Source organism: Corynebacterium pacaense, from assembly GCF_900169525.1.
Taxonomy (GTDB): Bacteria; Actinomycetota; Actinomycetes; order Mycobacteriales; family Mycobacteriaceae; genus Corynebacterium; species Corynebacterium pacaense.
Map to the genome: position 1 here is coordinate 595,122 of NZ_LT821239.1, position 56,022 is coordinate 651,143.

A 56,022-nucleotide genomic window follows, 5' to 3' on the forward strand; every position below is an offset into this window, starting at 1 on the left:
CGGGCCAACGAGACCCGCATGTGGTTCGTCACTTGCCAACCGATGATCTCACGGGTGTAGGCGTCCAACACAAACGCCGCATACACCCACCCGGCCCGGGTGGGGATATAGGTGATATCGGCGACCCACAGCATATTCGGCGCGGTCACGGCGAAGTTGCGCTCCACCAGGTCGACAGGACACTCGCCGGCGTCGGCGCTGCGAGTTGACGGTCTTTTCTTCCGCCGCCGGATCCCCTTCAGCCCGTCGGTCGCCATGAGACGCTCGACGGTGCAGCGGGCGACGTGACCGAAGGTGGCCTCGCGGTTGATCTCCGCCCACAGCTTCCGGGCGCCGTAACATGAGTAGTTGTCTTCGAAGATCCGGCGCAGTGCCCGGGTGATCTGCTTGTCCCGGATGGACCGGGCTGATTCAGGCCGTGATTTGTGGGCGTAATACGTGCTCAGGGCTATCTTCGCGCTGGTGGTGGCCAGGACGCGGATGATGGGCTCGACCCCGAACTGAGCACGGTTGTCGTCGATGAAGGTGACGATTACTTGTGTGGGCGGTCGAGCTCCGCCGCGAAAAAAGCCGAGGCTTTCTTGAGGATCTCGTTGGCGCGTTTGGCTTCGGCGAGCTCGGCCCGCAGCCTGCGGTTTTCTGTTTCCAGGTCCATCGATTCGGCCGGTGTGTCGGTTCCGGATTGCTTGTGGGTGCGGACCCAGACGCGCAGGGTTTCCTTGCTCACGCCGAGTTCGTCGGCGATGCGGGTGACCGCGCCCCGGGCGGTGACGGGATCAGCTTGAGCGTGGAGCACGAGTTCTACAGCGCGCTGCTTGAGCTCGACAGTGTATTTGGTGGGCATGTAAGGGTTTCCTTTTCCAATTTCCTACCCTCCATTAAACCCGGGGCGAACCACGTTTATTCCTACCCGGGCAAGCATTACTTCGGATCAATGTGAAACATTGCGGCCCGGACCGGCTCCCTCACTAGTGTGAGCATCGCTGTGAAAGCGATAGCTGATGACCTATTCCCGCACCCGATGAGGTGCTCGAACATCCACACTGGGACCCCGCCTGAATGCGGGGTCGATGCTGAAAGGAAGACCATGTCCCCTGGTTTTAGGAAGCGGTTGATTGGAACAGTGGGCTCACTGCTCGCCGCGGCACTGCTGGTTACCGGCTGTTCCAGCGAAAGCGGTGCGGATGGTCCGGGTGCCTCCGAAGGGGAGATCTCACGCGGCGGTGAGCTGCGGGTGGGTCTCAATGTTGATCCGGGCACGCTCGACCCGGCCCAGACGACCTTCACGGTTACCCGCCAGCTCTATGATTCACTGACCGCGCTCGATCTGGAAACCGGGGAGATCAGGCCGTGGATCGCAGAGAGCTGGGAGGTCAACGGGGATTCGACCGAGTTCACATTCAAGATCAGAGACGATGTGACCTTCAGCAACGGAACAAAGCTCAATGCTGAAACCGTCAAGGTCAACTTCGATGAAATTGTGAGAAACAGCCTCCAATCCTTCTTCCCCGGTTACCTGGAGACCGAGGTCGTTGATGAGTACACCGCGAAGGTGACGTTCTCCAGTCCGAACTCTGGGTTCCTCCAGGCGACCTCGGTGCCGCAACTCGGTCTCCGGGAACCCTCGACCATCGAGGGCAAGACCAAGGAGGAGCGCAGCTCCGCGGACAGCTTCATCGGTTCCGGCCCCTTCGTGCTCGACAGTTATGACAAGGATCAGGAAATCGTGCTGAAGCAGCGCGAGGGCTATACCTGGGGATCACCGACAAGCTCCCATCAGGATGAGGCCTACATTGATTCACTGAAGTTCCTGATCGTCCCGGAAAACGGTGTCCGAACCGGACTTCTCCAGTCGGACCAGCTCGACATCGATGCCTCGGTCAATCCCGCCGATGAATCAACCAACGAGGCCGCCGGTTTCACGGTGCACTCCCGCATTCTCCCGGGCCTTGTGCAGAGTCTCTATCCCCACATCTCCAGCCCCCGCCTCGCGGATGAGAGCGTGCGGCAGGCCCTGCAGATCTCGGTTGATCGCGAGGATATCGTGAACACCCTGCTCACCCCGAACTACCGTGCGGCGACGAATGCCGTTTCCCAGACCACTCCGGGATGGACCGATCTGTCGGAGAAGCTCGAATATGATCCGGAGGAGGCGAAGAGCATCCTCGACGGTGCGGGCTGGAGGGAGGGCCCCGACGGAATCCGGGAGAAGGACGGTGTCAGGCTGAGCTTTGAGGTGCACTATCTTCCCAACACCTCCTACTCCACCGATGTTCTCGAGCTGGTGCAGCAGCAGCTGCGCGAGGTCGGATTCGAGCTGAGCATCAAGCAGAGCGTGACCGCCGATTTCCTCGCGGCCCTGAGGAATCCCGAGGTGGACTTCACCGCGGGAAATCAGACCCGCGCCGATATCGATGTCCTGCGCACCGCGTATTCACCGACGAGTGGAAGCAACTTCGCCTTCCTTGACGCCGGTGACCCGATTGTTGAGCTGATCGAGCAGATCCCCGCGACCTCGGACCCGGAGAAGCGCAACGCGCTGGGTGAGGAGGCCGCCACCGCGCTACTCGACCACGGCATCCAGATACCGCTGTTTGACATCTCTCAGTCCGTGGCCGTTTCCCCGAAGGTCCAGGGGCTGGGATTCGAATCGAGCTCACGCCCGGACTACTACTCCGTCTGGCTGGAGAACTAGGAAACGTGGGATCGACTATCGTGCGTCCGTCCCCTCCGTCGGGACCGCGTCGCCTGCCACTTCCGGGCCGAAGGGGGATGCCGGGGATGAGCAGATACATCATCAACAGGGTTCTGCAGGGTCTCCTTGTCATCTGGGCGGCGTTCACCTTCACCTTCGTGGTGCTGTACCTGCTTCCCAGCGATCCGGTCGCCATTCTCCTCGGTACCGATTCAAACTTCACCGAGGAGGAGTTGAACCGGATGCGGGAAGCCTACGGGCTCAATGATCCCTGGTACATCCAGTATCTGAGCTACCTGGTCAATTTCCTCCGGGGTGATTTCGGCAGTTCCATTCAAACCGGAACCCCGGTGCTCAGCGAAATCCTCGGCGCGCTGCCGAACACGATACTCCTCGCCGTGGCCAGCCTCATGGTTGCGGTGGTCATTGCCGGGGTGGTGGCTGTACTCGCGGTGTTCGTCAGGGTCGGATGGTTGAAGAACATCCTGCTCAGTGCACCGTCCTTCATCTCGGCGATTCCGGGTTTCTGGTTGGCGCTGATGCTCCTCCAGATCTTCTCCTTCCGGTTCCAACTGCTTCCCGGTGTGGGAACGGAGGGGGTGTCCACGTTGATTCTCCCCGCCCTGGCACTGGGCATACCAGTGTCGGCGGAGATAGCGCAGGTCTTCACCCGGAGTCTGCAGAACACGCTGGACAAGCCGTACATCATCACCGCCCGTTCGCGGGGGTGGAGCTACTTCTCCACCATTACCCGGCATGCGCTCCGGAACTCACTGCTTCCGACGTTCACCGTATTCGGGTTGTCGGTGGCCGGGATTCTCAGCGGTGTCGTGGTTATTGAGACCGTGTTCTCCCGGGCCGGCCTGGGCCGGATCGCCCAGGTCGCGACCACGAACCAGGATATTCCCCTGGTCCAGGGTGTGGTGGTCTTCTCGGCGGTCATCTACGTGGTGATCAACCTTGTGATCGACCTGATCTATCCGCTGATAGATCCACGGATACGCCTGCAGGAAGCGAGGACCCCCTGACATGACTCTGCTCAAGAACAGACCCGCGGCGGCCCTGCGGGAAAAGATGGGCGGCACCGGCAGCCGGAGAGCGAGGAAGCCGGTCTGGTTTCAGCTCACTCTGGTGCTCTCCGCGGCATGGATTCTGCTGATTGTCGCATGGCTGGCCTTTCCGGGCTGGTTCGCCTCCGCGGATCCGCTCTTCGGGGACACCTCCCAGAAACTGCTACCACCCTCGGGCGAACACCTCTTCGGCACCGATAAACTCGGCCGGGATCTCTACGCACGGGTTGTGCACGGAACTCGGCTGTCCATCCTCGCCGCCTCAATCGCTGTCGGTGTCGGATTGCTGATCGGGGTGTTTGTCGGGTTGGCGTCCGGATTCTTCGGAGGCCGGGTCGATGATGTGCTAATGCGGCTGATTGACGTCCTCCTGTCTGTGCCCAGCATTCTGCTGGCACTGACTATTGTCGCCGTCCTTGGAAATGGAACGGTCAATGTGGCGATCGCCATCGGTGTCACGTCCACAGCGAGTTTCGCCAGGCTCATCCGTTCGGAGGTTATGAGGATCCGCCATTCCGCGTTCATTGAGGCCGCATATGTATCCGGAACCAGATGGTACGCGGTGGTGCTGCGGCACATTCTTCCCCATGCATGGAGCACCGTGCTCGCGCTTCTGGTCATTGACTTCGGGCGGGCGATCCTGGCCGTTTCCACCCTGAGCTTTCTCGGCTTCGGCGCACAGCCTCCCACCCCGGAGTGGGGTGCGCTGATCTCCGACGGCCGGAATTTCCTCCTGACCGCCTGGTGGCTGACCACCATACCCGGGGTGGTCATCGTCCTGCTGGTTCTTTCCATAAACCGCGTTGCAAACGCAATCAGGAGTGCACGATCATGACTGAACCAACACTGTTGAATGTGAAGAACCTCAGCATTGACTACCTTCTCAAAGGGGAACGAATCCGGGCCGTGGACAAAGTGAGTTTCTCACTGCGGGCCGGCGAGGTGGTCTCCATCGTCGGTGAGTCGGGTTCGGGGAAATCCACGCTCGCCCTCGCCCTGCAGGGCCTGCTGCCGGCCAATGCGGACGTCGTCTCGGGCGAGGTGGTCCTCAACCAGGATCAGCTGCAGACATTCAGCGAATCAGCCTGGAAGACCATCCGCGGTACCCGGATCGCCTACATTCCCCAGGATCCGTCAACATCGCTGAATCCGGTCAGCAGGAACGGCCATCAGGTGGGGGAGGCGCTGGTGGCACACCGGATCGCCACGAGGCACAGCGCCAGAGAGCAGTCGCTGCAGGCGCTCCGGGATGCCGGAGTCACCGACGTGGAACTGCGCTATGAGCAGTATCCCCACCAGCTGTCCGGAGGGCTGAAGCAAAGGGTTCTCATCGCCGGAGCAATCATCGGTTCGCCCACTTTGATCATCGCGGATGAGCCGACCAGCGGACTCGATGTCACTGTGCAGAAACAGATTCTCGATCATATCGGGAGGCTGGTCAAGGAACGGGACTCCTCCATGATCCTGATCACCCATGATCTCGCGGTCGCTCTGGATCGTTCAGATTCGATCATTGTGATGAAACAGGGCGAGATCGTCGAATCCGGGACCACCGCCCAGATCTTCGGCTCACCCCAGCACCCCTACACCAGGAAACTGCTCGGTCACACCAGGGACTTCGGTGACATCCTGACGGCGGACCTCGTCCCGGATCCCGCCCCGGACCCCACCTCGGACCAGCACGGGACCGGCGCGGCCGATGCTCCGATTGTGGAACTCGTCGGATTGCATAAGGAGTTCAGGATTTCGCGCCATCAGAGCTTCACGGCGGTCAGAGATGTCTCCCTGACCATCAACAGAGGGGAGACCCTGGCACTGGTGGGTGAATCCGGCTCCGGTAAGACGACGATCAGTCGCATCATCGCCGGGCTGGAGAAGCCGAGTTCCGGATCGGTGATCGTGGATGGCCGTGACGTCGGGCGTCTCGGACGCGGACAGCATCGGGACCACTGGAGATCCGTTCAGATGGTGTACCAGAATCCCTACGATTCCCTCGATCCCACCTACACCATTCGGCGCATCCTCGAGGAACCACTGAGGTCCTTCGACCTGGCTCCACGGGAACGACGCCGGGCGATCGCACAGGAGGCGCTGGAAAGAGTGGCGTTGCCGAGCGGCTTCCTGGACAGGAAACCTGGGGAACTCTCAGGCGGACAACGCCAGCGCGTGGCCATCGCCCGGGCGCTGATCGTCAATCCCCGGCTCGTTGTTCTCGATGAGCCGGTGTCCGCCCTCGACGCGACGGTTCAGGAACAGGTTCTGGATCTGCTCAAGGAACTGAAGGCCTCTCTCAGCGTCTCCTTCCTGTTCATCACCCACGATCTTTCACTTCTACCCGGCTTCGCGGACAGTATCGTCGTGTTGAAAAACGGTGAGGTCAAGGAACGCGGGCCCGTTGTCGATGTGTACCGATCACCCCGGGACCCTTACACCAGACAACTCATCTCGGCCATTCCCGGCCTGAAAATTACCACCTAGAAACAAAGGAAAACCATGAGCAACCTACCTCTCACCCTTGGCTTTCTCGCCTTCACCTCCTATCATGAGCCCGGTGGCACGGCAAAGCAGTCCCTGGAGGACACCATCAAACTGTTCCAGTTTGCGGAGTCGAGGAACTTCGACGGCGGCTGGCTGCGCGTCCGACACTTCGAGAGGGCGCTGACCGGGGTGTTCCCCTTCCTCGGTGCTCTGGCGCGTGAAACCGACAGCATCCGGATCGGTACCGCCGTCATCCCCATCGCCCATGAGAACCCCGTGCGTCTGGCCGAGGATTCGGCAACTGCCGACATTCTCAGCGATCAGCGACTCGAGATCGGGGTCAGCACGGGAATCGCCTCCGTTGGAGAGGTCTCGGATGTCTTTGCGCGGGCATATGGACACGAAGATGGGCGGAGCGTCGGCGAACGCAGCCAGGCGGTACTGGGTGGGTTCCTGCGCAATATCGCGGGTGAGGAGGTCGCTCCGACCGATCCCGGTTTCAGGCTCCAGTTCACCGACGAGGGTGAGGGAGCCAGGATCTATCCCCACTCCCCGCGTCTGAGCGAGCGGATCTGGTACGGCTCCGGCACCGAGTCCAGCGTGATCAGGGCGGCCCGGCTCGGCCTCAACCTGCAGGTATCAACCATCAACACCGCCGGCACAACCGATCTCACCGTCCCCCAGGAGCAGGCGTTGTTCTTTGACAGGTACAGCGAGAACCTCGACCTGTCCGGAATTGAGAAGACGGTCTCCGATGTTCGTCCGCGGCAGATTTCCATCAGCAGGTACGTGGTGCCCTATTCCACACAGCGTGAGAAGGACCTCTTCCTGGCGGCCAGTGACCGGCACGTACCCAAGTGGCCGACTCTCAACGGACAGGGATGGAATGTGGGAACCGTCGATGAGGTGATCGAGCAGCTGCTCGCCGACGAGGCGATCGCCCGTGCCCGCAGGGAATTCAACACCACCCTGCTGCTGAACCTTCCGTCGACGCTCGGGCTCGAATGGACCAGGCATCTACTGGAGAAGGTCCAGGAGGAGGTGTTCCCGGCGCTGACCGCCTCCTAGCTAGGGCCGCCCGAAATGCTCCTGCCTGCCCATGCGGTGCAGGTGCAGCCACTCTCTGAAACCGCGCACATCGTGGCGCTGAACCAGGAAGAACCAGGCGAAACGGGCGTATTCCTGGGGGAGGAGCCTGCGCATTCCGGGCTGGCTCATCAGGTAGCCACGGTTGCGGTAGGTGAAAAAACGCTTGAAGTCGTTGTCCGGGTACTGCGTGTGCATGCGTCCGCCGAGGATCGGTTTGAATTCATCGGAGCCGTCGGGGTGTAGATACGCGGTGGTCAGGCAGGTGCCGAAGGCGAGGCCGGAGCGCACCAGACGACGGTGGTACTCCACCTCGTCGCCGCGGATGAACAGCCGGTAGTCGGGGACACCGATGCGTTCCATGGCATAGGCGCTGATCAGGGCGCCGTTGAACAGTGAGGCGATGCCGGGGAGAAGATCGTCGCCGGGGTTGTCCGGGTCGATCAGTTCACCGCGGTAGCGGCGCCATTCCAGGCCGCGCCGCAGAGGGAAGGCGAGGCGCTCCGGTTCGGAGGCGTTGCACACCACCGGTGAGACCTCCTCGAGGTTGTGGCGGGCGGCGGCGTCGATAAGCGTGCTCAGGACCTCAACCCCCTCGGGTCGTCCGTCATCGTCGGCGCACCACACCGCCTCCGCACCGAGCGCCAGCGCGGTGAGGAAACCATAGGCGAAGCCGCCCGCACCACCAAGATTGCTTTTCGACGCCCGGTAAACCCCCCGCTCACCGGCCACCTCGGCCACAAGGGCCGCGACCGCGGCGTCGTCGCCGTTGTCCACCACGATGATGTGACTGACCGGGTAGGTCTGCGCGGCCACCACCTCGAGGGAGTGCCGGAGCAGATCGACGCGGTTGTGGGTGACGATGACCGCGGCGACGTCGATGCCGGGATGCAGGTGCGAGGTGTGTGGCATGGTGACCATCTTGCCACGAGGGCAGGGGGCCGCATCCCATTGCCTGAATCGGGGAATGCTCTAGATGTCGCCGATGCCCACGAGCCCCTTCGGGGTGTTCAGGGTCAGCTCGAGGAAGGGATCGCCGTCCGCAAGCTCGATGATCGCGGTGAGATCGTCGGAGAAATCCGCGGACAGCGCCTCAAGTGCCGCGGCACCGCCGTGGATGATCAGCTTCTCGACGGATGCCAGTGGCGTCTCACCACCGGAGGGGTGGGCGGTATTCCCCCAGTCGATGGCGAAGGGTAGGGGTGAGTAGTCCACGCCCGGGGCAGAGCGGATCAGACGCCAGCTCAGCACCGCGCCGTCCGGGGTGTGGCGGTTCATTTCCCCGATCCCGTCGGGCTCAATGCCCAGTTCGCGGTATTGCACCGCCAGCTCATCGAGGGAGTCCGGCCTGATGCACCATGCCGCGACACGCGGTTCGGAGGCGCCGGTGCTCGCCAGGGCGAAGTGGTCCGAGCTGAGCTGTGCGGCCTCCGGATCCGGCGCGATCAACTCGATGTAGGAGCCAGGGGGATCGGCCAGGGGTACCAGGGCGTTGGCCGAACCCGTCTCATGGCGCCCGCCGGGAACTGGGGTGATTCCGGTCAGTTCGCTGAAGCGGGAGACAAGTTCATTCAGATCCGGTCCGGCAATGACGATGTGGTCAAGGTGTGAGCTCATGGCCGCCCATGGTAGCCGGAAGCTAGTTCTCCTCTTCCTGCATGCGCTGCAGAAGTCGGCGGACATGGTCGGCGGCGCCCTTGCCCTCGTAAGCCTCCACCACGTCCGGGATCAGGCCGGCCTCGCGGATCTCACCGTGATCGACCCACAGCGCAGTATCGCAGAGCTGTGCCAGGAAGTCATTGGAGTGGGAGGCGAAGACGAGGATTCCGGAGCGTTCGACCAGGGCGGCGAGTCGGTCACGGGCCTTGGCCATGAAGGCGGCGTCGACGGCGCCGATGCCCTCGTCGAGAAGCAGGATCTCCGGTTCGATGGAGGTGACCACCCCGAGTGCCAGGCGGATGCGCATGCCGGAGGAGTAGGTGCGAAGCGGCATCGAGAGATACTCGCCGAGCTCGGTGAAATCGGCGATCTCCTCCATCTTGGCCTTCATCTGTTTGCGGGTCTGACCGAGGAAGAGTCCGCGGATGATGATGTTCTCATAGCCCGAGATCTCCGGATCCATGCCCACGCCGAGATCAAAGACCGGCGCCACACGCCCGCGGATGTTCGCGGACCCGCGGGTGGGTTCGTAGATGCCGGACAGCAGCCGCAGGAGGGTCGATTTTCCCGCCCCGTTGTGTCCGACGAGGCCGACGCGGTCGCCTTCCCGCAGGTGCAGATTCACGTTGCGCAGTGCCTCGACCACGACGACGTTGTCCTGGTTGCGGCCGATGGCTCCGCCCGCCGCTCCGAGGAAGGCTTTCTTCATGGACCGTGATTTGGCGTCGAAGATGGGGAAGTCGACGCAGGCGTTGTAGGTGTCTATCGATACCATGTCAGATTCTCCCTAAACCCAGTAGCTGACGCGGAAACGCCACTGTTTCATGGCCAGCAGTGCGAGGCCGAGGCCGGCGATGGTGAAACCGATGACGATCCACCAGTGATAGGCGGGCAGCGGGGTGCCGATCATCGGGGCGCGGACAACCTCGAGATAGTGGTAGAGCGGATTCAGCTCCGCCAGCCTGGCACGGCCCCCCATCTCCGCGCTGTGGTTCTGCAGGGTGGAGGTCATCCACACGATGGGGGTGACATAGAACAGCAGCTGGGTTCCCGCTTCGAGCAGCGGGGAGATGTCGCGGTAGCGGGTGGCGATGATCCCGAAGAACATGGCCACCCAGACACCGTTGACCACCAGTAGGAACATGCCGGGAATGATCAGCAGCACATCCCAGCCGAGCGGCCGCGGGAAGATCAGCATGAGGATCACCCAGATGACCAGATTGTGGGCGAGGAACAGGGCCTGTTTCCACACCAGCCGGTAGACGTGGACCGACAGTGCGGAGGGCAGCTGCTTGATCAGCCCCTCGTTGTCGATGAAGATGTCCGCGCCCTCCCTGATGCATCCGGAGATGAAGTTCCACAGGATCAGGCCGACGGTGACGTGGGGGAGGAACTCTGCGAGCGGAATCTTGAACAGGACCGAATAGAGCAGTCCGAGGGCCATCGCCATCACGCCGGTGGCGATGGTGATCCACAGCGGACCGAGGACCGATCGCCGATAGCGTTGCTTGATGTCCTGCCAGCCCAGCTGCAGCCACAGTTCATGCTGGGTGAATCCCCGGACGATGTCGTTCCAGGCGGCGCGGAAGGTGGTCGATTTCGACTCCGGCGCGGACTCCGGGGACACCGCCGTCATTCTGGCGAGGTCGGCTTTGAGGTCTTTCGAGGCTTGTTCCTGCACATTAAACACCCTAGTGCCCCAGACCTCGAGATTGAGTATCGGCACTGGCAGAGTGCACTGGTAATGTGTGTTGCGAGTTAGTATTTCCGGTGGGAAGGAGTGTCATTCGTGGTATTTGACGTGGCCAGGGTCCGGGGGCTGTACACCTCTTTGGGCGATGGTTGGACGTACCTGAATGCGCACCAGATTCCCCAGGTTCCGGAGCGCGTGCTCTCCGGCGTCGCGGCGGCGTTCCGTACACATGCGCAGATGCCCTTCGATGATTACCTGCGTTCTTCCCATTCCTCGGCCTCGCAGCCGAATGCGCTCGCACAGCTGGAGGCCGCCCGGCAGGCGGTGGCGGACCTGACCGCCTCCCCGGCGGAGTGCGTGGTTCTCGGTCCCAACCGGCAGTACCTGACGGCGGTGCTGGCGGAGAAGTTGAGCACATTTGTGCGTCGTAAAGCGGGTGTGGTCCTGTCCCGCAGCGACGCGCAGTGGTTCACCCGACCCTTCACCCGACTTGACGCGACCCTGCGCTGGGCGGAACCCGACCTGGGCACGGGGCTGCTGCCGGGGTGGCAGTTCAACGAGCTTGTCGACGGCTCCACCAGACTCGTGGCACTCAACGCGGCGCACCCGCTGCTGGGCACGGTGGCACCGGTTGCCGACATCGTTGAAACGGTGCGCGCGAAGTCGCGCGCCTGGGTGATCGTCGACGCCTCCACCTACGCCGCCTACCGTCCCCTCGACGTGGAGGAATGGCAGGCCGACATCGTCCTGCTCGACCTGGCGGAGCTCGGTGGCCCGCAGGTTTCGGCGATGGTGTTCCGGGACACCTCCATGTTCCCGCGGCTGTCCGGTGCGATGCCGCTGGAGCTCGGCGTCGAGTCGCTGCCCAACGGGCTGCTCGGTGGTGTGCCAAACCTCATCCACCACATGTCGGTGCTGGATGAGGAGAGCGGGAATATCCACGCCTCGATGGCGGCCCTGGCCGACTACCAGGGGACGGTTACCGAGCATCTGATTGATTCCCTCAAGGGGCTGCCCGCGGTGCACATCATCGGTGTGTCCGGGGATGCCGCGGGGGAGTACGCGGCGGCCCTGGACAGGGTGCCGCGCCTCAGCTTCGCGGTACGCGGTGTGCCCGCGGAGATGGTCCACCGCAGACTCATGGACAACCACCTGGTGACCACGGTCAGCCCTCAGGACCCTCTGCTCAGTGCGATGGGGGCCACGGAGGCCGGTGGCTCCATCACCATCGGTCTCGGCCCCTTCAGCACCACCTATGAGGTGGACCAGCTCACCCGCGTGCTCGCCTCACTCGCCTAGGACCTCGAGCACGATCTTGCCGGTGACCGTGCCCTCCTCGAGGGCCCGAAGCGCACCGCCCGCGTCCCGCAACGGCAGTGTGCGGTCGATCTGTGTCCTGATCTGCGAGTTCTCCAGCAGGGGCCAGATGTTGTCCACGGTGGAGGCCACGATCCGGGCCTTGTCCGCGACATCGCGACCCCGCAGCGCCGTCGCGGAGATGGTGCCGCGCTTGGCCAGCAGCAGGCCGAGGTTGAGCTCGCCCTTCACCCCTCCCTGCAGCCCGATGGTGACCATGTGGCCGTCCGGGGCCAGCGCCTTGACGTTCTGGGGCAGGTACTTCGCGCCGATGATGTCCAGGATCACGTCGGCTCTGTTCCTGAGAACCTCCGCGAAATCCTCCTTCCTGTAGTTGATCAGGATATCCGCGCCGAGCTGCCTGCAGGTCTCCAGCTTCTCCGCCGATCCCGCGGTCACCGCCACCGTCGCGCCGAGGGACTTGCCCATCTGAATGGCGAAGGTACCGATGCCCCCGGCACCACCGTGAACAAGAAAGGTGTCGCCCTTTTCCAGGCCGGCGAGCATCCCGATATTCGACCACACCGTGCACGCGACCTCCACAATGGAGGCCGCCTCGATGAAGGAGAATCCCTCCGGGATGGGGAGGAGCTGGCCCTCGGGAACCGCAACGTACTCAGCGTAGCCGCCGCCGGTGAGCAGACAGGCGACCCTCTCGCCCCTGCTGCGGCCGGTGTCACCCGGATCCTCGATCACTCCGGCGCACTCGAGGCCGAGGATGGGGGATGCACCGGCAGGGACGGGGTAGTGGCCCTTGGACTGGAGGAGATCCGCGCGATTGACACCCGCCGCGTGCACCTTCACCAGCACCTCCCCGGAGGAAATCTCCGGGGCGGCGACTTCTTCGACTACGAGCTTGTCTTCATGCTGAACTATTGCCTTCATGGCTATCAAGGGTAGGCGGGGTTTCCAGGCCCTGTGCAGAAAGCCGCAATGATGAAAGGGGCCGGGGGTGGCGCCGCGGGCACAAGTGGACGCTGGATCGACCCGTGATTCCTCTGGCCAGCGCATCAGTCCCGAAGTTCAACGCGAAACCGGCAATGAAGGCAGGTGCTGCGGCGAAAAGATCGGTCCCGGGACATGTCGATCACATGCGGTCTATGAGCCTCGCTTCAAGGGGTATAGGGCCCCAGCTCAACCGCATCAGCCAGGTGTCGGCGAGCGCCCTTGCGAGGATGGTACGTGGAAGTCCATCCAGCGTGTGGGAGTTCCGCCCTTTATATACCAATAGACAATGAGCATCACAGAGATCACTTTCGTGCTTGGCAGAGCTGGGAGGAATCTCCCTATTCGTTTGTTTCCGTGGCAGAGTGGGCAGCGTGGCGGACAAGCGCAAGAATGGTGGCAACGATCAGTGCCGTTGGTGTGGCGCCGAGAATATATAGGAAAACTCCCAGCCCAGCGAAGTCGTCTGGGTTACCGTGCATTTCCCACGTCCCCGCGACCAAGGCGAACCCGAAAACGAAGCCCAGAGCAGCCACGAAAGGACCAGTGCCCCGCCATTTCGACCAAGATCCCAGCGAGACGGATGCAAGCACAGACATGAGGAGGCATCCGAGAATCTGCAGGGTGTGTATGGAGGTCGGTGCTTCACCAACGAGGTACATCCAACCGAGCCAAATCCCCCACGTTGCGGCACCCGAAAAAATAGCACCCAGGAAGGTGGCGAGCAGCCCAATGCCTCGCGCTGGTGGCTTTTCCGAAGGCGCAAGGTAGTGGACGAACAGGGTGATTAAGAAGGGGACGGCGAGAGCCATGGCACAGAACCGGAGGGTCAAACCGAGTGCCGATCCGAAACTCATGTTGTGTTCCTTCACTTACACCCTGTGGTTTTTGCAGCGTGGCGTGGTCGGGTAAGATGATCGCTTGTCGTTGTTCATTATGCATGGCGGCAGGGAGACGTGACAGAGCGGCCGAATGTACTGGTCTTGAAAACCAGCGATGGGAAACCATCCGAGGGTTCAAATCCCTCCGTCTCCGCCAAACTTTGTATTATCCGGTGTGGCCGTGGGTATCCAGTTTCGGCTCCCGGTGGCCCGGTGTGGGGGGTTAGTTGGTCGGAAACGGCCGGTGTGGCCGTGGGTATCCAGTTTCGGCTCCCGGTGGCCCGGTGTGGGGGGTTAGTTGGTCGGAAACGGCCGGGAACCTCAGTCGGCTCTACGATGTCATACATGACATGGAGAAAACGGTGTGGACCCGCCACGAGCTGCTCGCCGCCGGAAAGTCATCGGCCTCAATCACACGGGCGGTTCGCGCGGAAAAGATCCGCAGGCTGTGCAGAGGCATCTACGCACTCAGGGATCCTGATCCCCTCGAAGTGCTGAAGGCAGTCACCGCAGCCAGACCGGAGGCTGTGGTCGATGGCGCCACCGCGATCGCACTCCACCAGTACACTACCCCGAATTTACCCATCTGCCTGCGGGTTTCCAGTGTGGTACACGGTACCGGCACCCCCGCCATCCTCCACCTCCGCCGCTCCCGGAGGTCGGCGCAGTGTGAAATCGAGGGGTACCGCGTGGTGTTGCTTGCGGATGCAATCGGCACCTGCCTGGAGGAGGGGTCCGTGCCTGAATCGCGGTTGCGCCTGGTCGCCGAGAAGGAGTTCGGCTCCTACCGTGGCAACCTGCGTCTCGACGGTGAGCTCGCCGCGCTGGCCACCTCGTCGAAATCACGGTTGGCGGAATTCCTGCAGAACTGCTCCACCGGTACCGACAGCGCTCTGGAGAGGGCCTTCGTGGACAAGTTGCGTCGGCATGGTTTTGTCACCACCCAGAACTTTAAGGTGGGTGGCTATAAATGGGATGTGTGCCTTCGTGAACTAGGGGTGCTCATTGATGTGGACAGCCGTCGGTTTCACGCCGGCGAGCACAACGCCGCCTTCGTCCTCGACCGCTGGAAAACCAATCATGCGCAGGTGGCGGGGTGGACGGCGCTGCGCGTCTCCGGCGATTGCATCCAATTCCACGCGGTGGAGGTCCTGGGTTTGCTCGAGAAGATCCGAGAGTTCCGCGGGAGAAATCCCACGGCCCGGCTCGCCGGTATCGTGGAGTCGCCCGTGTGGGAATGGCATATGGAGATCAGGCCCCTGTAGCGTCCAGCCATCCCTCGATTCCACCGTCGAGGCTGCTCATGGAGCTGAAACCGGCCGCATGCAGAATCGCCACCGCCTGGGCTGAGCGCACACCGGAGGCGCAGTAGAACACAACCTCCGAGCCTGTCTCCACTTCGGTGGGGATCTCGCCCGCCCGAATGGCGGACAGCGGAACATTCACGGCGCCCGGGATCGAGTAGGCGTTGAACTCGGTTGCCTCGCGGACGTCGATAAGCGCGGTGCCCGGTGGTGGGGAGGGCACGCGGGGGACGTCGAGAAGCTCCGTTGAGGAGCTGGAGGCGCCGACATGCGCCAGGACCCGGGGCACCGTCCGCGGATCGGCGCGCACCGGGATGTACTCCCATGTGCCCTCCAGTGAGCAGTAGTAGCCGAGCGTGCCCAGCAGCGGCGTGCCGATGCCCGTGATCAGCTTCACGGCCTCCACCGCCATGGCCGAGCCCACCACTCCGACGACGGGACCGAGGACACCGGACTGCGAGCAGGAGGGGACCGATCCGGGTGGGGGAGGAGCGGGGAAGAGGTCCTCGTAGATGGGGCCGTGACCGGCCCAGAAGACGCTGAGCTGGGCATCGAAACCAAGGATCGAGGCCCAGATGTGGGGGATGCCCAGGCTGGCTGCGGCCCGGGATGCGATGTGGCGGGTTTCGAAATTGTCGGAGCCGTCCAGGACCATGTCATGGCCCGTGAGCAGTTCCCCGGCATTTTCCCAGCTCAGGCGTTCTCGGACCACCGTCACGCTTATGGAAGGATTCAGCTCCAACATCGCCTCGCGTGCGGAGTCGGTCTTGGGCCGCCCGACGCCCGCGGTGGTGTGGATGATCTGGCGGTGCAGATTGGACAGGTCGACCTCGTCCGCGTCGATGATCAGCACCCGCCCGACTCCGGCACCGGCGAGGTAGAGGAGGGCGGGTGAGCCCAGTCCGCCGGCGCCGATGACGGCGACGCGGGCGTCAAGAAGCTTTTGCTGCCTGTCCTGCCCCAGCAGGGTGACCTGTCTGCGGTAGCGGGCGATCTCGGAGCGCCTCACAGCCCCACCCACTCCGTGGAACCGTCGCTGAGCTGCTGTTCCTTCCAGATCGGGACACCGGCCTTGACTGCGTCGACGAGTGCGGAGCAGGCCGCGAAGGCTTCCCTTCGGTGCGCGGCCGCCGCCACGACAAGGAAGGCGACATCGCCGACGCGCAGGGCTCCGGTGCGGTGCGCCGTCCACAGGCGGACGTGGGGGTGCCCGGCGGCCACCTCCAGTCCGACGTCGATGATCACCTGCTTCGCGGAGGGGTGGGCGGTGTAGGTCAGCAGGGACACGTGGTGTCCGCCGTCGTGGTCGCGCACCACGCCCTCGAAGGTGATCACCGCACCCATCGCGGCGGTGGCGGTGGCGGACCTGGCGTCGGGAAGCAGCTCCTCCAGCGGGCCTTCGCTGATGAGCGCATCGATGAGATGGCCGCCGTGGTTCCCGTCGCGGGCCGGATCAGTGGTCATGATCGCCGCCCAGAATCGCCAGGATGTGATCCAGAAGCGGGTCGAGCACGGCCGTGGCGTCGCGGGCGGCGCCGACTGATCCCGGCACGGCCATGATGAAGGTGGTGCCGATGACGCCGGCGAGGGTGCGGGAGAGCACCGCGGTGGACAGCTGCTGCATCCCGTGGCTCCAGAAGGCGTGGGCGATTCCCGGTATCTCCCTGTCCAGATGGGGTGCGATCACATCGATCGTCCGATCGTCATCGGAGAGCCCGGTGCCGCCCGAGGTCAGGAGCACGCTGGGCAGTCCCGGGCGGTCGCCGAGGATTCCGGACAGGACGTGCGTGAGCTCGGCATCGGAGACCACGGTCGCCTCGGGCACGTCGAAACCACGTGAGCGAAGCCAGGAGACCAGCACCGGACCGGAGCGGTCGGGATAGTCCCCGGCCGCGGCGCGGGTGGAGGAGACCACCACCAGAGCCGTCCTCATGACACGCTCCAATCGCCGGAGGTTCCGCCGGACTTCCCGAGCACGCGGACACCCTCGATCACCGCGAGTTTGTCCACGGCCTTAATCATGTCGATGATGGTCAGGGCGGCGCAGCTGACGGCGGTCAACGCCTCCATCTCCACGCCTGTGGTGCCACGGGTCTTCACTGCGGCCTCGATCCGGATGCCGTCCGCCAGACGCTCGAAGTCCACGGAGATCCCGCCCAGTGGCAGCGGGTGGCACAGCGGAATGATCTCCGGGGTCTTTTTCGCGCCCATGATCCCGGCGATGCGCGCCACCGGCAGCGCGTCACCCTTGGGCAGGTCCGCCTCGAAAATGCGGGCGACCACGTCCGCGCGGGTGCGCACGATGCCCTCCGCAACGGCGGTGCGTGTGCTTTCCGGCTTTTCCGTGACATCCACCATGTGCGCGGAGCCGTCGGCTCTCATATGCGTCAATTCACTCATGAAGCGGGGCCTTTCTATGGAAGCGGGTAGATCCGCACGGCGGAGCCTGCCTCCACCGTAGTGCCGGCGGGCACCCGGATAAGACAGGTCGCGCCCGCGGCGCGGGCGAGCAGATGCGATCCGGTGCCGTCCAGGGGCGTGGCCACCAGTTGCGTATCGACGCCAACGAAGGTGCCCCGCAGGAACTGCTCCCGGCCCCCGGGCAGGCCGGTGACCTCCCGGTCGATCACCGCGTCCACACAGTTCCACGGCCGGTGGCTGAAGCCGGCGGGGAGGAAGAGGACGAAGCTGACCAGCGTGGACACCGGGTTGCCCGGCAGACAGATCACGGGGGTGCCGTGGAGGAGGGCGAGCCCCTGGGGGCCCCCGGGTTGTTGATCCACGTGGCCGAACCAGGCACCCGGGGTTGTCTCCAGAACCTGCCTGACCACCTCGAAGCGTCCCAGGCTGATCCCACCGGAGGTGATGATGGCATCGGGCTGGTGGCGGTTGATGCAGTGCTCCAGGTCCAGTGCCAGCCGGGCGGGGTTGTCATTGGTGCGCAGATGTTCAAGGATCTCCATGCCCGTCCGCGCCGCGAGCCCGCGGAGCAGTGGTCCGTTGGCGTCGGGGATCGTGGCCGCGGATGGTGTGCTGGTGATCTCGGTGCCACCGGTGACGATGACAATTCTCGGCCGCCTGAACACCGTCACCCCTGCGATGCTCTGGCTGGCGAGAAGACCGAGGTGAACGGGGCCGAGCACGGTTCCCGCGGGGATGATCTCGGTGCCGGCTGCGATGTCCGAGCCGCGTGCCCGGAGGAAATCTCCGGCGGTGGCGGGGGGAAGGCCGACGGAGCGGCCCTCCCCGGTGAACACCCCCTCGTCTGTGCGTTCCACCGGCACCACGGCCGCGGTGCCGCGGGGCAGGCGCGCACCGGTCATGATGGGGCAGACCCGCGAACGCAGGCCCAGTGGGTAGAGCTGATCGGGGTCGGTTCCGGCGGCCAGCGTCGGGCCGACGGGGAAGATGCCCCCGCCAAGATGTGCCGGGCCCACCGCGTACCCGTCCATCTGGGAGTTGTCGAAGCGCGGCGAATCCCACCTGGCGGTGACCGCCTCAGCGAGCCGGCGGTCCAGGGCGGCATCGAGGTTGACCCGTTCGGTGCGCGGTCCGGGCAGCAGCGCCCGGACCGCGTCGAGGTGTTCCTCCGGGGACCGTGACATCAGCGGTATCCTCTCTGCCTGGTGATCATGGCGACTACTCCGATCGCGCCTATGATCAGACAATAGATGGCCAGCAGCATGATCACCGCCCCCAGTGCCTGATCCATGTCATTGGAGCTCAGGGCGAGCTCGATGTGCAGGGGGACGGTTCGGGTTGTGCCGGCGATATTACCCGCGAAGGTCAGTGTCGCCCCGTATTCGCCGAGGGCGCGGGCGAACCCCAGGACCATTCCGGTGAGAATGCCCGGCATGCTCAGCGGGATGACCACCCTCCAGAGGACCTGCCACCGGCTGGCACCCTCGGTGGCTGCGATCTCCTCGAAACTCGGGGGAATGCCGCGCAGCGCCGTGGAGACGGTGGATACGAAGAAGGGCAGCGCCACGAAGACCTGCGCCACGATGACGGCGGTGGTGGTGAAGGCGATGTCGAAGCCCAGGTGCGCACCGATCACACCGCGACGCCCCCATAGGAAAATCAGGGCCAGACCCGACACCACGGGGGAGAGCACCAGCGGGGCGTAGACCAGCAGCGACACGGCCGTCGCGGTGCGCGGATACCTGCGCGAGCACAGGTGCAGCGCAAGCGCCAGGGGCAGACCCAACAGGAGGCACAGCACCGTGGCGATACCCGCGGTGCACAGTGACAGCCCCATCGCCTCCAGGGCGGCCGGATCCGACAGCAGCTGCGGGCTCCTGTTCCAGGGGATGCGGAGAACAAGTGAGAGCAGCGGACCGATCAGCACCAGCAGCCCGAGGCCCGCCGGGATGAGCAGCCAGCCGGGCATGATGTAATTGCGCGGTGCCCCTGTTCTGGTCGCAGATCGCGCCTCTTGCCTAGCCACGACCGAATCCGTGGTCGTCGAGGATGTCCCTGGCACGTTCGCTTCCCAGAAAGGCGGTGAATGCCCCGGCCACCTCATTGCTGCGACCGGATGTGGTCAGCGCCAGGGGGTACAGCGTGGGTTCAGCCCCCGGCAGCTCAATGACGGTGATCTCCCCGGAGTCGGACAGCGCCCGCGCATCGGTGGAGTACACGAAGCCGGCGTCCACGGCCCCGGTGGAAATCCGCGTCGCCACATCGGTGACATTGGCCTCCTCCGTGCTCATGCCAGGGGAGACGCCGGAGCGTTCGAGGACCCGGTGGGCCAGCGCGCCGCAGGGCACCTCGGGGGCGCAGATGGCGATGCGGGAGGTGCGCACGTCCGCAAGTGAGGTGATCCCCGCGGGATTTTCGCTGGAGGTAGCCAGGACCAGGGTGTTGCTGGCGATGATGGCGGGGTCGGCATCGACGAACTCGGGTAGCTCACGGGCCCGGTCCATGGTGGGGACATCGGCGGGGATGAAGATGTCGGCCGGCGCGCCCTCACCAATCTGGCGCAGCAGCGCGGAGGAACCCGCGAAGTTGAAGGTGATCCCGGAACCCGGGTGCTCGCTCTCGAACGCCACCGCCAGATCCCCACCGACACTGCCCAGCGAGGCCGCCGCGAAGACGGTCGCGTGGGCGGGGGATTCGGCGGTGCCGCAGCCGGTCACGCTCAGGCAGGTGCTGACGCTGGCGGCAAGGGCCACCAGGTGGAGGAGATCTTGCTTCACGGGAGGGCCTTTCTTATGATTGTGTCAGCTTAGCCCAGGGAGGTGCCATGGAGATCCACTATTTCGCCGCCGCGCGCGCCGCCAGGGGGCGGACGCAGGAGACCCTTCCGGAAACCGGCTCCACCCTCGGGCAGCTGCTCGACCTGCTGGGAGGACTGCACACCGGAACCGCCGCCGGCATGACGCTGGCGGAGGTCTTCACCCGCTGCACCTTTCTCATCGACGGCCGCGCCGCCAGACCCGCCGACTCCCTCAGCGGAGCCACCCGCGTGGACGTGCTCCCTCCCTTCGCCGGAGGCTGACACACCGCCTCCGCTTATCGACGCCAGGGGGCGCCCCCTGCTCACCGTTGCGCCTTCCCCCCGAGCACACCGGTGATCGGCCCCAGGATCCAGCTGACCACGGCCATGATGATGGCTCCGAAAAAGGCGTCGCCGAAGGTGGCGATACTCAGTCCGAGCCCAAGGGCATTCGAGATCCACTCGGCCACGAGGAAAATGAATGCGTTGATCACCAGGGCGAAAAGCCCCAGGGTGAGAATGGTCAGGGGAAGGCCCAGGGCCCGGAGCACCGGCTTGACCGTTGAGTTGAGCAGGACGATGATCGCTGCGACCCCGAGGAACACCAACAGCCGATCGTAGTCACCGGTGCCGACGAGCGGGGTCGAGGGAACCGTGAGCGTGATCCCGCTGAGGAACCTGATGGCCACCCACAGGGCCGCGGCCGTGACGGCTGTGCGCACCAGGAAGTGCCAGAGACTAGACAACATGGATCTCCTCCCACGCCCTCAACAGGGCGTCCGTTTCCGCCGCAGTTGTCACCGTGATACGTGCACCCTCGGGAAAGGCACGGATGACCACGCCCCGGGCCGCCAGCCTCCCGGCCAGTTCCTGCGCGCCGGGGCCGGGCAACCAGACGAAATTGGCCTGGCTCGGATCCGCCCCCAGGGCCACGGCAACCCGATCCCGTTCCGAGATTGTCTCCTCGAGGCGTTCCAGGAGCTGATCGCCGGCATCGAGGGAGGCCAGGGCCCCGGCCTGCGCAACCGAGCTGACGGCGAAGGGAATGGCGACCTTGTTCATCGCCGAGATAATCTCCTCATTGCCGAAGGCGTAACCGACACGGACGCCGGCCAGACCATAGGCTTTGGAGAACGTGCGCAATCCGATGACATTGGGATAGTGGTGCACCTCCTCCGTGGCGAGCGGGGTGTCCCCGGCACGGTTGAACTCGAAGTAGGCCTCATCCAGGGCGACAACGACATCTTCGGGAACCCGTGCCATGAAATCGTGGAACTGTAGCTCCGTGATCGTGGTCCCGGATGGGTTGTTCGGGTTGCAGATGAAGATCAGACGGGTCCTGTCGGTGATGGCGTCGGCCATGGCATCCAGATCGTGGTCCTGGGTGTCGGGGCGCAGGGGAACGGCGACTGCGGTGGCGCCGGCGACCCTGGCGAAGATCGGATAGGCCTCGAAGCTGCGCCAGGCGAAGATGACCTCATCCCCGGCCGCGCAGGTGACCTGGACCAGCTGCTGGCACAGTGCGGAGGAACCACAACCAACAGCAACCTGGTCGACGCCGAGTTCGAGATGCTCCGCCAACACCTCGCGCAGTCTGATCGCACCCATGTCCGGGTAGCGGTTGGCGGTTGCGGCGGCGGCGCCCATGGCCTCAATCGCCGCAGGAAGGGGAGGGAAACTGGCCTCATTGCTGGAAAGCTTGACGGCATTATCAATGCGCTTGCCCGGGATGTAGGTGGGGATATCAGCGAGATCGGCACGAATCATGGTGCCCAGCCTACTAGTGGGGGTGGACACCTCCGTTGGGCACGGCAGGGAACCTACTGTGAGCATGGAGTTTGTCAAATTTCTGATTCTCGCGGTACTGTACAAGTCGGTTGCAATCAGCGAGTCTGATCCAGCCGTGGAGACGTGCCAGAGCGGCCGAATGGGGCTCACTGCTAATGAGTTGTCCACTTAACGGTGGACCGGAGGTTCAAATCCTCTCGTCTCCGCCATGCGCCCGTAGCTCAACGGATAGAGCATCTGACTACGGATCAGAAGGTTGGGGGTTCGAATCCCTCCGGGCGCACCACTAAAGCCCCAGGTAGATCGCGTGATCTACCTGGGGTTGTTTCGTCTCGTGTCGCCGTGGGGGCGGCGTTGGGCTAATGTCACCTCCGCAAGAGGTGGGGGTGGAGCGTCGATAAGCGGAGGTGTCGTTATGGCAATGCTGAAGGCGGAGAATGCTGCTGAACTGGCGCAGCAACTCGAAACCGAACCGATCAGGGACGTCATCGATACCGTCGAGCGCACCAGCGCAGCCAAGGCGGCGGTACTCTTCCGGCTGCTGAGCAAGGAGCGCGCGGCCACGGTGTTTGATGCGCTGGATCCCCGCCACCAGGCGGAACTGATCGGCGCATTCCAGGATTCCGAGGTGTTGGAGTTCTTTGAGGAGCTGGAGCCCGACGACCGTGTCTCGCTCATCGACGAACTCCCCGCGCCCATCGCGGAACGGCTGATGCGCAGCCTCGATGCCGAGGGAAAGCGCGTCACGACGTTGATCCTCGGCTATCCGCGGGGATCCGTCGGGCGGTTGATGTCCCCGAAGACCCTCCTGATCCGGGACACGTTGACCGTCGCGGAGGTCAGTGAGCTCGTCCGGAGCACATCGAAGGATGCGGAGACCATCTATACCCTGCCGATCGTGGACGCTGACCGCAGAGTGGTCGGGGTGGTGTCACTGCGCAAGCTCTTCCTGGCGGATCCGGCGGCGAACATCAGCTCGATCATGAAGAAGCCGGTGATGGCCCACGTCATGGACGACGCTGAGGATACCGCCCGGTGGTTCGTTCAATTGGATCTCGTGGCCATACCGGTGGTGGACGAATCGGACATGCTCGTGGGCATGCTCACCTTTGATGATGCGCATGACATCGTCGCGGAGGCGGAGGCGGAGGACGCGGCGCGCGGCGGTGGTGCGGAACCCCTGCTGCGCCCCTACCTCTCCACGCCCGTGCGCAAGCTCGTCCGCTCACGCATCGTCTGGTTGCTCGTCCTGGCGCTCTCCGCCATCCTCACCGTGCAGGTTCTCGAGGTGTTCGAGGCGACGCTCGAGAAGGCCGTGGTGCTGGCACTGTTCATTCCGCTGCTCACCGGCACCGGCGGCAACACCGGCAATCAGGCGGCGACGACGGTCACCCGTGCACTTGCGTTGGGTGATGTCCGGAAGTCAGATGTCTTCCGCGTACTCGGTAGGGAACTCCGGGTGGGACTGCTGCTCGGAATGTTGCTGGGATCGCTCGGTTTTATCCTGGGCGCCTTCGTGTACGGGTGGAGCGTGGGTGGCGTCATCGGGCTGACTCTCCTGGCGATCTGCACGATGGCTGCGTCGGTGGGTGGCGTCATGCCGATCATCGCGAAGGCCGTGGGAGCCGATCCCGCGGTGTTCTCCAACCCGTTCATCTCCACGTTCTGCGATGCCACCGGCCTCATCATCTACTTCCTCATTGCGAAGGCGATTCTCGGTATCTGATTCCCGGAGGTGTCCGTTGGGGGTACCCGGTGCGGAATCCAACATCGCGGCCCATTCCCTTCTCGTTATGTTCTGCCTGAAATCAAATAGTCAGAGGGAAGCTAATCACCCCGTGGCGAGTGCTCGGCATTGAGCATCGTGGGTGGCGGCAGCTGTTCCAGGCAGACAAAGACACGCAGTTGAGCGCCGAAGAGAACCGAAGTTGAGCACACGCGAGTGAAGTGGCTGCAATGCAGACAACTGAACAATCCGCGCAGGCACCGCTAAAGCTGGGTAACAGGGCTGAAGCCCGAGAGCAGGTCACCGGCCTGACCCTGTTCTGTGGGCCATCTTCCCCGCCGGCACCGCAGAGGCGGTGAATGCGGAATAAAGGGATGCCGAGACCACCTGCACGCACCCCTCCGCGAGGCTCACGGCGGCGGTGACCGCCATGCCGCCGCTGATCATCTTCCCCCTCCTTCAGATCATCCCCTTCGCCGACATTGCCGATCCCTTCGCATCCCCACGATCTTTCTGTTCATGGGAGGTTTCATCCTCACCCTCGGGATTCAGCGGTGGAATCCGCACCGCCGTCTCGCGCTGCATGCCATTCTGCTCGTGGGAACCACACCGGAGCAGCTGATCGGCGGCTTCATGATCGCCACCGCACTCGCGTCAATGTGGGTCTCCACCACCGCGACAGCGGCCACATTCCTGCCGATCATGGGTGGTGTGGCCAGCGGCACCGGACTCGCCGACCATCGCGAACAGAATGTCCTTCTCCCTGTTCTCCCCGTGGACACCCCACCCAACGCGATCGCCTTCGCCCCCGGCTACAGCCGTATCGTCGACATGATCGTGGGGGCTTCTGGCTCAACGTCATCGCGCTTTTACTGGTTACGCTCGCCACCTACTTCGTTGCCGTCCCCGTCTTCAGTCTGGTCCTTCCATAAGCGGACTGTGCACCGGTGGCTGACCTCGGGATTTGTTCGGAAATTGCGGCCGGTGTAGAGTAAATAGACGTTGCATCAAGGCGCACAGCGCATTCATGCAGGTTGCGCCCGTAGCTCAACGGATAGAGCATCTGACTACGGATCAGAAGGTTGGGGGTTCGAATCCCTCCGGGCGCACCACTTAAAGCCCCAGGTAGATCATATGATCTACCTGGGGTTTTCGCGATTTTCGATCCACCTCGCCCAAATGGCGGAGGCCGCATATTCCCCCACGGAGCCGATGTGTGGGGGCGGCGGCGTCGATAGCATCCACTGCATGACGATTGCACTATCGGCACGGGATGTGTCTGTGGCTTATGGAGGAAAACGGGTCCTGCACGGGATGAGTATGAGGGCGGTGACTGGCCGTATCACCGTCCTGCTGGGGCCCAACGGAGCGGGGAAGTCGACGGCACTGCGGGCGATTCTCGGTCTCGTCCCCTCCACGGGAGAGCACAGCATCGGTGTGCCCTGCGGAACATTGCTTGACGACGGCGGCCTCCACCCCGGCCTCACCGCACGTCAGCAGCTGCACGCCGCGGCGTTGGCGGCGGGGCGTGTGGACGAGGAACGGATGGGGGACCTGCTGGACACCGTCGGAATGTCCGCGGAGTCCGATCGCAGGATCGGCGGGTACTCGCTGGGCATGCGCAGACGAGTCGCACTGGCGCTCGCATTGCTCACGGACCCGGGGCTGCTGATCCTTGATGAGCCAGCCAATGGTCTTGATCCGGGGGGAATCCGCTGGCTGGGTAAGTTTCTGCGTCAGTTCGTCGGTGGGGACAGGGCGGTGGTCATCGCCACCCACCATCTTCGGGAGGCGGCGGCCATCGCGGATGATGTGGTGATCATCGATCACGGCAGAACGCTGTTTTCCGGTCCACTCGACGATCTGGCGGGGGATTCCGATCTGGAGACCGCCTACTTCGCGCTCACGGATGGAGCGAAGTCATGAGCGGCACGGGAGCCACGGCCTCGGAGTTGTACACGGCGACCCGGGTGAGGAGTCTGCAGGTGACCATTGCGTTGGTCGTGCTGGCCGCGGTGTTCGGGTCGGCGATGGTGTGGGCCCTCCCCTCGTTGATGACGCAGGTCGGTGCACAGGATGCGGAGGCCGCCGCTGGAATGGGTGTTGATCTGGGTGCCTATTCCCCGGAGAATCCGGGTTTTCAGCTCATGGCTCTGGATGTGAGCGGTTCATTCCAATCGGGAATGCCCATGATCATTCTCGTCGTCATCGCGCTGGCGGTGTTGATCCCGGGGATGTCGTTCCGGTACGGCGCGGTCACCTGGAAGGTGCTGCTGGTCGGTGGCCGACTGAGGTGGGCCGTCGGCACGCTGGGGGCGGTGGCGTGTCTGACCGCGGCGGTGGGAGTTGTGTCCGCGATCGCCGTGGCGGCGGTGGGCTACGGTGCTGCGGCGGTGCAGGGTACCAACATCAGCGTCAGTGTGTGGGAGCTTCTCGGGATGTGGCTCCGGGGGATCGGGACCCTTGTTCTGATCGCCGTCATGTCCTCGGCGGTGGTGATCGCGCTTCGTTCACTGGGGCGGGCTCTGGCGGTGATCGCCGGAGTCGCCGTGCTGGGCATCCTCCTGAATACCGTCGGTACCTTCGCCGGCTGGGAGGGCGGGTACTTCTCGTGGCTGCCGCTGAACGCTGCGGCATCCGCTGTCGGTGTGTCCCCGCAGGCTCCACTTTCGATCGCGGCGGGGTGGGGGGTCCTGACTCTGTGGACGGTGTTGGCCGTCGCATGGGGTCTGATCCGCGTCAGACGATACACTCTGTAGATCATGCGCATGTCTGCCCTGGTGGAAGGACCGTGGTTCGCCTCGTGTGTACTCCTGGTGTTGTGGCTGCTCAGTGTCGGAACCGTGTATTTTTTCGGTGATGGACTCGTTCCCGGCATGGGGATGTGGACACTGGTGGCGGCCACGACCGTCGTGATTATTCACGCCGGGGTGTTCATGTTCCGCGGGTCGTATCCCTACGCCGTGTTCACCGCCGGCGTGGTGGCGGCGGCACTGATGCGGTTACTTCCGCTGATGCAGGAGCCCCAGGCGGAGCCCGTCAACTACGGTGCCATGATCTTTGCGTCATATGCTCTGCTCCGGCACGCGGCGCCGCGTCTATACGCGTGGTCGGTGCTGCTGCTCGGCACTGTGGTGCTGTCGGTCGTCTATGGAGTCGTCGCCGTGTACTCCGGGACAACAATTGTCGGTGGCCTCACCGTGAGCCCTACCCTCCTCATTGTTCTCAGTGTCGTGTCCGCGTGGATGGACCCCCTGGTTGGAGCGCTGATTGCGGTGATTGTGAGTAGCTCGCGCGCATTGACGGCGCAGCACCGCAGAGCGGATGTGGAGGCCGAACGCACGCGAATTGCCAGGGAATTGCACGACACCACCGCACACCACCTCACCGCGATCGCCATTCAGGCGACCGCGGCCCGCGCAGTGTTCGATCGTGATCCTGAGGCGGCCCGCGCCAGCCTGGAGCGGATTTCCACCAGTGCCTCTGAGGCGCTCTCTGAGATTCGTCTCACGCTTGGGCAGTTGCGCGGGGAGGAGCCGGCTCCGATGCGTCCGCAACCACAGCTCGGTGACCTCCCGATCCTCCTTGACCAGTGCCGTGATCTGGGGATGTCCATTTCCGTCAGCGGTGGAGGATTGGATCCGGAACTCACCCGTGCGGAACAGATCTGTGCCCATCAGGTTCTCCGTGAGGCTTTGACCAATGCCCGCAGACACGCCCCCGGCGCGCAAGTGGAGGTGAACCTCCATGCACGTGGCCTTCAGGTGCTCACGATCGGACGCTTTTCACCGGCGGCGGAGGGTAGAGGCACCTTGGGAATGACGGAACGGGCGGAGTCGGTGGGGGCCACGATTGAACAGGGCCCGGTTCCAGGGGGCTGGGTTGTCAGACTGAAGTGGAGGATTCCGTGATCCGGGTCGTGGTCGTCGATGATGAGGCGCTGGTGCGCGTGGGTTTGACGACGATCCTCCAGTCCGTCGATGACATCGAGGTGGTGGGTGAGGCCGCATCGGCGCAGGCCGCGGTCATGCAGGTAAGGTCACTGGAGCCCGATGTCGTGTGCATGGACATCCGCATGCCGGGCGGCAGCGGGCTCGAGGCGACCGCCGCCATCCGCGAACTCAGATCCCGCCCTGAGGTTGTGGTGATCACCACGTTCGATCTGGACGAATACGTCTTCGGCGCCCTGGAGGCGGGCGCCTGCGGAGTGCTGCTCAAGGATTCCCCGGCGGAGGTACTCGTGGAGGGAGTGCGTCGCGCAGCGCGCGGGGAGGGGCTTGTCGACGCCTCCCTCACCCGCCGCGTCATCGCCGAGTTCGCCCGTCGCCGCAGTCCCAACAGACCCGGCCGTATCTCTGCGGCGGCCATCACGCCGAGGGAGTTGGATTGTCTCCGGAAATTGTGTGAGGGCCTGACCAACGTTGAGATCGCCCGGACGCTGTGGCTGGAACCCTCCACGGTGAAGACCCACCTGTCTTCGTTGATGGCGAAGACGGGAACACTCAGCCGTGTGCAGCTGGTGATCTGGGCATTCCGCGCCGGGGTCGTCGCTGTGGAGTGACCATGGGCATAGGGGGAGTCACCGCTCCTCACGGCGCAGGGTTGGCTGCGAATACCCAGGCGTCGGGCGTCGGGTCAGAACACCTCGATGCGGGCGCCGAGGGTCTCCGCGTCCACGAGCTGTTTCTCCCAGTTGGGGGTGCCCGGGTGCAGTCGCAGAACCGGCCGGGAGGAGGTGATGGTCGGACTGACCGATTCCTTGGAGCGGCGCTGGCCGGAGCGGGCCTCGTAGCGCAGGCGGGAACGGTAGCCGTTGTCGGCAAGCTGCTCGATGTTGGGATCCGGTGAATCCAGGTGTGCCCTGGTGTCGTTGAGAATGCTCAGTGCCTCGTCCAGTGCCCCGACAAGAGCTGAGGCGTTGCCCTCGCACATGGCCCTGACCAGGGCGGGATCGGTTCCGGCGACCCTGGTTGCGTCGCGGAAGCTGCCCGCGGCGAGGGAGAGGGTCAGCGCGCCCCCGTGGTCGGCGACAATCGCCAGGGTTTCGGCGAGCACATGGGTCAGGTGTGAGATCCGTGCCGCGGCGGCGTCATGCGGGCCGACGCGTGCCGGCACGACCTCGGCGCCGACCAGGGATCCGATCTGCGTGACATCCTTCCAGATGCCGATCCACCGCGCGGTGACCTTCTCCGCGTCGAAGAGGTGGTCGAAGGTGACCACCCAGACCGCATTCTGGAACAGGCCGGTCTGGGAGGCCTTCCAGCCGGATTCGGCGGTTCCGGCCATCGGGTGGCTTCCCACGTAGCGTTCCTGCATGCCGCGTTCCCTCACGGCGTCGTAGACGGCGGTCTTGACACTGACAACGTCGGTGAAACCGCAGGTCGGTGCGTACTCGTTGATGGCGTCGAGAAGCTCCTTCACGGCGGTCATCGGGACCGCGAGCACTATGAGTGCGTCCTCGGTCTCGGCGCGCTCGAGGGTGGTGATCAGGTCGGGTGAGACGTCGAAGCCCTCCGCGGAGGCTGAGCGGGCTCCGGAGCGTGAACGGTTGTATCCGAAGACGGGGTGGCCGGCGGCGTGGAGATCGCGGAGCAGCGAACCTCCGATCAGTCCGAGGCCGAGGATGCAGACCGGGCGGGAGATGTCTTTGGTAGTCACCTGACAAGTGTTACACATACCTACTACGGTTAGCTCTATGAAGGGCAATGAAACAGCGCAGACCATTAACTCCGAGGACGGTCTGAGCTTTGCGGTCACCGTCACCCGTACGGACAACAGGTGGCTGGTGGCGGAGTTCGATGATGATTTCACCACCCTGGACACCTCGGTGCGGGCCGTGCGCGGACTCCGGAGCGAGGGGCCGGCGTTCGCACTGCTGTGCGTGGAGGATGAGTACTTCGTGATCGTTCGACCCACCCCCGCCAATGTCCATGTCTTCCTCTCCGATGCGACGATGGCCGTCGATGATGATTTCGCGGCGTCGGCCATGGATGAAATGGACGCCGATATCCCCGATCTTGACCCCGAAGAGCTCGATGACGTCGATCCCTGGGCCGAGGGTGACTTTGATCTCCTCGCCGACCTCGGCCTGAGCGGGCAGGTGCTGTCGGTGATCGCCGACGATCAGGAGCTGGCACCGTCCGAGCAGCTGTTGCGTGTCGCCGAGGAACTCGGTTTCGATGAGGAGCTGGCACGCCGCGTCGGACTTGACTGATGGGGGTGCTGCCGATCCCGGCCCGCGAACGGGTCGACCGGGAGCGCATGGAGCACGCCCTGGCGGTGGCCGGGACCACCCCGCTTGTCGACGTCCCGGTAGGAGCCGTCGTGTACTCCCCGCAGGGTCTGGTGCTGGCCACCGCCACCAACCGCCGCGAAAGTGACGGGGATCCGACCGCGCACGCCGAGGTGGTTGCGTTGCGACGCGCCGCCCGCCGCTTCAATGACGGTTGGCGGCTGACCGGTTGCACCGTCGTGGTCACCCTCGAACCCTGCAGCATGTGCGCGGGCGCCCTGGTGGGTGCGCGCGTCGGCCGCCTCGTCTTCGGTGCCTTCGAACCGCGCACCGGGGCGTGCGGTTCCGTCTTCGACGTGGTTCGTGATCCCGGGGTCCTGCACCGCATGGAGGTCAGCGGCGGGGTGCTTGAGCGTGAGTGCGCGGCGCTTATGGAAGATTTCTTCGCCGACCGGAGAGAAGGGTAGCAAATGTACTTCAGATCAATATTCGGCCAAGTTTTTCTTCCCTCTGGGCATCATGTGCAATAAGTGCCTACAGTGGGAACCAACCGACAGTTAAATACTTTAAGGAGTACATATCATGGCAGATTTTTCCGACAAGGTATCCAACAAGGCTGAGGATCTCGGCGGAAAGGCGAAGGAGGGCATCGGCGAGGCCACCGGAAACGACTCGCTTGCCGACGAGGGTCGCGCAGATCAGGTCAAGTCCGAGATCAAGGAAGCCGTCCATGAGGCCGGCGACAAGGTCAAGGAGGTCGCCGACAAGGTGCTCGGCGCCTTCAAGAAGGACGATGACAAGCCGCACACCGGTGATGTCAACTAGATAGCGACAGGCTTGGGCCCCGGCCCCCGGTTCTCCCGGGGCCGGGGCCCGGCTTTATTCCCGGGGGCGGGTGGGGCCGAGAACGAGTGCCACGGGTCCCCTGGCCGTACCGCCACAGGAACTGCCCTGTGCGGTGGCGAAGCCGCAGGAGGAGCATCCTCCCCCGGGGCAGCTGGATCCCAGCTGCTCGCGGTGGAGCTGACCGGCGCGCTCGAGGTGGGTCAGCACTGCGTCGACGGTTTCGCGCTGGAGCCCCGTCCTGGCAGCGATGTCTCCTCTCGAGACCGCCCCGGCCAGTAGTGCCGCCCGGACATCAGCGACAGGTGTCCTCGTGCTGGGGCCGGGCGGGCTGCTGCGGCGCGACTTCACAATTCCGGGCAGGCCGATCATAGGAATGCGCTCACCAGCTGGAAGGTGGACACCGCCAGCAGCCAGGCCGCACCCAGCTGCACCACCAGGCCGAAGAGCATCCACTTCGTTCCGATCTCCCGTTTCTGTGCACCGAGGGTGGCCACGCACGGTGTGTAGGCCAGAAGGAAGATCATGTAGGCCCAGACCGCGGCGAGCGCGTGACCGCCGGAGGTATCGTTGAAGTCCTTCTCAATGGCCGCCGCGAGCGGACTTGCGGCCCGCTCCGGGGCGTCGTCATCGGTGACATCGGCGGCATCATAGGTCTGCGCCCAGGTGGAGATGACCGCCTCCTTGGCCACGAAGCCAGTGATCAGCGGCCCGGTCAGTGACCAGGAACCGAAACCGGCCGGCGTGAACACCGGGGCCACGGCCTCACTGAGTGCTCCATAGGCGGAATCCTGGGTGGGAAGGTCCTCATCGGCGATACCGTAGCCGCCGACCACGGGGATCGACTGCAGCAGCCAGACCACCGTGACGGTGGCGACGATGATGCCACCCGCCGTCTGCAGGAACCCCTTGAGGCGAACCCACGCGACACCGAGAGCTATTCTGGGGACCGGCCACTGGTAGTCTGGGAGATCGATGACCAGGGGTTCCGAGGGCATCGCCCGCCAGAGGGTGTGACGCAGGACGAGTCCGGTGAGCACGATCAGTGCGATGGAGATCAGGTACATGGCGAAGACCACGGTGCCGGCATGGCCGGGGAAGAACACCGCGGCGAGCATGACATAGACAGTCAGACGGGCCGAACATGAGGTGAAGGGGATCAGCAGGGCGGTGAGGATCCGCTGTCGGGGGCTGCCGAGGACCCGCGTCGCCGAGATGGCGGGGACATTGCATCCGAAACCGACCACCAGCGGGATGAACGCCTTTCCGGGCAGCCCGATGGCGCGCATGAGACGGTCCGTGACCACGGCGGCCCGTGCCATGTATCCGGAATCCTCCAGGACGGCCAGACACACGAACATCAGCGCCATCAGTGGGGCGAAGGTCAGGACCATTCCCACGCCACCGATCAGACCGTCCACGATCAGACCCTCGACCAGCGGCCGATCCAGATGGACCAGTGAGAGCAGTGAGCGTGCCCAGTCCGACAGCGGGCCGGTCACCAGGGATTCCAGGCCGTCCTGAAAAGGCGCCGCAACTGTGGTGGTTATCTGGAACACACACCACATGACCGCCAGGAACAGTATCGGGCCGGCGACCGGATTGAGGGCGAGCCTGTCGATCCGCTCGGAGACGGACACCGGGGCGGGCCGGGAGCTTGACGCCAGATCCAGTGCCTGATCAATCGATGCGAAACGCACCTCCGCGAGATCATCGGCGGTGAGGTGCTCAGCGGACACCGGATTGCAGCACGGACAATCCGGATCGGTGGCCTGTCCGGGGAGGCAGATGCAGGTGGTTCCGTGGGCGATACGTCCCGCGGGGCGGGTGATCGCGGGTGCCCTGCCCATAGCTTCCATAACCGCGGTGCCCACGGCCTCGACATTGCGGCGGTGGCGGGGATCGACGGCGACGGTCGGGATGCCGAGCTTTTCTGCGATCCCCTCCGGGTCGATGTCCAGGCCGCGGGAGCGTGCCACATCCATCTTTGTCAGGACGATCAGCAGGCGATAGGGGTATTCGGCGAGCTCGGTGGCGATGTAGAGTCCCCGGGCGGGGGAGCTGGCATCGACAACCACGATCACCAGGTCGGGGCGCTCGGACTCCCCGCGTTCGATGAGCAGCTCCCTGGTGAGTTCCTCATCCGGACTCAGTGGTTCCAGCGAATAGGCGCCGGGGAAGTCTATGACATCGAAAACGGTGCCACCCGCCGTCCATGCGCCACGGCTGGTCTCGACCGTGGTGCCGGGCCAGTTGCCCATTTTCACCCGTGCACCGGTGAGCGCGTTGAACAGCGTCGACTTACCGGAGTTCGGTGCTCCCACGAGCCCGATGATCGGTGAACCCTCCGGCGCCGGCGTGGTGCCCTCCTGGCAGTGGCAACTCACGGCCGCGGACATCGTCTCCGGAGTATTGGTGGTGGTGCTCATCGCCGGACCTCCATCATGCGCAGGGTCTCCCGGTCGATCGCGTACCGGGAAATCCCGGTGTCCACCACCCGGCCTCCTCCGGAGGTGCGCTGGACCACGGTAATCGTGGTGCCCGGCCGCATCCCGAGCTCGGCTAGCCTGGACCGCAGCGCCGGCTCCGTGTGTGATCTGACCAGCGTCGCCTCCGCACCCCTGGGCACGTCGGCCAGGCTCGGCCATGAGCTCTTCCCACGGTTCCTCGAAGGAATCAGCATCGGGAGCCTTCCTTTCTCTGGTGGCCACCTTCTTCTGGGCCGGAGCGTTCGAATTGTTCCGCTCCAAAGGTTTGCCTAAGGCTTTAATGGTTACCCTACGCTCGATGAATACAGTTGCTACTTTGGTTAGGCATGACTCTAATCACGGGGTGGCGGGTGGACTTCCCGCGATTCCGGGGAGTAGGGGCCGGACCCGCGCAGGTGCCTCGTCGAGGGTGATTTGTTTGCCCGTACCCGTCTCCGTTAAGCTATCTCGCGGTGGCGTGTCCGAGCGGCCGAAGGTGTTCGCCTCGAAAGCGAATGTTGGGTAATCCCCAACCGGGGGTTCAAATCCCCCCGCCACCGCCAATGATCCCCCCAGCTGTTTCCTCAGCTGGGGGGATCTTTTTTACGGTGGTCCCGGGTGGGAGCTGAAGGGACGGTGGAAACGCCTCCGGGGTGTTGAGTTCACATTGTTGGTTCCAGAAGCTGTGACGGTACACTGTGTCCACATCATTTCGTATCCACTCAAGACGGGAACCCCGTGGCCCATATCCCAGCAGACGTTCGTCGTGAGCAGTTGGTGGATGCCGCGTTCCAGATCATCGCGACGCAGGGCATTCAACGCGCGACGACCAGACGTATCGCCGAGGCGGCGAATGCGTCGCTCGCCCTCGTCCATTATTGCTTCGAGAGCAAGGATGACCTGTTGCTGGAGGTGTTCAAGAAGCTCGCATACGAGATCGTGGACTTTACCGATGTCGCTTCGCTTCCCGCTGATCCCGCGGAACGGGCAGCGGCGTATATCATCCGATCGGCCGAGTGGGTTCTGGCTGATCCGGAGCGCGCACACGCCATGTACGAGACGACGCTGTGGGCAACCCGGCGCATCGAGGGGGAGGTGAGCATGGCGGCCACGGTGTACGAGTTTCACACCGAGGAGATCCTTCGCGTCCTGGCACCGGCTGAAATGACAGCAATGGAGGAGCCCGTTCTCCGCGATGTCGCCCGCCTGGTGCTTTCCCTCGTTGACGGTTTGCAACTGCAGTGGGTGGCCGGCGGGAATACGGCACGATTCCGCAGGAACAGCGAACAGGCGGCGGAGATGATGCGGGATCATGTGGCACGGATGATGCAGCAACAGCCATCTGGGACATAACCTCGCTCATCGCATGGACCCTGGGATCTGACCGGGTGGGCCATCTAGGGTGTGGTGAAAAGGCCCCGTGGCCCGTACGAACCCGGCAGGCAACCCCAACTCCTGGATTTTCAGTGTCGTGGATCGTTGCCTGCCGGGTCCTGTCAGCCGGATGTCCGGGCGTCGGCACGGACGCTTCTCAGTTCGGGGGCGGAGTCTTTGACCCTGCAGTCAGCGGTGGACGGACCCCGTCCCAGGGGAATGACTGCTCGATTACTGCGCTGAGGCTGAAAAGCAGATCCTCGCGTCCCGAGGCGGCGACGAGCTGCACTCCGATGGGTAGTCCGCCCGGGCCTGAACCGACCGGGAGGCTGATCGCAGGCTGCCCACCGATGTTGAAGGGTGCGGTGAAGGCCCCGACGCTGAACATCGTGTCCAACCAGGAAGGGAGGGTCTGGGTCGGGTCGTCATAGTTTAGAGTGCCGTGGGCGAACGCCGGCACGGTACTGGTCGGGGTGACCAGTACATCGATCTGCTCGAAGAAGGCGGCGAGGTCACGTACGATCTGGTCGAACTCCAGTAGACCTGCTGCCAGTTCCGTCGAGGGCATGCTGCGTGCCTCCCGCCATCCGGCCAGGGTCACGGCCTCGACGGAATCCCTGTCCGGTGGTACGGGCGCGTCGATGAACATGGACAGGTACGACAGGCCGCATACCGCGGTGAACGCCGAACGGATCGCGTCAGGACGAATCGGGAGTGTGACCTCGTCCACGATGTGCCCGGCAGACTCGAGTTCCCGGGCGACCGACAGCGCAGCCTCAGTGGCAGCCGGATCCACTGCAACCCCGTTCCAGGTCTGCGTCGCAACGCCCACGCGGAGACTCCCCTTAACCTCGTGCAGGGCGTTGAGGTATGAATTCATGGGGGCGGGGATTCGGTACTTTGCGTCGCGACCGGGCCCGGCGAGTGTGTCAAGTGCGAGGGCGCAGTCCCGCAGTGTGCGCGTCAGCACGAAATCGTAGCCCGCTCCCGAGAAACCATCGACGTCCTGGGGAGTGCGTCCGCGGGTGGGCTTGAGGCCTACGAGGCCGCAGAAAGAGGCGGGGATGCGAATCGAACCGAGTCCATCGGTGGCGTGTGCGATCGGCACACCACCGGCGGCGACGAGGGCGGCGGCGCCGCCGCTGGAGCCACCCGGTGTCCGGGAGAGGTCCCATGGGTTGCGGGTGATGCCCCGGCGTCGGGACTCCGTTGCGAAGCTCATCGAGAACTCCGGCGTCGCCGTGGATCCAAGGATGGCGAGGCCGGCGCTGCGGGCACGTGAGATCTGCTCGGTGTCCGACGCGGCGACCTGCCCGTCGAAGTACCGGCTGCCGCCGCTCCAGGGAAACCCGCCGACATGTGGCCCCTCGTCCTTGGCCAGGAAGGGGACACCGCCGAACGGACCGTTGGTGTTGAAGGATGGGACGGCATCTGCCAATGGAAAGGCCAATGCATTGAGTGAGGAGTTGAGCGACTCGATGGCAGTGCGCGCGATAGCTTGCACCTCGTCGGGATCAACCTCTCCGGAACGTATCAGCGCCGCGAGGGCGGTTGCATCGAGGGTTGAGTATTCGGACAGGGAAAGTGACATGATTCTAGACTTTCAGGGAGTAGGTGATAGCGGTCAGGATGCCTGGCGGCCGACACCTGCATAGACCCGGGGACGCCGAGTGCGGAGCCAGAGAGCGTAGAGGCATCCCACGATGAAGGAAAGCCCGACGAACCCAAACCCGATCGGGGTTAGAACTGTCGGAACACCGAGCAGCAGTGTCGCCTGCGTTGCGCTGTACCAGAGCAGCACGGCGATGGCGATAACGCTGATCGTCGGGGCGATTGCGACGGTCCAGATTGATCGCCCGCCCCTACCGTTGCGGATGAAGTACACAATGCAGGACAGTGACACCAGAAGCAGCAGCGTCTGGAAGGCGAAGATGCCGACGCCACCGAACGTTCCATAAGCCAGGACCGGATCGGTGCCGGTCACGACCACCGCAAGGACGACCAGTGCGAAGATCGTCACCGTGAGCATCGCGGCGCGGTGCGGTGAACCCAGCCGCGGGTGTGCGATCGCGAGATTGTGCGGGAGCAGTCGGTCGGCGGCGAAGGAGAAGAAGTAGCGTGAGGTGGCGTTGACGGTGGCCAGCTGTGAGGCCAGCGCACTGAGTAGCAGCAGGGCTGATACGACGAGACTGGCCATGTGCCCGACCTGCTGGTCGATGGCCATCGTCATGACGCTTGCCGGATCCTCGGCGGCCGTGGCGGCGATGTTGTCGATCCCGATGGCCGTGATCAGCGCGTAGGCGGTGGCTCCGTAGAGCACGGTCATGATGATGACAAGTGTATAGGTCGCCCGCGGGATGGATCGGTCGGGGTCTCGCACCTCCTCACGATAAAGGGCGGTGCTCTCGAAGCCGCCGTACAGCGTGGAGGCGAAAAGGATGCCGATCGAAATGGAGCCGCTGGTGAAGCCGCCGAGTGTGAAAGGTTCGGCGGACCGGCCCTCAGGGCCTCCTGAGACCACGGAGAAGACAATGAAGGCCGTGAGAACGATGACTTCGATCATTACGATGACACCGAGAACGCGACCGTTGAAGTCAGCACCCCTGTAGGCGCAGAAACCGGCAATGGATAGATAGCCAACTACGTAGATCCACCAGGGAATGTCGATCCCAACGGCGTTCAGGAAGAACGACTGGGCTGCCAGTCCGCCGAAAATCGCAAATCCCACTCCGGCGAGGATGTACAGGGCGGCGGCCAGGAAACCCGAGCCGACGCCGATCACCTTGCCGAGACCTGCGGTGATGTATGTGTAGAAGCCGCCGGGTCGTGGTACGGCACGCACCATGGCGGTGTAACCGACGGCGAAGATCAGCAACATGAAACCGACGACGGCGAAGGACAGTGGCGCACCGATTCCGTTGCCGTATCCAATGACAAGGGGGACGTATCCGGCGGCTGCTGCAAGGGGTGCGACATAGCCGAGAACAGTGAGAGTGACTCCGGTCGCGCTCAACCGTCCCGAGAGTTTACCTGTTTCGGGGGCGGCAAGATCGGCTTTGGTGCCGTTCTCGCGGAATGTGGTTTTCATGGGGGCTCCAAAGCGAGTGATGATGTTGCAGGAGACGGAGTGGGGTGTGGTTCAGAAATCAAGGGTGGTTCAGAAATCAAGGGTGGTTCAGAAATCGAGACCGCGGGGATCGGTGATCGAGAAGTAGTCTTCGTATTCCTCGATGACTTCGTAGGTCGTGACGGCCCCGTCGGTGAGGTGCATGACGTCGCCGGGAGAGCAATCGATGCGCGAGCCGTCGTCGGCGGTGATGATCAGGCGTCCCTTGAGTACGAGCGTCCATTCGTCACCGACCTGGGTGAAGGTGAAGACACCGGGGGATGCGCGGAAGATTCCCGTGATGGCGGTGCCGTCAAGGGAACGAGAAATTGTTGCGTAGTGCGGATTGGGATTTCCTGCGGTGATCGCGCCCTCGTCCAGTGGGAATGGCTCGGCGTCGATGCTGTCAAGGCGGAAACTGTGAACGTGTGGCATGTGGAAAACCTCCAAGTTGGTCATTGATTAAGTCAATGATCAAGTTAGTGTAACCTCCCGTGCACGCTCTGTATATACTCTTTTTTGCCGATTGCGGTTTTCTTATGTTTTTGGCTAAGAGGTGCCTTGTGGATCATCGGGCCATACCGCATTCCGGGGCTTGTAGGGGGCTTCCGACGTCTCGCGGAAAGCAAGGGAATCAAGCTTCTCAGAAGCTCTGGGGATGCATGTCAAACAGGCTTCCGGCGCTGGAACCAGGGTTTTGAGAACCGGTACGTTGCTGCTGGCTGCTCCCATTAGGTGCAGGGTTGCAATGGTCCGTGAAAGGGGCCTCGGCCCGTGAGCTCAACTCTTTTCAGCCACGTCGCCCAGCGACACCGGGCGAGCCGACGGAACCGGGTCGGCGGGAATCGTCCATGGACTTTCCCAGACCCTGATCGGGCTCCCATCCCGCAATTGAAGAGAAATATGGTGGCGAGACGCCGAAACCGTTCACATCGCTGGGAACCCCTCGGCGGACAGAGCCCGGCGCCGTTTGCACCTCTCTCCGCCCCTCCTTCGGTTGGGATACATGCCGATCGGGATCACCTACCCCCCGCGGTGCGGCCACCTCTTGGATGGGGGAACGGTAGAATTCCCAGACATGACAACGCCTGCCCGGGGATCGACGAAATACGACACTGAACGGCGCATCCTCGCCGAGCTACGCCGGATTCACGCGAGGATCGAGTCGGCACCGGAGGGGGTGGACAATGCCACGGCCACCGAGTTGTCGGAGGAGCTGTCGGTTCTCCGCGCCTTTATCAGCGAGGTGGATCGCCTTCCCAAAGGTCAGTTCATCCCGGTGTTGGACCCCGACGGCCGGCTGCGCGCCGAGCCGGCGGATACACGGGATGATCTCGGTGCCCTTATCCTCGGTGTGCAGGATTGGTTCGACCTCTCCCGGCTGGCCGGGAACGGCGGCTCAATGTTCGAGGCGGGCCGGCTGTGTTCGGCGATTGGTCTGGCACTGGGCAATCCGGCGCTCACCGGACGGGGCCGGAACATGCGGGAGCGGGCACGGGCCCTCGAGGAGGAACAGGCCCAGGCGGCGCTTATGGAAGCCGAGGGCGAGGCTGCGATAAATCCCGAGGTCGCCGCGGTCGACGAGGAGATTGCCATCGCGCTGGCGCGCACCCCCCTGGAGCTGACGGAGGCGGAGGTGGCCGGGGTACAGGGTGTGCTGGAGCAGCTGCTGTCCGCTGGGGATGTAGTCACCGTGCAGGCTATCGGGTTCATCGTCACGGACTATCTGGAGACGAGGTCGGATTTCGGAGAGACGTCGATGTCGACCTCCGATGCGAACTCCTATGTGTCGGCGCGGCGACTGCTGGCCTACACTCTCGAGAGCGGCGGTGCGGCGGAGGATGCGTTCCTCGCCAATACCGAGCTGGTGCGGGAGGTGGTGCTCAATTGGAATCCCGAGCTGCTGGCCAGACTGTCGCCGCTCCACCGTGCCTTCTGCCTCCGGTTCTCGGCGGCGGAGGAGGCCGTGGGGGAGCTGGGTGTGGAGGATCGGATCTCCAAAGCCAAGGATGCCGCCACCGCCTATGAGCAGGGTGGACGCTTGGATCTGGCCTCGGGGAGCCTGCTGCTGGCGGGTGCGCTCACCCATCGCAGCGGTGACAATGCCGCCTGGTTCGAAATGATCAACGGGGCGTTGAAGAAGGCCTATGAGTCGGAGAGTTTTCCCTCGATCGCCCGTGCCACCGTGGACTTGTCCAGGGTCTATGTCGCCGCGAACAGGTACCAGCAGGCGGCGCAAATTCTCATTGATCTCATCAAGAGGGCGAAGACACTGAGCCTGGGCTCAACCGCCGAGCAGGAGGCTCTCGCCTCGGTGATGGTGGAACTCGCCGGACTGTACGCGATCGCCGGGCAGCCGGATGAGCAGGCGAGACTGCTGTCCCAGGCACATGGGATCTACACCGCGACCGGGAACCTGGACATGGCCGCGAGGGTGGCCCCGGGCAGGTCCTAATGGAAGCCGAACCACCGGGAGTTCGCGGGCATCCACATGAAGACCAGTGCCAGGATGCCGAGGAGGGTGACCGGCCAGAAGTCGGTGACCACCACACACAGGATGCCGAGCGCGGAGAGGACACTCAGTGCATATCTCGCCCACGGTTGCGCCTTGAGCATGACGTAGCCCAGGGTGACGAGTGTGCATGCCGCCACCACGGAGATCACCGCGGGAATCACGGGCAGACCCGAGTCGAGGGTCCACCAGCCGAGAAAACCGGCAGCGATGAGGTAGACACCGGCGGAGACCTTCAGGGCCCAGGGTGCCCACAGCGGGTTGGTACCGCCAAAGGTCATGTGATCGCGCCGGATCTCGGTGGCCTCGCCGAAGACATAGCTGCCCCGGTCCTTGTCCGGACCGGTCCCGGAGGGAGTGTCCCATCCCCCGGTTGAATCGTGCCCGGGCCATCCGCTGCTCACTGCGCCTCCCTGGTGAACAGCTGCCATGGCGACAGTGCCCATCGGATGGGGTCGAGGGTCCGGAAGGGTGCGATTCCCTGCCTGCTCAGATGCTCTCCGCGCGGTGATTCGCCCAGAGCGGAGACCGCGAAGTATCTCAGCGGCCCCCGCCCCCCGTACATCTCGGTGATCTGGTTGAGCAGATTGTTCGCCTGCACATAGCGCAGCAGGCTCTGGATCTCCAGGTCGAGCAACTGCTGATCGTTTTCGTCAAAGTCCCATCCTGTATCGCGCTTGAAGGCCGCGCCGGTGTTTCCCATGATCGATCTCCAGGACCCCTCCGGCAGTTCGCCGAGCTTCTGCAGGGTGTCAAATTTCGAGATCGTCACCGCCAGCGCCGGGCGCGCGTCGCCGAGGATGCGCCCGAGGTTGCGCAGCACCGTCTCGGGTTCGCCGCCCAGTCCCTGCGGTGCGGGGATCAGTCCCCGCAGGTAGGTGGAGATCTGGTTCACCTTCAGGGGGTCGAAGAGAAAGATGATCAGATCGGCGAAGCGGAAGAACTCCATCGAGTCGGGGTCCGTCTGGGAGTTTTCCAGGTCCTCTCCGGCGACATCACGGAACACCAGGTAGTGCTGACGGCGAACGCCCTCGGGGTCGAGCCAGCGCCCGAGCGCGAAGATGAGGGGGTCACGCTGGTAGGCGTTGCCCGAGGCGCTGGCCGGTGTCGGTGCCATGTGCTTCATCTCCACGTACAGCGGGTTCTCGTAGTGCTCCTGGTAGTTTTCCCTGGTCTGATCGTCGGCGGCGATGACCACCTTGTTGAACTCCTGCCCGAGCAGTTCGAGCTGTTTGACCATCACAGCGGTGTACAGGCTCTTTCCCGAGGCGCGCGCACCGGCCATCGCGACGCAGTGGGTGACAGATTCCGACCAGCCCTCCGGAAGGGGGACTCCCGTGGTGGAGGTGGTAGCCCCCTCCTCCAGCGGCCTGAAGGTGTGGGGACACCGCGCAAAGGTGCTCATCGGATCACCCCGGTGTTTCCGGAGCCCAGAATGGGGGCGATGACCGACGTCGGCGGGACAAGCGCCGCGGAGTCGCCGGCATCCAGGGCGGCGAGCAGTTCCGTGCCCAGGGCGATGACGGCGGTGGAACCGTTGGAGCCGGGATCGGCGTCGAACAGCCGGGCCTCATCGGAGGCGGAGGGACCGAAGACGAGCACCAGGGTCGGACCCTCCTTCGATGCCATCGAGATCCTCGGGAAGGCCGTGACATGGATGGTGAGTGTGCCGGGGCCCGCGGTGCCCACCTCACGGACCCCGATGCCGGTCCGGGCGTGGTCGAACTCCTGCTGCAGGTAGCCGGTGACGGCGGACAACGGTGGAGCCGGGAATCCGCCGGGGATGGACAGGTCGGTGATCGCGAGCGCGGTGGCCAGCCCGGTGAGCACGCTACCCACCGCGGAGATGGCTTCGGGGGAGGCGGCCAGCGCGGACGCTGCGGTGCCGTCGGGGCGCAGGGCGATCGCGGTGATTCCGGTGGCCGGTGGCAGCTGGCCCCGGATCGCGGACAGAACGGCCATGGCCCGGTGATCGAGGTTGGTTGAGGTTGCAGAGCGGTGTGCGGTGACCACGTAGTTGTCGCCATCGCGCAGGAGTCCGCCGACCACGCTCTCATTGGCGCCGTCGACACGCACCAGGGGCAGTTCAATTCGCACGCCGGCGGAGGGCACGGCGCGATTGTTCTGGGTGATGGTCACCCGGGCGGACTCCCCGGGGCCGAAGGCACCGCCCGCGGTCGGGGAGATCGTCAGGTTAGCCCTGCTGGGGCAGTCGATGAGCATCACGGTGGAGGCATTGGCCACGTTGGCCTTGAGGTTCTCCCCATTGACGCTCAGGGTCACCGAGGAGGTTGGTCCACCGACCGCAAATGCCTCGATTCGGAGGGATCCTTCTGCCGGAATCCGGCGGGACTCACCGTCTTTCAGCGTGTAGCTCTGCATGTTTTCTGATCTTCCTGGTTGCTGGAGTTGCGTCAGTGTCCGGCCCGGAACCCCGGGGTCCGGGGAGGGCGGTGGGTATCGGGTCCGTTGAGGGATCGCGGTTGCCGCTGGGAGTCTCGGTACTGGCTCAGGGTGGAGCCCGGTCCGCCCTGAGCCCGCGTCAGCGCCGCGCGGCGGCGGATGACCTCCCGGACCAGTGCGTCGATAAGCTCGCTCCCGGAACTGCCCTCGGTGAATGATCCGATGGCGGCCGCGCTCTGCACGGCCAGGCCGAGGATGGTCTCCCTCTCAGCCGCGGACAGGGACGCGAAGGGCCAGTCGGGCAGGGGCTGCCTCTGGACCACCGACACCGACAGGGCCGCCAGGATCATCGCGCGGGAGGTGACCCCGGCCCTGGTGCTCGGCGGATGGGAAAGATAGATGCGTAGCCGCTCCGCCGTGATCGGCTGGAACTGCGGGTCGTCGAATGAGTTCTCGAGCGCGCTCGACCAGTCATCCAGGGTGCCCAGTTCGATGAATCGCAGGTCCAGATCCGTCAGCGAGGGCACGATGCCCGCGGTGATTCCGGCCCCGTGGGGAAGCCTCGAGAGATAGTCCCGCACGGCCCTGAGATCGGGCGACATCGCGGCGCCACCGGCCCCGGGCTGCGCTGCCTGACGCGGACCGGGCTGCGCGAAAGGATTGGATCCGCCGGTGTCCGGCAGATCGGGAGGGGCGAGCCGGACCGCGGGGGAGGTCTCCTCGGTCGGATCCTCCCAGACGCCGGTGCGCGCCGGGGCGGGCGGGACCTCATCACTGGTGAGGATGCGCACCTGCCGCCCCGCCAGATCCTGGGTGATGCGCTCGAGGTCCATCGGCGGCACGACCGTCAGCAGGGAGCCGTTGCTGATAGCGGCGGCTACGGTGTTGAACCGCTCGAAGGTGGAGAAGGGCAGGAGGTGGCCCTCCGGCAGCTCCCTGGCGACGGCGGCCACCCACAGATCCGCCTCGGCGGGCGGTGCGGCGAGGATGACCGGGTTCTGCCCACCGCGCAGAATCCGCACGATATGCTCCACCAGTGCCCTCCGGCGCCCGTCCATGGAGGCGTTGGCGATCCCGGCATAGGCCGCGGGCAACGGCGACGCTCCGGAATCCGGCCCCCAGCCGTCGAGAAAGAGATCCGGCATCCGGCCCCCGGCGAGTGGGCCCTTCTCCGGGAGGTCCGCCGGGATCCGGATGCGCTGCGTCTCGATCGCCCCGAAGGGGGCCGGGATGGCGGGGGAGCGCAGGTACTCGTGGGCCGGGGCGCCGTCGATCAGCGCACCGCCCGGCACCAGCACGTAGGTGAAAACGTTGCCCGGTCGGCCGGTTGAATCCTGGCCGGCCGGCGCCGAGGCGTAGAACACCATCTCCCCGTGGTTCCACGGGGCGGGCAGCCACGCGAATCTGCGCGTCAGACGCAGCCGCTGGGCGCGGGAGGGGTAGGAGGGCACCACCGTTCCGTCGTTGAGCTGCGTGGGCACCTGCGCCACCAGCGTGTCGACGCGAGCACCGTCCGCATCACCGCTGACCTCCCGGACCCGCCACCCGCCGGGCAACCCGGGCTCCTCCTTGAAGGAGGCGTAGCCGAAGGCCCAGGACATCAGAACTCCCCGCCGTGGTGGGGGGTCCACCGCAGGCGTGAGACCACATCGCGCTCCACCACGATCCTCTCCGCGGCATCCGGGTCCGGCTCGCCGACCGCACGGATGAACAGACGGAAGTACCCGCCGGGCGTCAGGGGCCGGGTGTCAACCCACCAGCGGGGTTGATCGGGGTCGGCGGCCGGGCCTTCCCCGGATCCGCTCTGCAGGGAATCGGGGGAGATGAGAAGCGTGTTCTGCGAATCCTGGAGGCCCTGGCACTGCACGGGGGCGCCGTCATCGGGATCAAGGGGGAGGCGGTTGTCGTTGTAGATCAGGATGAACTGCGGGGGATTCATATCCGGGTTCCCCTCCCGCCAGATCGACAGCTGAGGGGACCGCCCCGGCGCGTACTCGATGTCATAGGAGTACCGCTTGAGTCCGCGGTACCTGACAACGCTGGGAGCAGCCTCGGTGTAGTCACCCTTCCATATACTTCTCGGCGTCAGGGTCACCGTGTCCCCGGTCGAAGCCAGATTCAGCCGCACACCGCCCTGCCTGCGGTAGACATCCTCCTGGAGTTCCAGGGAATGGCCGTGCACCGGCGCCACCTCCACGAAGGCGGCGCCGGCCGGCCAGTCGAAGGTGAGCAGCTGGCTGTTGACCCTCTCGATCAGCCGCACCTCGTTGATGGGGGACACCCGCTGGAGAACGCTGGACTCGCCGGCCCACGCGCGTTCACCGACGATGTTGACGGGCGTCACGTAGACCAGGTGCCACTCCGAGGGCCAGGGCATATCGGTATTGACCAGGCTTCCCGCTTCGCCCTCCTCGGTTTTTGTCGGCACGTCGTCGATGAAGGCCTCCTCATTGTCAATGTAGAAGGTGTCCACGGCCGCCATGGCGAGATCCGGGCGCGGCTGCAGCCGGGAGAGGAAGATCTTCACGCTCCCGGTCGGCGGGGCGATCCAGGACAGCACGATCCTGTCGTTGTCACCATCCCCGACCCGCTCAACCACCGAAAGCTGCACCTTCTGGATATCGGCGTTGACATGCTTGCTGATGACCTCGCCGCCCTCACCGGTCAGGTCGGAGCCGCGGAAGCGGACAACGGGCACCAGCTGGAAACGGTAGGTAAGTCCGCGGGTGAGAAGGCGGTCGGTGAAGCCGTGGGCATCTACCCCGGTGGTGAGCTCATTGGCCGGGGAGGTCAGTTCACCGGCGCCCGCGGTCCGGTAGACACGGACGGCGGAATGGCCCTCCAGGGGATCCCAGCTGCCAGATATGACACCGTTGGATTCATTGACCTTGAAGTTCTCCGGTGGGAAGGCGATCGCCCTCTCGCCGATGAGCACCGGCTGCGCATCGGCCATCTCCGCCTCGTTTCCCGCGGAGGCGTGCGCCCACACCATGTAGTGGCGCATGCCACCGGTTCCGGGATTGTTGTCACGGAAGGCGGTCCCCCAGGTGGCCACCAGCTGCTCACCCACATCCGGGGACTGACTGACCTCGGAATCCGCGGCGATCACTCGGTAGATCACCTTGTAAGTGGCCGGTACGTCCAGGCGTTCCCAGGTGATCAGGACGCTGCCGCGGGAATCCGGATCGGCGGGGTCGCGCTCCTGGGTCAGGGTGATCCCGTGCGGGTTGCCACTTTGTTCGCCGTAGAGGAAATCGGCGAAGAACTCGCGACCGATGTCCTCGAAGTCCGCGGGGTCGACCTCGATCACCCGGTGATTCGCGGCGTGCTGCTCACGGATCAGGTCGGCCAGGGACTTCCTTGATGACGAGGGCCCATGCCGCGAGGGTTGCGGTTCTTCCATAGGCGCCGGGACGGGTGCGGGGGTGCGTCCCTCGAGCACGCCGAGCAGGTCCGCGGCGTGCATCCGCGCGTCCGCGAGCAGCAATGCCCGGATCGAATCCTCGGTGGGTGGGCTCAGCAGCGCGATCTCTCCGAGCAGTGACAGTGGTAGTTCCCTCAGGCTTGGCATGTGTCCATTCCCTCCTAGATCAGCTTGTCCCATGTGGAGGGCGGGAAGGTCGGGCCCTCCGCCTCGGTGGCCTGGGTGTCGAAGGGATTGCCGAAGGTGGGTGGCTCATTCGGGGCGGGGGCCGGGGGCGTGCCCCTGAGATCGCGGAGGTTCCCGAGTTTGCCGTACTGCACCACCGTCACCGACCTGGTCAATGATCCCTGCGGGGTGTCCGTCGGTGTGGTGATGGTCCTGCCGATGGTGTCATCGACCACCAGGGCGCCCGAGTTGACCCCCTCCGCATTGATGGAGTCGCTGGAGAAGCGGGCGTCGGAACGCGGTGTCCGCGACAGCGGGTTGAGGAAATCCTCCTTCGGGATTCTGATGAGTTCGCCACCACGGACGATTTCAACGGTGCTGAGGCGCCGGGAGAGTTCCCTGGTGACACCGGGGTGCACAAGCGCCTCCGACCACGCTTCGGCGGATCGGTCCGCGCCGGCGAACCCGGCCGTGGCAACGGTGCCGGCGAGGCTGTCCAGGGTGGATCCGCTGCCCGAACCGGCCTGGCCGTAGAGATCGTTGAGGTTTGAAACGGTGGAGCCGGTGCTGCGCCGGAGGGAGTGCTCGGCGTCGTCGATAAGCGAGACCATTGCCTTGCCGGCCCAGTCGCGGGGAAAGACGATCTGGCGCATCTCATTGACCACATCGGTGATCTCATCCTCGGACAGCACCGCACGCCCCAGCTGGGTCGAATTCGGCAACCCGTTGTCCGGCAGGACCCTGGACACGGCCGTACCCGACTGATCCCCCAGGGGGTCGGCGATCGCGCGGCCCAGCAGCACCGACCACGACAGGAACTGCCGGTAGGCGCTGGCGGCACGGCCGACGTCGCTGAGCGCGGCATCCCGGTTGTGCCTGGCGATCTGTTCATTGGCGATCAGCAGATCCGCCTCCTGCACCTCGGCCAGGATCCCGCGTCGCGCGGAGGCGAGGATCTTCATCTGGATTCCCATGACAGCGGCGGTGGAGACCGCACCGATCAGCAGGTACCAGCGCCAGTCCGGGCCACTGAGCTGCTCAATAATGCGGACATCCGGCTGATAGTGGCCGATGCACAGATAGATCAGTATCAGCATGAGCGCCAGCCAGACGAGGCTGAGCGCGCGCAGGGTCCTCGTCAGCTTCCGGTTCTCGCCGTCGTAGTCACGCGCGCGGTAGTTGTCCAGGCGGGCCTTGAGCTCCATGTGTTCCTCGCGTGATGTGCGGGCCGACTCCTGCGAGGTGGAGATCATGTGTGCCAGCTGTTGTCCGGTCTTCCAACCGAAGCTCGCGGAGTACCTCGTCGCCCACCCGAGAAACTCCTCGCGCAGGGCGTGCAGACTCTGGTCGGGGGTCTGGGTCACGGCGAAGTCGATCTGCGACTTATACCAGGTCGCGCGATGGGGATCGAAGGGATGGATGATGGCATCGTGCTCGCTGATTCCCACGATATCGGCCAGCAGCGGGTGGTAGCCGTTGAAACTGTCCGCCACGTCGGGAACCGACATCCAGCCCTGTTCGAGGATCGCCGGGTTGTGCTGATTGTCTCGCGGGGGCTCCAGCCCCGCCACGTGGCGGTTGGTTCCGTCGACAAGCGTCTGTGCCACCTGGGAGTATCCGCGCCAGAGCTCCGGGAGCGAGGGCGGGTCCTCCACCGACATACCGCGGTCTCTGGCGCCCCGCGTCAGCTCGGTCGACGCCTCGGAGAGGCTGTCCAGTGGATTGCCGCTGATCCGGCCGCCGTAGGTTCCGCAGATGACATCGACGGCGTGGGAATCGCCGTAGAGCTGCTTCTGCACGGAGCGCGAGACCGCCCTGTCGATATTGCCGCGCAGCTCATTCTGCCAATCGCGCGGGGTTCCGATGGCGAATCGGAAGTAGTCGGAGAGGAAGGATCTGATTGCCGCCCACGCGTTCGTCTTGGTGGTGTGCGGGGTCTTTCTCGGCTGCTTCTCCACGATCAGTGAACTACGGTAGATATCAATGAGCTGCTCGGCCATCCGGTGGTTGATGTCATCGGCGTTATGGATGCGGACCGCGATGCGACCATCCTCCACCTTCGGCAGGGGCAGTTGGGAACCGACATCGAAGCTGCGTTCACGGACAACCGCCTCGACCTCGGAGGCGTCGATGTTGCGGTGGAAGGCGCGGACATAGCGGAAGGTGTACTGGTCACCGGTGGAGATTGCCTCGCCCGATGCTCCGATGAGTGCGCACTCGCGGGACCCGGACCACAGGCCGCTCAGACTGGCCAGCGTCGGTGCCGCTAGTCGTGCGATGTCCACCGGGTCCCCGGCACGCAGAACCGGGGTCGTTCTGGAATCGGGTGAGGCGGACTCGGAATCGGTCGGGGCGATCGCAAGCGTGGACCATCCCATCTCGTGTGCGGGCTCAACCGGATCCAGCGGCAGCCGGGGAATGAGAACGCGCACCCGGGGGGTGACGGTCGCGGCGTTCAGGCGGTGATCGATCTCGCCGGTCCAGCGTCGCAGCCCTTCCAGATCCAGGGTGTGTCCATCCTCATCGGCATCGAGGGCGATCAGAAGCGCACCGCCGCGGAACCTCTGCAGGGCGTCATCGAGGGTGACCACGGCCTCCACGGACTCCGGTTCGGCACCCGATGCCGGGGTGGCCACGCGCACCACCTTCCGTGAGGTCTCGCAGCGCGGATCGATCCAGGTGAAGGCATCGATGAGACCCATGGCCGCGAGATCGAGGAGGTTTCCCCGGATCTGCTCGGCGATGCTTCCGTGGCCGAGGAAAATGACGTGGGGGAGGGCCATCAGATGAGTCCGCCTGCCTTGAATGTCGGGACGTCCGGGTTGGCGTTGAAGGTGGCATCCTGCCCCGGGGTGGTGGCGGGGTTGAATTCCGGTGTCACCGGTCTACGGGCCAGATCGCGGGCCTCGTCGAGCTTACCCAGCAGGTCCGGGACCATCGCGTAGACATCGGGTGCCAGATCCCGGTAGAAGGGCATGCCGCTGGCGTACTCCCGGGAGCTGACCGACGCCCAGGGTTTGTTCTCGGCGGGGGACCCCGGAAGCGGGGAACCGGCGGAGGGGATGAACTGCGCCGCGTTCGCCAGGGCGCCCTCGAGGCTGCTGCGGACGATGTCATAGCGTTCATCGACCGACTCCCCCACCGGGCCGGTACCTTCCGCCATCCGCACGGGATGGTCACCGTTGCGGAGGAACTCGGTGAGCCTGGCGACGGCGGGGCGGACCTTGATGCCGGTCGTCGGGGCGTCCCTGCCGGAATCGTAGAGGGATCGCAGCAGCCGGTAGGGCAGCAGGGAGGAACCGACGCTGCCGTCGATGGATCCGGTCTGGGAGCCGGCGTAGGCCAGCAGCACGGATTCGATGACGGCCGGCATCCAGTCGATCGCCGCGATCATCTGGGACGGCGGAGTGAGAAGCGGGTTGGGGAAGGGAACCCACTGCCTGGTGGAGTCATCGAAGATGAAGGCGGCGTCATTGGCCACGTAGATCCTGCCGGTGATCGTGCCGATGATCCATCCGGCCACCATCGCACGGCGCTCGGCATTCGACATCGGCAGGGCCGCGGGCAGCGGGCGAGCGCGGCGCATGCTCCAGAAACCCTCGGAACGACCGCGGCGCGCGGCCCACTGCTCACTGATGTGGGGAAGCAGGGAGCTGAACACGATCGGGGAGTAGTTCGGGTAGGAACCGAAGACGTCGATGTGCTGGATCCGGTGCTCGGTTCCCAGAGACTTGGTGAAGGTCTCCAGGGTCGTGTTGTCCAGATTGTCCTTGGCCTGGATGACCGCGGAGAGACTGTCGGCTGCCTCCATTGATTTGAAGGGTATCTCCGAGAAGGTGAAGCGGTAGATCTCGGGGGATCCGTGCACCGCCTGGACCATCGTGGAATCCACCGCGGCCAGTGGCCTTGCCTGGGCCAGTGCCTGGTCGAATGCGGAGCGCAGGCGCTGCAGACGCGCATTGTAGTTCACGTCGTTTCCGGCATTCTCCCTGGTCAGATATGTGCGCAGGTCCGCGGAGATGAAATCGGAGAAGGGATAGTTGGGCCTTTCGATCCATTCGCGGGAGCGTTTGAGAATGTCCTCGGGGCTGATGCGGACCTGGAACTGGGCGGCACGGGCCTCCCTGGTTTCGCCTCCTGCGGGTGGGGTGGACAGATGCTTGGACACCCATCCCGCGCGGTTCCCTCCCTCGGAGCGGGCCCCGCGCGGTGGGGCGAGCGTGTTGTCCGGAGCCTTCTTCGCTCCCTGCGACTCCCACTGGCCGAGAACGATGGCTCTGGCCGCGACCCTGGAGGCCTCCCTGTCATCGAAGATGCCATCATCGGCGGCCCGAACGGTGTTGAGCAGGTGGGTGGCGAAATCGCGGGGGAAGGAGTCGACCTCGGTGATCAGGATTTCGTTGTGGGAGCCGTAGAAGCGGGAATCGATCCGCTCATCGGAGTCACGGGGCCATGCGACAGGATCGGCGGTCGCGACATCGGCGAGGGTGGGGGACACATCGCGCTTCCTGTCGGCGGCGTCGAGGGCGGCGTGGGCCGCGTTGATCTGCCTGAGAAGGCGGGTGAGCACATTGGCCACAAAATCGTCGAGGACCTTCTCCAGGTATCCGGCGACGCGGACGATGAAGTAGTCGAAGAGCTGCGGGCGGTAGAGCGAGATGATCGAACCGGTGAGCACATCGGCCTGGGACACGGCGCCGTTGCCACTGAGCGGTTGCATCCGCTGCTCGAAACCGTGGGGTGGGGCGGCCGGGTTCCTGCCCTGGTTCTGGCTGACCAGGGTCCACATCGGCTGGATGACACGCTGGGTGTAGATGTCCTTCAGGCGTGCGAGCATGGCCTCGACGAAGGGGACGCCGTTGTGTGCGAGTTCACGTTCGGTGACCGCGATCAGCCTGTCGGTGAGGGTGTCGGCGAAGTCGTAGACGGTGGCGTAGGCGGCCGCATCGAGCTGTCCGTGCAGTTCCCGGGAGGTTCCGGGGTCGGACAGGCGGTTGCGGATCAGAGCGGAGAAATCCCGCGCCGGGATGCCGTCCTCGATGCGGAGCTGGGAACGCAGCCACCTGGCGGAGTTCTCCACCGGCCCCACCCCCTGTTCGCGGAACACCCCGGACAGCCACTGGGTCAGCTGTTCGGTGTTGGGCCGACCCTGGCTGAATTCGGCCTGGAGACTGAGTTCGGCGATGATCGCGACGATGCGGTCGTTGAGCCGGCTCTGCAGCTGTTCCTCGCCGGTGGCGTTGTTGGCCGGGTCGAGATGGCCGCGGAGGAGGCGGTCGAAGCCGGTGCGGGCCAGGCGCTGAGCGGAGTACTCGGCGAAGCGGTCGCGTCCCATGGATAGCTGGGCGTAACCCATCGACGCCCAGGGCATCCCGTCCCAGGGGAGCTCGTCAGGATTGGCCCATCCGAGGAAGGAGCGGTCACTGTCGGGCGATCCGGTGTTGGCCAGGAAGAAGGAGGCGAAGGAATCGGATGCCTCCTCCGATGCCATCAGTGCGGCCAGGGCGCGTCCGAGTCCACGGTAGACGGTGTCGGGGTAACCGTCGCCGAAGACCGTGCCCTGGGAACCCATGCGCGCGCCGATCGGGAACAGGCGTGCGAAGGTCGATGCGGAGGACACCTCGTCCAGACCCATGGCACGGAACAGCGCGCGGTCGGACTCCGCCGAGGCGCCGGTCTGGGTCGCGATCGCCTCCCCGAACATCGCCAGCGCATTCGGCCAGGTGCCCAGGACATCGGAGGCCGCCAGCTTCTCAAAGACCTCCGGGGTCAGCATGAACACCGCGGTGTGGTCGGGTTTTCCGTTTTTCAGGGTGGACAGCACCCGGCAGACATCCAGAAACATCGAGGCCCCGGCTCCACCCGCCATCGAGGACACCACGAAGATGATCGGGGCCTCGTTCTGCTTGTCGCTGTGCCGTCCGGTGATGCGGTAGGTCAGCTCGTTGAGCTCCGTCACGCTTTCGGTCTTGTGCAGGGTGTCGAGTGCCTGCTCCAGTCCGTTGCGGATCTGGGTCAGTGCCGGGATGGTCAGCATCCTGCCGATGGCGCGGTACTGGCCCGCACCATCGGAGATCGGCACTGGGATCGACGTGGGGCGGCGCGGGGCCCAGGTGGCGATCTCCCCGAGCGCTTTCTTGTCCCCGAGGACCGTGGACAGGCTCGCATCATGGGTGCGGTACTGCGCCTTGGAGCCGATGCCGATGTATGTGCCACCGTTGTCCTGCACGTTTCCCAACCCGGAGGGCCCCTTCTCGGGGACGATGGGGACATCGATGGTGACAAACTGCCATGCCTTCGGCAGTGAGGTGATCGTGGGATCGATGCTGCGAAGCGTTGCCTTGAGCTGGTCGATCATATACGCCTGGGTTTTGGCTCCGGAGCCACCACAACCGACGACAAGGAACTTTCTCACAGATAATCCTCTTTCCTTTTGCTAAGAGCTGTCTTTCCGGGCACGAGCTACTGCTGGTTTCCCCTGCGGAACGGATCCTCGGGACCATTGTGCCAGCCGGGGGAGTCATGGCCGGATGCCGTGTCGTTCCGCCGGGATTCGGGGGAACCCCAGCCCGGGTCCTTCGGGGCTGCGGTGGTCAGCGGCTGCTCCGGTTCGGCGGCCGGGGGTCGGGCCTGCTCGACCTGTTCGCGCAGACTCCGCAGCCGGTCGGGTGCGTTGGCCCTGATCTGCTGCACGATCATCCCCACGCCGTCCCTGCTAATGGATTCATCGACGGCGATGACCACGGTCGCCTGATCGGGGTCGGACACCTGGGAGATGAGGAACCAGTGGTTGTGCACCGCAAGCGGGAGCCGGGCCCGGTTTCCCGTCTGATCCCCCGAGTCGGACATGGAGTAGTCCTCTGTCGAGGCCGCGTATGCGGGGGTGAAGGGGTTGAGCCCGAGCTTCACGGTGACCTCGTGGCCGGCGAGCACCACCGACTTCCCGTCGGAGGTGGTACGCGGTGTCTGCGCCACCAGCTCCTCGAAGGTGAGGTCGAACTCCCCGCCCCTGTCGGTCCGCAGGAGGCGGGAGTTGTCCAACCTGACCGGGATCCCGAGGGCGTGGATCCCGGGGCGCCGCGGGATCTTCCCGGTGATGAACTTGATCAGGTACATCAGCGCCAGCGGCAGCAGCAGCGCCAGCAGCAGGGCGGCGATGAGCGCGAGGCTGAAGGCCCCGGTGTTCACGGGGGCGCGCATGTTTCCACTGATCGGCACGTTGATCGGTGCCGATTCGGAGGGATTCGAGGCGTCCTCGAGATGGAGGGTCGGGAGCAGCCGCACGGGGCCGTCCGCGAGCTGGTCGCTGGTGAGGGTGATCTCCAGTTCGCCGTGTTCACCGTCGCCGAGGGTGAGTGCGGAATCCCTGCTGCTGTGCGGCGAGGTCAGTGCCACCGAGCCGACGCCCGCGGGCAGCACGGCTCCGTCGGTGGCCAGGTCTCCCTCCTCGACCCACACCCTGCCCGGTCCCTCGACCGGGATGCTCACCGTGGTTTCCCTGGACTCGAGGTCGGCGGAGATGCCGCCCGGCACCCTCGGCATGGTCGCAGGGGTGATCGCGACGGGGAAGCGGGCCTCGATCGGGCTCAGTGTCGTGCCGGGGATTCCACCACCGTCGGTGGTGATGACCGTACTGAGCGTGACGACGCCCGCCGCCGGACGGCCCACCGCATCCAGCGGGACCTCGGCGCTGCCCGCCTCGATGCCCGTGTTGTCCACCAGGGTGACCGGGGCGCCCCCGTCAGGGGTGAAGGTGGCGGTCAGGGGCGCCGTGCCGGCCAGTTGCCGGGTGGTGCCCGTGGCGTCGACAAGCGAGACGTTGAGCGGTGTGGAGATGGACAGGCCGGTCTGGCTGCTCTCGCTCAGCGCGTCCGCGTTTAGTTTCAGGCCGGGGGAGATGACCATTGTTGCGTGGTAGTTCGCATCCACCGGGCCGGTCACGCGGTATCCGAATGTCCACCGGCCGGCCCAGTCGCCGCCGTCTGCCAGTGTCATCTCCACGTCAACCATGCCCGGGACCGTGGAGCTTTCGACCACATCGACGGCCGTGGAGCCCATAGTGTGCCTGCCCCGGGTGAGATCGAGCACGGTGCCGTCCGGCGCGCTGAGGGTGGGTACCAGCTGGCCGGGTTCGAGAATGTCCCGCGGTTGGGCGGAGAGCCGGACCGGTGAGACGGAATTGTCCAGGATGAAGTCGAAGCCCTGGTCAACCGGGCGGTCCGCATCGATACCGCCCGGCGCGGGCAGGATGCTTCGGAAGGCGGCGAAGAGTGCGGCCGGATTCGTCCCCGCATTGAAGAAGGCACCGTTCGCGCGGGTCCCGGGAACGCAGGAATCCTCCTCGGAGATCGCTCTGAGCAGCTGTTCGGGTGTTTCCGCGGCGCCGGGGATGAGTCCGACACTGAATAGTTGAATCCCGGTACGGCGGAACACCCCGACGGGGCTCTCCGGGGAGCACACGGCGTTCCTCGCGGCCTGGTCATCGGCCGCTTCACCGGGCACCGTGAGCTGCCCGTCGGTGAAGAAGAGCATCGCGCGGCAGGAACCGGAATCGCGGGCGGAGAACTCCGTCAGCGCGCCGGTGAAGGCATCCCCGTAGATGGTGTATGGATCGTTATTGCGCTGGGCCGCTGAATCCACCGCCGCGTCCAGCCGGTCCGCCCCGGTGCGGGTGTTCTCCCAGCCGCCGTAGGTGTCGGGATCGGAACGGTAGCCCTCGCCGAAGGCGGCGAGCTTGACGTTGATGTCCGCGTCCAGGTCACGTGCCTGAACGCCGAGCTGTTCGATGAGATCCTTGGTCGCATCGACGCGGAGGTTGTCCGGATCCGTCGCCTCGGGCCCGCGCAGCGATGCCGACTCGTCCAGCACGAAGAGGATGTCCGCCTTCTTTTCGGTGGACAGGCAGGCGCCGAACTCCGCGAGGTTTTCCCGCGCGGTGGCGGAGGTGGCGTCCGTGGCCGGCGCCTGGGCTGCGGCAAGAGGTATCCCGGGCACCGCTGCGGCCATGGCCAGCAGTGTGGCCGCGATCATCGCGGGGAAGCGGAGGGGAAGAGATGGGTGCTTTGTCACGAGTTTCCTATCCTCCGAATGCCTTACCGAACCAGAGCGCGAGTTCCACGGCCGTGATGATCACGCCGACCACCGCCACCGCCGCGGTGATCCGGTAGGCCATGGTCTGCGAGGGTGATGATACGTAGAAGCTCTCCGTCTGTCTCCGCGTATCGGCGGCGGTGTGCAGACCGAGGAGGATGAATGTGAGGGTCCCGGACAGAACCCAGCCGATGAGGGAGAGGATCAACCAGGATGACTGTGTTGCGGTGCCTGTGGCGTATGCCAGGATCCCGCAGATGATCCCGGCGACAGCCGTTCCCAGGGCCGCGAGGATGAATACGCGGGGATGGCTGACCGTGGCATCCGGGAGCGGTGGGGCAGGTGGGGCAGGTGGGGTCTCCGGTGCGCCCCAGTGGGGGGCCGCCGGTGNTTGGATTAATCGGGCTATCCTGTACCGCATGCGTACGGCATATAGACAGCAATTGGACTCTTTCGCGCACAATCTCATCGTATTGTGTGACGTAACCAAGGACACCATGGCGAAG

Annotated in this window: 51 protein-coding genes, 5 tRNA genes, 2 pseudogenes and 1 other annotated feature (1 of these 59 cut by a window edge); of the genes and pseudogenes, 25 read left to right on the forward strand and 33 right to left on the reverse strand. The window is 64.7% G+C overall.

Features of this window, described 5'->3' with window-relative positions:
• Positions 1-533: IS3 family transposase (locus B7E02_RS14605; protein ID WP_342743707.1), on the reverse strand; the 533-nt coding region annotated here is incomplete at its 3' end.
• Positions 444-572: a sequence feature (AL1L pseudoknot), on the reverse strand. It overlaps the preceding gene by 90 nt.
• Positions 533-844, reverse strand: coding sequence for a transposase (locus B7E02_RS02855; RefSeq protein WP_080792459.1), 312 nt, complete (start codon positions 842-844; stop codon positions 533-535). Its footprint overlaps the feature before it by 40 nt. The genes B7E02_RS02855 and B7E02_RS14605, both read right to left, overlap by 1 nt.
• A gap of 267 nt (positions 845-1,111) precedes the next feature.
• Here B7E02_RS02855 and B7E02_RS02860 point away from each other — a divergent pair, with 267 nt between their 5' ends.
• The 5 genes from B7E02_RS02860 to B7E02_RS02880 all read left to right on the forward strand — a co-directional run bounded on the left by B7E02_RS02860 (position 1,112) and on the right by B7E02_RS02880 (position 7,311).
• On the forward strand, positions 1,112-2,695 hold the full coding sequence (locus tag B7E02_RS02860; protein WP_179129639.1) for an ABC transporter substrate-binding protein: 1,584 nt from the start codon (positions 1,112-1,114) through the stop codon (positions 2,693-2,695).
• An 86-nt stretch (positions 2,696-2,781) separates the two neighbouring features.
• The gene (locus B7E02_RS02865) at positions 2,782-3,723 is read left to right on the forward strand and encodes an ABC transporter permease (protein ID WP_080792924.1); all 942 of its coding nucleotides are present in this window, start codon (positions 2,782-2,784) and stop codon (positions 3,721-3,723) included.
• 1 nt (position 3,724) lies between these two features.
• Entirely contained in the window at positions 3,725-4,600 is an 876-nt protein-coding gene (locus tag B7E02_RS02870; protein ID WP_080792925.1) for an ABC transporter permease, read from the forward strand.
• On the forward strand, positions 4,597-6,243 hold the full coding sequence (locus B7E02_RS02875) for a dipeptide ABC transporter ATP-binding protein (protein ID WP_080792928.1): 1,647 nt from the start codon (positions 4,597-4,599) through the stop codon (positions 6,241-6,243). Before B7E02_RS02870 ends, B7E02_RS02875 begins: the two co-directional genes overlap by 4 nt.
• A 15-nt stretch (positions 6,244-6,258) precedes the next feature.
• Positions 6,259-7,311 carry an LLM class flavin-dependent oxidoreductase gene (locus B7E02_RS02880; protein ID WP_080792931.1) on the forward strand — a complete coding sequence of 351 codons (1,053 nt, stop codon included), beginning with the start codon at positions 6,259-6,261 and terminating at the stop codon, positions 7,309-7,311.
• Here the strand turns inward: B7E02_RS02880 and glfT1 are convergent, their stop codons facing one another.
• From glfT1 to wzm, 4 genes are read right to left on the reverse strand one after another with little or no spacing between them, the layout of a single operon-like run.
• The gene (glfT1, locus tag B7E02_RS02885; RefSeq protein WP_080794384.1) at positions 7,312-8,241 is read right to left on the reverse strand and encodes a galactofuranosyltransferase GlfT1; all 930 of its coding nucleotides are present in this window, start codon (positions 8,239-8,241) and stop codon (positions 7,312-7,314) included.
• A 60-nt stretch (positions 8,242-8,301) separates the two neighbouring features.
• Positions 8,302-8,946, reverse strand: coding sequence for a VOC family protein (locus tag B7E02_RS02890; RefSeq protein ID WP_080792933.1), 645 nt, complete (start codon positions 8,944-8,946; stop codon positions 8,302-8,304).
• Positions 8,947-8,968: 22 nt separating this feature from the next.
• Positions 8,969-9,763, reverse strand: a complete 795-nt coding sequence (wzt, locus tag B7E02_RS02895; RefSeq protein ID WP_080792934.1) for a galactan export ABC transporter ATP-binding subunit Wzt/RfbE — start codon at positions 9,761-9,763, stop codon at positions 8,969-8,971.
• Positions 9,764-9,775: 12 nt separating this feature from the next.
• Positions 9,776-10,624 carry a galactan export ABC transporter permease subunit Wzm/RfbD gene (gene wzm, locus B7E02_RS02900; protein ID WP_483862419.1) on the reverse strand — a complete coding sequence of 283 codons (849 nt, stop codon included), beginning with the start codon at positions 10,622-10,624 and terminating at the stop codon, positions 9,776-9,778.
• A gap of 153 nt (positions 10,625-10,777) precedes the next feature.
• On the opposite strand from wzm, the gene B7E02_RS02905 reads away from it, so the two are divergent.
• A complete protein-coding gene (locus tag B7E02_RS02905; protein WP_080792939.1) occupies positions 10,778-11,980 on the forward strand; it encodes an aminotransferase class V-fold PLP-dependent enzyme in 1,203 nt (400 codons plus the stop codon).
• Here B7E02_RS02905 and B7E02_RS02910 read toward each other — a convergent pair.
• Positions 11,969-12,922, reverse strand: a complete 954-nt coding sequence (locus tag B7E02_RS02910) for an NAD(P)H-quinone oxidoreductase (protein WP_080792943.1) — start codon at positions 12,920-12,922, stop codon at positions 11,969-11,971. The genes B7E02_RS02905 and B7E02_RS02910 overlap by 12 nt on opposite strands.
• 401 nt (positions 12,923-13,323) lie before the next feature.
• Positions 13,324-13,839 (reverse strand): hypothetical protein, encoded by a 516-nt coding sequence (locus B7E02_RS02915; RefSeq protein WP_080792944.1) that lies wholly within the window; start codon positions 13,837-13,839, stop codon positions 13,324-13,326.
• Positions 13,840-13,932: 93 nt separating this feature from the next.
• Between B7E02_RS02915 and B7E02_RS02920 the strand changes: the two genes are divergently transcribed.
• Both B7E02_RS02920 and B7E02_RS02925 read left to right on the forward strand, forming a co-directional pair.
• Positions 13,933-14,020, forward strand: a tRNA-Ser gene (locus B7E02_RS02920).
• 193 nt (positions 14,021-14,213) lie between these two features.
• Positions 14,214-15,128, forward strand: coding sequence for a type IV toxin-antitoxin system AbiEi family antitoxin domain-containing protein (locus B7E02_RS02925; RefSeq protein ID WP_080792947.1), 915 nt, complete (start codon positions 14,214-14,216; stop codon positions 15,126-15,128).
• Here B7E02_RS02925 and B7E02_RS02930 read toward each other — a convergent pair.
• The 7 genes from B7E02_RS02930 to modA are packed head-to-tail and all read right to left on the reverse strand — an operon-like array spanning position 15,115 to position 20,365.
• A complete protein-coding gene (locus B7E02_RS02930; RefSeq protein ID WP_080794385.1) occupies positions 15,115-16,176 on the reverse strand; it encodes a ThiF family adenylyltransferase in 1,062 nt (353 codons plus the stop codon). The two genes, B7E02_RS02925 and B7E02_RS02930, sit on opposite strands and share 14 nt — an antisense overlap.
• Complete coding sequence (locus B7E02_RS02935) at positions 16,173-16,631, reverse strand: molybdenum cofactor biosynthesis protein MoaE (protein WP_080792950.1); 459 nt, start codon at positions 16,629-16,631, stop codon at positions 16,173-16,175. The genes B7E02_RS02930 and B7E02_RS02935 overlap by 4 nt, the downstream gene beginning before the upstream one ends.
• Entirely contained in the window at positions 16,621-17,100 is a 480-nt protein-coding gene (locus B7E02_RS02940) for a MogA/MoaB family molybdenum cofactor biosynthesis protein (RefSeq protein ID WP_080792952.1), read from the reverse strand. The genes B7E02_RS02935 and B7E02_RS02940 overlap by 11 nt, the downstream gene beginning before the upstream one ends.
• Complete coding sequence (gene moaC, locus B7E02_RS02945) at positions 17,097-17,567, reverse strand: cyclic pyranopterin monophosphate synthase MoaC (RefSeq protein WP_080792955.1); 471 nt, start codon at positions 17,565-17,567, stop codon at positions 17,097-17,099. Before moaC ends, B7E02_RS02940 begins: the two co-directional genes overlap by 4 nt.
• A 14-nt stretch (positions 17,568-17,581) precedes the next feature.
• Positions 17,582-18,772: a molybdopterin molybdotransferase MoeA gene (locus B7E02_RS02950; protein ID WP_080792956.1), complete on the reverse strand. Its 1,191-nt coding sequence runs from the start codon at positions 18,770-18,772 to the stop codon at positions 17,582-17,584.
• Complete coding sequence (locus B7E02_RS02955; RefSeq protein WP_080792958.1) at positions 18,772-19,557, reverse strand: molybdate ABC transporter permease subunit; 786 nt, start codon at positions 19,555-19,557, stop codon at positions 18,772-18,774. The genes B7E02_RS02950 and B7E02_RS02955 overlap by 1 nt, the downstream gene beginning before the upstream one ends.
• A gap of 49 nt (positions 19,558-19,606) precedes the next feature.
• Positions 19,607-20,365 (reverse strand): molybdate ABC transporter substrate-binding protein, encoded by a 759-nt coding sequence (gene modA / locus B7E02_RS02960; RefSeq protein WP_080792959.1) that lies wholly within the window; start codon positions 20,363-20,365, stop codon positions 19,607-19,609.
• Between the two features lie 47 nt (positions 20,366-20,412).
• Here modA and B7E02_RS02965 point away from each other — a divergent pair, with 47 nt between their 5' ends.
• Complete coding sequence (locus B7E02_RS02965) at positions 20,413-20,667, forward strand: MoaD/ThiS family protein (RefSeq protein WP_080792961.1); 255 nt, start codon at positions 20,413-20,415, stop codon at positions 20,665-20,667.
• A gap of 41 nt (positions 20,668-20,708) precedes the next feature.
• Here B7E02_RS02965 and B7E02_RS02970 read toward each other — a convergent pair whose 3' ends face one another.
• Positions 20,709-21,134 carry a phage holin family protein gene (locus B7E02_RS02970; RefSeq protein WP_080792963.1) on the reverse strand — a complete coding sequence of 142 codons (426 nt, stop codon included), beginning with the start codon at positions 21,132-21,134 and terminating at the stop codon, positions 20,709-20,711.
• On the reverse strand, positions 21,124-22,152 hold the full coding sequence (hisC, locus tag B7E02_RS02975) for a histidinol-phosphate transaminase (protein ID WP_080792965.1): 1,029 nt from the start codon (positions 22,150-22,152) through the stop codon (positions 21,124-21,126). Before hisC ends, B7E02_RS02970 begins: the two co-directional genes overlap by 11 nt.
• A gap of 138 nt (positions 22,153-22,290) precedes the next feature.
• On the opposite strand from hisC, the gene B7E02_RS02980 reads away from it, so the two are divergent.
• From B7E02_RS02980 to mgtE, 3 genes are all read left to right on the forward strand, one after another.
• Positions 22,291-22,382: transfer RNA gene (locus B7E02_RS02980), tRNA-Ser, on the forward strand.
• A gap of 1 nt (position 22,383) precedes the next feature.
• Positions 22,384-22,459 (forward strand) — tRNA-Arg (locus B7E02_RS02985).
• Between the two features lie 129 nt (positions 22,460-22,588).
• The gene (mgtE, locus tag B7E02_RS02990; protein WP_080792966.1) at positions 22,589-23,899 is read left to right on the forward strand and encodes a magnesium transporter; all 1,311 of its coding nucleotides are present in this window, start codon (positions 22,589-22,591) and stop codon (positions 23,897-23,899) included.
• Between the two features lie 300 nt (positions 23,900-24,199).
• Here mgtE and B7E02_RS14305 read toward each other — a convergent pair whose 3' ends face one another.
• Positions 24,200-24,346 carry a hypothetical protein gene (locus B7E02_RS14305; RefSeq protein ID WP_179129616.1) on the reverse strand — a complete coding sequence of 49 codons (147 nt, stop codon included), beginning with the start codon at positions 24,344-24,346 and terminating at the stop codon, positions 24,200-24,202.
• Between B7E02_RS14305 and B7E02_RS14905 the strand changes: the two are divergent.
• The 6 genes and pseudogenes from B7E02_RS14905 to B7E02_RS03020 form a co-directional block, all read left to right on the forward strand.
• Positions 24,318-24,601 (forward strand): annotated as a pseudogene (locus B7E02_RS14905) (SLC13 family permease); the annotation flags it as partial. The gene B7E02_RS14305 and the pseudogene B7E02_RS14905 overlap by 29 nt on opposite strands.
• Positions 24,602-24,935: 334 nt before the next feature.
• Positions 24,936-25,011, forward strand: a tRNA-Arg gene (locus B7E02_RS03000).
• Positions 25,012-25,147: 136 nt separating this feature from the next.
• Positions 25,148-25,825 (forward strand): ABC transporter ATP-binding protein, encoded by a 678-nt coding sequence (locus B7E02_RS03005; RefSeq protein ID WP_179129640.1) that lies wholly within the window; start codon positions 25,148-25,150, stop codon positions 25,823-25,825.
• On the forward strand, positions 25,822-26,658 hold the full coding sequence (locus B7E02_RS03010) for a hypothetical protein (protein ID WP_080792969.1): 837 nt from the start codon (positions 25,822-25,824) through the stop codon (positions 26,656-26,658). Before B7E02_RS03005 ends, B7E02_RS03010 begins: the two co-directional genes overlap by 4 nt.
• Before the next feature lie 3 nt (positions 26,659-26,661).
• On the forward strand, positions 26,662-27,810 hold the full coding sequence (locus tag B7E02_RS03015) for a sensor histidine kinase (RefSeq protein ID WP_080792971.1): 1,149 nt from the start codon (positions 26,662-26,664) through the stop codon (positions 27,808-27,810).
• Positions 27,795-28,460: a response regulator gene (locus B7E02_RS03020; RefSeq protein WP_245802143.1), complete on the forward strand. Its 666-nt coding sequence runs from the start codon at positions 27,795-27,797 to the stop codon at positions 28,458-28,460. The genes B7E02_RS03015 and B7E02_RS03020 overlap by 16 nt, the downstream gene beginning before the upstream one ends.
• A 74-nt stretch (positions 28,461-28,534) precedes the next feature.
• Here B7E02_RS03020 and B7E02_RS03025 read toward each other — a convergent pair whose 3' ends face one another.
• Entirely contained in the window at positions 28,535-29,557 is a 1,023-nt protein-coding gene (locus tag B7E02_RS03025; RefSeq protein ID WP_080792973.1) for a prephenate dehydrogenase, read from the reverse strand.
• 37 nt (positions 29,558-29,594) lie between these two features.
• Between B7E02_RS03025 and B7E02_RS03030 the strand changes: the two genes are divergently transcribed.
• The 3 genes from B7E02_RS03030 (at position 29,595) to B7E02_RS03040 (ending at position 30,956) form a co-directional block, all read left to right on the forward strand.
• A complete protein-coding gene (locus B7E02_RS03030) occupies positions 29,595-30,113 on the forward strand; it encodes a tRNA adenosine deaminase-associated protein (protein WP_080792976.1) in 519 nt (172 codons plus the stop codon).
• The gene (locus B7E02_RS03035) at positions 30,113-30,598 is read left to right on the forward strand and encodes a nucleoside deaminase (protein WP_080792978.1); all 486 of its coding nucleotides are present in this window, start codon (positions 30,113-30,115) and stop codon (positions 30,596-30,598) included. The genes B7E02_RS03030 and B7E02_RS03035 overlap by 1 nt, the downstream gene beginning before the upstream one ends.
• A 115-nt stretch (positions 30,599-30,713) precedes the next feature.
• The gene (locus B7E02_RS03040; protein ID WP_080792982.1) at positions 30,714-30,956 is read left to right on the forward strand and encodes a CsbD family protein; all 243 of its coding nucleotides are present in this window, start codon (positions 30,714-30,716) and stop codon (positions 30,954-30,956) included.
• 54 nt (positions 30,957-31,010) lie between these two features.
• Here B7E02_RS03040 and B7E02_RS03045 read toward each other — a convergent pair whose 3' ends face one another.
• The 3 genes from B7E02_RS03045 to B7E02_RS03055 are packed head-to-tail and all read right to left on the reverse strand — an operon-like array spanning position 31,011 to position 33,657.
• Positions 31,011-31,346, reverse strand: coding sequence for a FeoC-like transcriptional regulator (locus B7E02_RS03045; protein WP_080792984.1), 336 nt, complete (start codon positions 31,344-31,346; stop codon positions 31,011-31,013).
• Positions 31,343-33,403, reverse strand: a complete 2,061-nt coding sequence (gene feoB / locus B7E02_RS03050) for a ferrous iron transport protein B (RefSeq protein WP_080792986.1) — start codon at positions 33,401-33,403, stop codon at positions 31,343-31,345. Before feoB ends, B7E02_RS03045 begins: the two co-directional genes overlap by 4 nt.
• Positions 33,400-33,657, reverse strand: coding sequence for a FeoA family protein (locus B7E02_RS03055; RefSeq protein ID WP_080792988.1), 258 nt, complete (start codon positions 33,655-33,657; stop codon positions 33,400-33,402). The genes feoB and B7E02_RS03055 overlap by 4 nt, the downstream gene beginning before the upstream one ends.
• A gap of 257 nt (positions 33,658-33,914) precedes the next feature.
• Here B7E02_RS03055 and B7E02_RS03060 point away from each other — a divergent pair.
• Positions 33,915-34,005: transfer RNA gene (locus tag B7E02_RS03060), tRNA-Ser, on the forward strand.
• A 175-nt stretch (positions 34,006-34,180) separates the two neighbouring features.
• Positions 34,181-34,795, forward strand: coding sequence for a TetR/AcrR family transcriptional regulator (locus tag B7E02_RS03065; RefSeq protein WP_179129641.1), 615 nt, complete (start codon positions 34,181-34,183; stop codon positions 34,793-34,795).
• Between the two features lie 178 nt (positions 34,796-34,973).
• Here B7E02_RS03065 and B7E02_RS03070 read toward each other — a convergent pair whose 3' ends face one another.
• The 3 genes from B7E02_RS03070 to B7E02_RS03080 all read right to left on the reverse strand — a co-directional run bounded on the left by B7E02_RS03070 (position 34,974) and on the right by B7E02_RS03080 (position 38,357).
• Positions 34,974-36,407, reverse strand: coding sequence for an amidase (locus B7E02_RS03070; protein WP_080792991.1), 1,434 nt, complete (start codon positions 36,405-36,407; stop codon positions 34,974-34,976).
• Between the two features lie 33 nt (positions 36,408-36,440).
• Complete coding sequence (locus tag B7E02_RS03075) at positions 36,441-37,904, reverse strand: APC family permease (protein WP_080792993.1); 1,464 nt, start codon at positions 37,902-37,904, stop codon at positions 36,441-36,443.
• An 87-nt stretch (positions 37,905-37,991) separates the two neighbouring features.
• Complete coding sequence (locus tag B7E02_RS03080; RefSeq protein ID WP_179129642.1) at positions 37,992-38,357, reverse strand: cupin domain-containing protein; 366 nt, start codon at positions 38,355-38,357, stop codon at positions 37,992-37,994.
• A gap of 643 nt (positions 38,358-39,000) precedes the next feature.
• On the opposite strand from B7E02_RS03080, the gene B7E02_RS03085 reads away from it, so the two are divergent.
• A complete protein-coding gene (locus tag B7E02_RS03085) occupies positions 39,001-40,377 on the forward strand; it encodes a hypothetical protein (RefSeq protein ID WP_143336617.1) in 1,377 nt (458 codons plus the stop codon).
• Here B7E02_RS03085 and B7E02_RS03090 read toward each other — a convergent pair.
• The 8 genes from B7E02_RS03090 to B7E02_RS03125 are packed head-to-tail and all read right to left on the reverse strand — an operon-like array spanning position 40,374 to position 55,495.
• Complete coding sequence (locus tag B7E02_RS03090; protein WP_080793000.1) at positions 40,374-40,838, reverse strand: hypothetical protein; 465 nt, start codon at positions 40,836-40,838, stop codon at positions 40,374-40,376. The two genes, B7E02_RS03085 and B7E02_RS03090, sit on opposite strands and share 4 nt — an antisense overlap.
• Entirely contained in the window at positions 40,835-41,839 is a 1,005-nt protein-coding gene (locus B7E02_RS03095; protein ID WP_080793001.1) for a hypothetical protein, read from the reverse strand. The genes B7E02_RS03090 and B7E02_RS03095 overlap by 4 nt, the downstream gene beginning before the upstream one ends.
• Positions 41,836-42,816, reverse strand: coding sequence for a hypothetical protein (locus tag B7E02_RS03100; protein WP_080793003.1), 981 nt, complete (start codon positions 42,814-42,816; stop codon positions 41,836-41,838). The genes B7E02_RS03095 and B7E02_RS03100 overlap by 4 nt, the downstream gene beginning before the upstream one ends.
• Positions 42,817-42,848: 32 nt before the next feature.
• The gene (locus tag B7E02_RS03105; protein WP_080793004.1) at positions 42,849-44,438 is read right to left on the reverse strand and encodes a GAP1-N2 domain-containing protein; all 1,590 of its coding nucleotides are present in this window, start codon (positions 44,436-44,438) and stop codon (positions 42,849-42,851) included.
• Positions 44,438-46,408, reverse strand: a complete 1,971-nt coding sequence (locus B7E02_RS03110) for a SaeA-related protein (RefSeq protein WP_080793006.1) — start codon at positions 46,406-46,408, stop codon at positions 44,438-44,440. The genes B7E02_RS03105 and B7E02_RS03110 overlap by 1 nt, the downstream gene beginning before the upstream one ends.
• Before the next feature lie 14 nt (positions 46,409-46,422).
• Positions 46,423-49,209: a hypothetical protein gene (locus tag B7E02_RS03115; RefSeq protein ID WP_080793008.1), complete on the reverse strand. Its 2,787-nt coding sequence runs from the start codon at positions 49,207-49,209 to the stop codon at positions 46,423-46,425.
• On the reverse strand, positions 49,209-52,841 hold the full coding sequence (locus tag B7E02_RS03120; RefSeq protein WP_080793014.1) for a tubulin-like doman-containing protein: 3,633 nt from the start codon (positions 52,839-52,841) through the stop codon (positions 49,209-49,211). The genes B7E02_RS03115 and B7E02_RS03120 overlap by 1 nt, the downstream gene beginning before the upstream one ends.
• A gap of 47 nt (positions 52,842-52,888) precedes the next feature.
• Complete coding sequence (locus B7E02_RS03125; RefSeq protein WP_080793016.1) at positions 52,889-55,495, reverse strand: vWA domain-containing protein; 2,607 nt, start codon at positions 55,493-55,495, stop codon at positions 52,889-52,891.
• Positions 55,496-56,013: 518 nt separating this feature from the next.
• On the opposite strand from B7E02_RS03125, the pseudogene B7E02_RS14910 reads away from it, so the two are divergent.
• A pseudogene (locus tag B7E02_RS14910) lies at positions 56,014-56,022 on the forward strand (PhoU family transcriptional regulator) (its annotated part continues 153 nt past the right edge of the window); the annotation flags it as partial.

Excerpts from the sequence above, each read along its gene's own strand:
- B7E02_RS02925 (WP_080792947.1), top strand. The coding sequence starts at position 14,214 with ATGGAGAAAACGGTGTGGACCCGCCACGAGCTGCTCGCCGCCGGAAAG.
- B7E02_RS02940 (WP_080792952.1), bottom strand. The coding sequence starts at position 17,100 with ATGAGGACGGCTCTGGTGGTGGTCTCCTCCACCCGCGCCGCGGCCGGG.
- B7E02_RS03075 (WP_080792993.1), bottom strand. The coding sequence starts at position 37,904 with ATGAAAACCACATTCCGCGAGAACGGCACCAAAGCCGATCTTGCCGCC.
- B7E02_RS03015 (WP_080792971.1), top strand. The coding sequence starts at position 26,662 with ATGCGCATGTCTGCCCTGGTGGAAGGACCGTGGTTCGCCTCGTGTGTA.
- moaC (WP_080792955.1), bottom strand. The coding sequence starts at position 17,567 with ATGAGTGAATTGACGCATATGAGAGCCGACGGCTCCGCGCACATGGTG.
- B7E02_RS03070 (WP_080792991.1), bottom strand. The coding sequence starts at position 36,407 with ATGTCACTTTCCCTGTCCGAATACTCAACCCTCGATGCAACCGCCCTC.
- B7E02_RS02950 (WP_080792956.1), bottom strand. The coding sequence starts at position 18,772 with ATGTCACGGTCCCCGGAGGAACACCTCGACGCGGTCCGGGCGCTGCTG.
- glfT1 (WP_080794384.1), bottom strand. The coding sequence starts at position 8,241 with ATGCCACACACCTCGCACCTGCATCCCGGCATCGACGTCGCCGCGGTC.
- B7E02_RS03105 (WP_080793004.1), bottom strand. The coding sequence starts at position 44,438 with ATGTCCTGGGCCTTCGGCTACGCCTCCTTCAAGGAGGAGCCCGGGTTG.
- hisC (WP_080792965.1), bottom strand. The coding sequence starts at position 22,152 with ATGATTCGTGCCGATCTCGCTGATATCCCCACCTACATCCCGGGCAAG.
- B7E02_RS03100 (WP_080793003.1), bottom strand. The coding sequence starts at position 42,816 with ATGCAGAGCTACACGCTGAAAGACGGTGAGTCCCGCCGGATTCCGGCA.
- B7E02_RS02965 (WP_080792961.1), top strand. The coding sequence starts at position 20,413 with ATGGAGATCCACTATTTCGCCGCCGCGCGCGCCGCCAGGGGGCGGACG.
- wzm (WP_483862419.1), bottom strand. The coding sequence starts at position 10,624 with ATGACGGCGGTGTCCCCGGAGTCCGCGCCGGAGTCGAAATCGACCACC.
- B7E02_RS03115 (WP_080793008.1), bottom strand. The coding sequence starts at position 49,209 with ATGGCCCTCCCCCACGTCATTTTCCTCGGCCACGGAAGCATCGCCGAG.
- B7E02_RS02890 (WP_080792933.1), bottom strand. The coding sequence starts at position 8,946 with ATGAGCTCACACCTTGACCACATCGTCATTGCCGGACCGGATCTGAAT.
- wzt (WP_080792934.1), bottom strand. The coding sequence starts at position 9,763 with ATGGTATCGATAGACACCTACAACGCCTGCGTCGACTTCCCCATCTTC.
- mgtE (WP_080792966.1), top strand. The coding sequence starts at position 22,589 with ATGGCAATGCTGAAGGCGGAGAATGCTGCTGAACTGGCGCAGCAACTC.
- B7E02_RS14305 (WP_179129616.1), bottom strand. The coding sequence starts at position 24,346 with ATGATCAGCGGCGGCATGGCGGTCACCGCCGCCGTGAGCCTCGCGGAG.
- B7E02_RS03045 (WP_080792984.1), bottom strand. The coding sequence starts at position 31,346 with ATGATCGGCCTGCCCGGAATTGTGAAGTCGCGCCGCAGCAGCCCGCCC.
- B7E02_RS03040 (WP_080792982.1), top strand. The coding sequence starts at position 30,714 with ATGGCAGATTTTTCCGACAAGGTATCCAACAAGGCTGAGGATCTCGGC.
- B7E02_RS02970 (WP_080792963.1), bottom strand. The coding sequence starts at position 21,134 with ATGTTGTCTAGTCTCTGGCACTTCCTGGTGCGCACAGCCGTCACGGCC.
- B7E02_RS03110 (WP_080793006.1), bottom strand. The coding sequence starts at position 46,408 with ATGCCAAGCCTGAGGGAACTACCACTGTCACTGCTCGGAGAGATCGCG.
- B7E02_RS03080 (WP_179129642.1), bottom strand. The coding sequence starts at position 38,357 with ATGCCACACGTTCACAGTTTCCGCCTTGACAGCATCGACGCCGAGCCA.
- B7E02_RS02935 (WP_080792950.1), bottom strand. The coding sequence starts at position 16,631 with ATGACCACTGATCCGGCCCGCGACGGGAACCACGGCGGCCATCTCATC.
- B7E02_RS03035 (WP_080792978.1), top strand. The coding sequence starts at position 30,113 with ATGGGGGTGCTGCCGATCCCGGCCCGCGAACGGGTCGACCGGGAGCGC.
- B7E02_RS02915 (WP_080792944.1), bottom strand. The coding sequence starts at position 13,839 with ATGAGTTTCGGATCGGCACTCGGTTTGACCCTCCGGTTCTGTGCCATG.
- B7E02_RS02865 (WP_080792924.1), top strand. The coding sequence starts at position 2,782 with ATGAGCAGATACATCATCAACAGGGTTCTGCAGGGTCTCCTTGTCATC.
- B7E02_RS03005 (WP_179129640.1), top strand. The coding sequence starts at position 25,148 with ATGACGATTGCACTATCGGCACGGGATGTGTCTGTGGCTTATGGAGGA.
- B7E02_RS02955 (WP_080792958.1), bottom strand. The coding sequence starts at position 19,557 with ATGCCCGGCTGGCTGCTCATCCCGGCGGGCCTCGGGCTGCTGGTGCTG.
- B7E02_RS02875 (WP_080792928.1), top strand. The coding sequence starts at position 4,597 with ATGACTGAACCAACACTGTTGAATGTGAAGAACCTCAGCATTGACTAC.
- B7E02_RS03085 (WP_143336617.1), top strand. The coding sequence starts at position 39,001 with ATGACAACGCCTGCCCGGGGATCGACGAAATACGACACTGAACGGCGC.
- B7E02_RS03095 (WP_080793001.1), bottom strand. The coding sequence starts at position 41,839 with ATGAGCACCTTTGCGCGGTGTCCCCACACCTTCAGGCCGCTGGAGGAG.
- B7E02_RS02855 (WP_080792459.1), bottom strand. The coding sequence starts at position 844 with ATGCCCACCAAATACACTGTCGAGCTCAAGCAGCGCGCTGTAGAACTC.
- B7E02_RS03055 (WP_080792988.1), bottom strand. The coding sequence starts at position 33,657 with ATGCTGATTCCTTCGAGGAACCGTGGGAAGAGCTCATGGCCGAGCCTG.
- feoB (WP_080792986.1), bottom strand. The coding sequence starts at position 33,403 with ATGAGCACCACCACCAATACTCCGGAGACGATGTCCGCGGCCGTGAGT.
- B7E02_RS02880 (WP_080792931.1), top strand. The coding sequence starts at position 6,259 with ATGAGCAACCTACCTCTCACCCTTGGCTTTCTCGCCTTCACCTCCTAT.
- B7E02_RS03010 (WP_080792969.1), top strand. The coding sequence starts at position 25,822 with ATGAGCGGCACGGGAGCCACGGCCTCGGAGTTGTACACGGCGACCCGG.
- B7E02_RS02910 (WP_080792943.1), bottom strand. The coding sequence starts at position 12,922 with ATGAAGGCAATAGTTCAGCATGAAGACAAGCTCGTAGTCGAAGAAGTC.
- B7E02_RS03030 (WP_080792976.1), top strand. The coding sequence starts at position 29,595 with ATGAAGGGCAATGAAACAGCGCAGACCATTAACTCCGAGGACGGTCTG.
- B7E02_RS02870 (WP_080792925.1), top strand. The coding sequence starts at position 3,725 with ATGACTCTGCTCAAGAACAGACCCGCGGCGGCCCTGCGGGAAAAGATG.